56 protein-coding genes, 4 tRNA genes and 1 other RNA gene (1 of these 61 only partly in view) are annotated in these 56286 nt (G+C 53.3%); 37 read left to right on the forward strand and 24 right to left on the reverse strand.

All coding sequences use genetic code 11. The annotated features are described in order from the left end of the window. Positions 1-103: 103 nt before the first annotated feature. The 7 genes from AC812_RS05980 to prpB all read right to left on the reverse strand — a co-directional run bounded on the left by AC812_RS05980 (position 104) and on the right by prpB (position 8531). Positions 104-364: an RNA-binding domain-containing protein gene (locus AC812_RS05980; RefSeq protein WP_061919106.1), complete on the reverse strand. Its 261-nt coding sequence runs from the start codon at positions 362-364 to the stop codon at positions 104-106. Positions 365-372: 8 nt separating this feature from the next. Further along, a complete protein-coding gene (cas10, locus tag AC812_RS05985) occupies positions 373-2916 on the reverse strand; it encodes a type III-A CRISPR-associated protein Cas10/Csm1 (RefSeq protein ID WP_061919107.1) in 2544 nt (847 codons plus the stop codon). A 109-nt stretch (positions 2917-3025) separates the two neighbouring features. After that, on the reverse strand, positions 3026-3910 hold the full coding sequence (locus tag AC812_RS05990; protein ID WP_061919109.1) for a CRISPR-associated ring nuclease: 885 nt from the start codon (positions 3908-3910) through the stop codon (positions 3026-3028). A 983-nt stretch (positions 3911-4893) separates the two neighbouring features. Then, positions 4894-4964 (reverse strand) — tRNA-Cys (locus AC812_RS05995). 53 nt (positions 4965-5017) lie between these two features. Then, positions 5018-6460, reverse strand: a complete 1443-nt coding sequence (locus tag AC812_RS06000) for a bifunctional 2-methylcitrate dehydratase/aconitate hydratase (RefSeq protein WP_061919111.1) — start codon at positions 6458-6460, stop codon at positions 5018-5020. Between the two features lie 24 nt (positions 6461-6484). Further along, on the reverse strand, positions 6485-7642 hold the full coding sequence (gene prpC, locus AC812_RS06005; RefSeq protein ID WP_061919114.1) for a bifunctional 2-methylcitrate synthase/citrate synthase: 1158 nt from the start codon (positions 7640-7642) through the stop codon (positions 6485-6487). Beyond that, positions 7635-8531 carry a methylisocitrate lyase gene (prpB, locus tag AC812_RS06010; RefSeq protein WP_061919116.1) on the reverse strand — a complete coding sequence of 299 codons (897 nt, stop codon included), beginning with the start codon at positions 8529-8531 and terminating at the stop codon, positions 7635-7637. The genes prpC and prpB overlap by 8 nt, the downstream gene beginning before the upstream one ends. Before the next feature lie 375 nt (positions 8532-8906). Between prpB and serC the strand changes: the two genes are divergently transcribed. Then, complete coding sequence (serC, locus tag AC812_RS06015) at positions 8907-9974, forward strand: 3-phosphoserine/phosphohydroxythreonine transaminase (protein ID WP_061919118.1); 1068 nt, start codon at positions 8907-8909, stop codon at positions 9972-9974. A 47-nt stretch (positions 9975-10021) separates the two neighbouring features. On the opposite strand, the gene AC812_RS06020 is transcribed toward serC, so the two are convergent. Next, positions 10022-10960, reverse strand: coding sequence for a GNAT family N-acetyltransferase (locus AC812_RS06020; protein ID WP_061919119.1), 939 nt, complete (start codon positions 10958-10960; stop codon positions 10022-10024). 118 nt (positions 10961-11078) lie between these two features. Between AC812_RS06020 and AC812_RS06025 the strand changes: the two genes are divergently transcribed. Continuing rightward, on the forward strand, positions 11079-11591 hold the full coding sequence (locus AC812_RS06025) for a pyridoxamine 5'-phosphate oxidase family protein (protein WP_061919121.1): 513 nt from the start codon (positions 11079-11081) through the stop codon (positions 11589-11591). Positions 11592-11597: 6 nt separating this feature from the next. On the opposite strand, the gene AC812_RS06030 is transcribed toward AC812_RS06025, so the two are convergent. After that, positions 11598-12239, reverse strand: a complete 642-nt coding sequence (locus AC812_RS06030) for a corrinoid protein (protein ID WP_061919123.1) — start codon at positions 12237-12239, stop codon at positions 11598-11600. A 139-nt stretch (positions 12240-12378) separates the two neighbouring features. On the opposite strand from AC812_RS06030, the gene AC812_RS06035 reads away from it, so the two are divergent. After that, positions 12379-12807, forward strand: a complete 429-nt coding sequence (locus AC812_RS06035) for a GNAT family N-acetyltransferase (protein WP_061919125.1) — start codon at positions 12379-12381, stop codon at positions 12805-12807. Between the two features lie 4 nt (positions 12808-12811). Here AC812_RS06035 and AC812_RS06040 read toward each other — a convergent pair whose 3' ends face one another. Beyond that, complete coding sequence (locus AC812_RS06040; protein ID WP_061919127.1) at positions 12812-14152, reverse strand: ABC transporter permease; 1341 nt, start codon at positions 14150-14152, stop codon at positions 12812-12814. A 26-nt stretch (positions 14153-14178) separates the two neighbouring features. Continuing rightward, positions 14179-14850, reverse strand: coding sequence for an ABC transporter ATP-binding protein (locus AC812_RS06045; protein WP_061919129.1), 672 nt, complete (start codon positions 14848-14850; stop codon positions 14179-14181). Between the two features lie 277 nt (positions 14851-15127). Between AC812_RS06045 and AC812_RS06050 the strand changes: the two genes are divergently transcribed. Continuing rightward, complete coding sequence (locus tag AC812_RS06050; RefSeq protein WP_061919131.1) at positions 15128-15541, forward strand: YqhG/Tai3 family protein; 414 nt, start codon at positions 15128-15130, stop codon at positions 15539-15541. Between the two features lie 214 nt (positions 15542-15755). Beyond that, entirely contained in the window at positions 15756-15953 is a 198-nt protein-coding gene (locus tag AC812_RS06055) for a hypothetical protein (protein ID WP_061919134.1), read from the forward strand. Between the two features lie 79 nt (positions 15954-16032). On the opposite strand, the gene AC812_RS06060 is transcribed toward AC812_RS06055, so the two are convergent. Then, positions 16033-16116, reverse strand: a tRNA-Leu gene (locus tag AC812_RS06060). A gap of 140 nt (positions 16117-16256) precedes the next feature. Here AC812_RS06060 and AC812_RS06065 point away from each other — a divergent pair. Continuing rightward, positions 16257-18707, forward strand: a complete 2451-nt coding sequence (locus tag AC812_RS06065; protein WP_082149211.1) for an ExeM/NucH family extracellular endonuclease — start codon at positions 16257-16259, stop codon at positions 18705-18707. A gap of 22 nt (positions 18708-18729) precedes the next feature. Here AC812_RS06065 and AC812_RS06070 read toward each other — a convergent pair whose 3' ends face one another. Continuing rightward, entirely contained in the window at positions 18730-19428 is a 699-nt protein-coding gene (locus tag AC812_RS06070) for a lysophospholipid acyltransferase family protein (protein ID WP_061919136.1), read from the reverse strand. 350 nt (positions 19429-19778) lie between these two features. Here AC812_RS06070 and AC812_RS06075 point away from each other — a divergent pair, with 350 nt between their 5' ends. The 3 genes from AC812_RS06075 (at position 19779) to AC812_RS06085 (ending at position 20406) form a co-directional block, all read left to right on the forward strand. Next, positions 19779-20081, forward strand: a complete 303-nt coding sequence (locus AC812_RS06075) for a hypothetical protein (protein WP_061919138.1) — start codon at positions 19779-19781, stop codon at positions 20079-20081. A gap of 115 nt (positions 20082-20196) precedes the next feature. Beyond that, a tRNA-Ser gene (locus tag AC812_RS06080) sits at positions 20197-20284 on the forward strand. A 27-nt stretch (positions 20285-20311) separates the two neighbouring features. Beyond that, positions 20312-20406: transfer RNA gene (locus AC812_RS06085), tRNA-Ser, on the forward strand. A gap of 98 nt (positions 20407-20504) precedes the next feature. On the opposite strand, the gene AC812_RS06090 is transcribed toward AC812_RS06085, so the two are convergent. Next, on the reverse strand, positions 20505-21986 hold the full coding sequence (locus tag AC812_RS06090; RefSeq protein WP_061919142.1) for a B12-binding domain-containing radical SAM protein: 1482 nt from the start codon (positions 21984-21986) through the stop codon (positions 20505-20507). A gap of 280 nt (positions 21987-22266) precedes the next feature. Between AC812_RS06090 and AC812_RS06095 the strand changes: the two genes are divergently transcribed. The 9 genes from AC812_RS06095 (at position 22267) to AC812_RS06135 (ending at position 30169) form a co-directional block, all read left to right on the forward strand. After that, positions 22267-23358, forward strand: coding sequence for an urease accessory protein UreH domain-containing protein (locus tag AC812_RS06095; RefSeq protein ID WP_061919144.1), 1092 nt, complete (start codon positions 22267-22269; stop codon positions 23356-23358). A gap of 5 nt (positions 23359-23363) precedes the next feature. Further along, a complete protein-coding gene (locus AC812_RS06100) occupies positions 23364-23573 on the forward strand; it encodes a heavy-metal-associated domain-containing protein (protein ID WP_061919146.1) in 210 nt (69 codons plus the stop codon). Between the two features lie 150 nt (positions 23574-23723). Next, complete coding sequence (locus AC812_RS06105; RefSeq protein ID WP_061919148.1) at positions 23724-24644, forward strand: alpha/beta fold hydrolase; 921 nt, start codon at positions 23724-23726, stop codon at positions 24642-24644. 36 nt (positions 24645-24680) lie between these two features. After that, positions 24681-25274, forward strand: a complete 594-nt coding sequence (locus AC812_RS06110) for a YIP1 family protein (protein WP_061919150.1) — start codon at positions 24681-24683, stop codon at positions 25272-25274. A gap of 23 nt (positions 25275-25297) precedes the next feature. Next, positions 25298-25915, forward strand: coding sequence for a ribonuclease H1 domain-containing protein (locus tag AC812_RS06115; RefSeq protein ID WP_061919152.1), 618 nt, complete (start codon positions 25298-25300; stop codon positions 25913-25915). A 51-nt stretch (positions 25916-25966) separates the two neighbouring features. Then, on the forward strand, positions 25967-28528 hold the full coding sequence (locus AC812_RS06120; protein ID WP_061919154.1) for a GAF domain-containing protein: 2562 nt from the start codon (positions 25967-25969) through the stop codon (positions 28526-28528). Then, positions 28525-29163 (forward strand): response regulator, encoded by a 639-nt coding sequence (locus AC812_RS06125; RefSeq protein WP_061919155.1) that lies wholly within the window; start codon positions 28525-28527, stop codon positions 29161-29163. Before AC812_RS06120 ends, AC812_RS06125 begins: the two co-directional genes overlap by 4 nt. Before the next feature lie 197 nt (positions 29164-29360). Continuing rightward, a complete protein-coding gene (locus AC812_RS06130) occupies positions 29361-29786 on the forward strand; it encodes a hypothetical protein (protein WP_145962590.1) in 426 nt (141 codons plus the stop codon). A 2-nt stretch (positions 29787-29788) separates the two neighbouring features. After that, positions 29789-30169 (forward strand): response regulator, encoded by a 381-nt coding sequence (locus AC812_RS06135; protein WP_061919159.1) that lies wholly within the window; start codon positions 29789-29791, stop codon positions 30167-30169. 10 nt (positions 30170-30179) lie between these two features. Here the strand turns inward: AC812_RS06135 and AC812_RS06140 are convergent, their stop codons facing one another. Further along, positions 30180-30692 (reverse strand): sirohydrochlorin chelatase, encoded by a 513-nt coding sequence (locus AC812_RS06140; RefSeq protein WP_082149212.1) that lies wholly within the window; start codon positions 30690-30692, stop codon positions 30180-30182. Between AC812_RS06140 and AC812_RS06145 the strand changes: the two genes are divergently transcribed. From AC812_RS06145 to AC812_RS06175, 7 genes are all read left to right on the forward strand, one after another. Beyond that, positions 30667-30960 carry a DUF7672 family protein gene (locus tag AC812_RS06145; protein WP_061919163.1) on the forward strand — a complete coding sequence of 98 codons (294 nt, stop codon included), beginning with the start codon at positions 30667-30669 and terminating at the stop codon, positions 30958-30960. The two genes, AC812_RS06140 and AC812_RS06145, sit on opposite strands and share 26 nt — an antisense overlap. A 40-nt stretch (positions 30961-31000) precedes the next feature. Further along, on the forward strand, positions 31001-31483 hold the full coding sequence (locus tag AC812_RS17535) for a HEAT repeat domain-containing protein (protein WP_061919165.1): 483 nt from the start codon (positions 31001-31003) through the stop codon (positions 31481-31483). A gap of 11 nt (positions 31484-31494) precedes the next feature. Further along, positions 31495-32577 (forward strand): L,D-transpeptidase family protein, encoded by a 1083-nt coding sequence (locus AC812_RS06155; RefSeq protein ID WP_169787264.1) that lies wholly within the window; start codon positions 31495-31497, stop codon positions 32575-32577. 7 nt (positions 32578-32584) lie between these two features. Beyond that, positions 32585-33112 (forward strand): hypothetical protein, encoded by a 528-nt coding sequence (locus AC812_RS06160; RefSeq protein WP_061919169.1) that lies wholly within the window; start codon positions 32585-32587, stop codon positions 33110-33112. Positions 33113-33238: 126 nt separating this feature from the next. After that, a complete protein-coding gene (locus AC812_RS06165; RefSeq protein ID WP_061919171.1) occupies positions 33239-33967 on the forward strand; it encodes a hypothetical protein in 729 nt (242 codons plus the stop codon). Positions 33968-34089: 122 nt separating this feature from the next. After that, positions 34090-34189, forward strand: an RNA gene (gene ffs / locus AC812_RS06170) — signal recognition particle sRNA small type. A gap of 17 nt (positions 34190-34206) precedes the next feature. Next, positions 34207-35091: a class I SAM-dependent methyltransferase gene (locus AC812_RS06175; protein ID WP_061919173.1), complete on the forward strand. Its 885-nt coding sequence runs from the start codon at positions 34207-34209 to the stop codon at positions 35089-35091. A gap of 3 nt (positions 35092-35094) precedes the next feature. On the opposite strand, the gene AC812_RS06180 is transcribed toward AC812_RS06175, so the two are convergent. After that, positions 35095-35841, reverse strand: a complete 747-nt coding sequence (locus AC812_RS06180; RefSeq protein ID WP_061919175.1) for a class I SAM-dependent methyltransferase — start codon at positions 35839-35841, stop codon at positions 35095-35097. A 107-nt stretch (positions 35842-35948) separates the two neighbouring features. Between AC812_RS06180 and speD the strand changes: the two genes are divergently transcribed. Further along, positions 35949-36323 carry an adenosylmethionine decarboxylase gene (speD, locus tag AC812_RS06185; RefSeq protein WP_061919177.1) on the forward strand — a complete coding sequence of 125 codons (375 nt, stop codon included), beginning with the start codon at positions 35949-35951 and terminating at the stop codon, positions 36321-36323. Between the two features lie 10 nt (positions 36324-36333). Further along, complete coding sequence (speE, locus tag AC812_RS06190; protein WP_061919179.1) at positions 36334-37161, forward strand: polyamine aminopropyltransferase; 828 nt, start codon at positions 36334-36336, stop codon at positions 37159-37161. Between the two features lies 1 nt (position 37162). On the opposite strand, the gene AC812_RS06195 is transcribed toward speE, so the two are convergent. Beyond that, entirely contained in the window at positions 37163-37873 is a 711-nt protein-coding gene (locus tag AC812_RS06195) for a ubiquinone/menaquinone biosynthesis methyltransferase (protein WP_061919181.1), read from the reverse strand. Next, positions 37863-39548 (reverse strand): GAF domain-containing sensor histidine kinase, encoded by a 1686-nt coding sequence (locus tag AC812_RS06200; RefSeq protein ID WP_061919183.1) that lies wholly within the window; start codon positions 39546-39548, stop codon positions 37863-37865. Before AC812_RS06200 ends, AC812_RS06195 begins: the two co-directional genes overlap by 11 nt. A 161-nt stretch (positions 39549-39709) precedes the next feature. Here AC812_RS06200 and AC812_RS06205 point away from each other — a divergent pair, with 161 nt between their 5' ends. Together AC812_RS06205 and AC812_RS06210 are read left to right on the forward strand one after the other, a co-directional pair. Beyond that, complete coding sequence (locus tag AC812_RS06205) at positions 39710-40522, forward strand: CDP-alcohol phosphatidyltransferase family protein (protein ID WP_061919185.1); 813 nt, start codon at positions 39710-39712, stop codon at positions 40520-40522. A 516-nt stretch (positions 40523-41038) separates the two neighbouring features. Then, on the forward strand, positions 41039-42421 hold the full coding sequence (locus AC812_RS06210) for a hypothetical protein (RefSeq protein WP_062158835.1): 1383 nt from the start codon (positions 41039-41041) through the stop codon (positions 42419-42421). 64 nt (positions 42422-42485) lie between these two features. On the opposite strand, the gene lysS is transcribed toward AC812_RS06210, so the two are convergent. Then, positions 42486-44015, reverse strand: a complete 1530-nt coding sequence (gene lysS, locus AC812_RS06215) for a lysine--tRNA ligase (protein ID WP_061919189.1) — start codon at positions 44013-44015, stop codon at positions 42486-42488. Between the two features lie 89 nt (positions 44016-44104). Beyond that, complete coding sequence (gene greA / locus AC812_RS06220; protein WP_061919191.1) at positions 44105-44569, reverse strand: transcription elongation factor GreA; 465 nt, start codon at positions 44567-44569, stop codon at positions 44105-44107. A 232-nt stretch (positions 44570-44801) separates the two neighbouring features. Between greA and AC812_RS06225 the strand changes: the two genes are divergently transcribed. Beyond that, entirely contained in the window at positions 44802-46028 is a 1227-nt protein-coding gene (locus tag AC812_RS06225; protein ID WP_061919193.1) for a TolB-like translocation protein, read from the forward strand. A gap of 47 nt (positions 46029-46075) precedes the next feature. On the opposite strand, the gene AC812_RS06230 is transcribed toward AC812_RS06225, so the two are convergent. From AC812_RS06230 to AC812_RS06245, 4 genes are read right to left on the reverse strand one after another with little or no spacing between them, the layout of a single operon-like run. Further along, complete coding sequence (locus AC812_RS06230; RefSeq protein ID WP_061919195.1) at positions 46076-46621, reverse strand: 2-oxoacid:ferredoxin oxidoreductase subunit gamma family protein; 546 nt, start codon at positions 46619-46621, stop codon at positions 46076-46078. Positions 46622-46633: 12 nt separating this feature from the next. Beyond that, positions 46634-47401, reverse strand: a complete 768-nt coding sequence (locus AC812_RS06235) for a thiamine pyrophosphate-dependent enzyme (protein WP_061919733.1) — start codon at positions 47399-47401, stop codon at positions 46634-46636. Between the two features lie 23 nt (positions 47402-47424). Further along, positions 47425-48543, reverse strand: coding sequence for a 3-methyl-2-oxobutanoate dehydrogenase subunit VorB (gene vorB / locus AC812_RS06240; RefSeq protein WP_061919197.1), 1119 nt, complete (start codon positions 48541-48543; stop codon positions 47425-47427). 9 nt (positions 48544-48552) lie between these two features. Further along, a complete protein-coding gene (locus AC812_RS06245) occupies positions 48553-48798 on the reverse strand; it encodes a 4Fe-4S dicluster domain-containing protein (RefSeq protein ID WP_061919199.1) in 246 nt (81 codons plus the stop codon). A 164-nt stretch (positions 48799-48962) separates the two neighbouring features. Here AC812_RS06245 and AC812_RS06250 point away from each other — a divergent pair, with 164 nt between their 5' ends. The 7 genes from AC812_RS06250 to AC812_RS06280 form a co-directional block, all read left to right on the forward strand. Beyond that, positions 48963-50534, forward strand: a complete 1572-nt coding sequence (locus tag AC812_RS06250) for a DUF6056 family protein (protein WP_061919201.1) — start codon at positions 48963-48965, stop codon at positions 50532-50534. 80 nt (positions 50535-50614) lie between these two features. Next, complete coding sequence (moaA, locus tag AC812_RS06255) at positions 50615-51595, forward strand: GTP 3',8-cyclase MoaA (RefSeq protein WP_061919202.1); 981 nt, start codon at positions 50615-50617, stop codon at positions 51593-51595. A 182-nt stretch (positions 51596-51777) separates the two neighbouring features. Further along, positions 51778-52707 carry an ABC transporter ATP-binding protein gene (locus AC812_RS06260; RefSeq protein WP_061919204.1) on the forward strand — a complete coding sequence of 310 codons (930 nt, stop codon included), beginning with the start codon at positions 51778-51780 and terminating at the stop codon, positions 52705-52707. 5 nt (positions 52708-52712) lie between these two features. Next, on the forward strand, positions 52713-53510 hold the full coding sequence (locus AC812_RS06265) for an ABC transporter permease subunit (protein ID WP_061919206.1): 798 nt from the start codon (positions 52713-52715) through the stop codon (positions 53508-53510). A gap of 3 nt (positions 53511-53513) precedes the next feature. Beyond that, complete coding sequence (locus AC812_RS06270; protein WP_061919208.1) at positions 53514-54299, forward strand: Ig-like domain-containing protein; 786 nt, start codon at positions 53514-53516, stop codon at positions 54297-54299. A gap of 176 nt (positions 54300-54475) precedes the next feature. Next, the gene (locus tag AC812_RS06275) at positions 54476-55510 is read left to right on the forward strand and encodes a BMP family ABC transporter substrate-binding protein (protein ID WP_061919210.1); all 1035 of its coding nucleotides are present in this window, start codon (positions 54476-54478) and stop codon (positions 55508-55510) included. Positions 55511-55595: 85 nt separating this feature from the next. Continuing rightward, positions 55596-56286 carry the start of an ABC transporter ATP-binding protein gene (locus AC812_RS06280; protein WP_061919212.1) on the forward strand. It continues 848 nt past the right edge of the window, so the window shows 691 of its 1539 coding nt (coding positions 1-691); its start codon is at positions 55596-55598; the stop codon falls past the right edge of the window.

Genomic DNA, 56286 nt, shown 5'->3' on the forward strand with positions numbered 1-56286 from the left:
AGCCCTCTTGATGGAGATCTCAGAAGAGTGGCAGATCGGCAAACATTATTGCTCTGGCAAGTCATTTGATTGTTAAAGAACGATGGATATTTCTGACTCGAATTTACAGAAAAAAGGTTGCGTAATCTCCTCTGACGTCTCGATTAATCATTTGGTCAATACCATAAATTGCTCCATCATCGGTAACACCTAGTATCAACTCGGACTCTTTACCCGTAAACCTACTGGTATTGGCAAGAGCGATAATATCCTTGATAAATTCCGCTTTGAGCCTGTTATCCCATAATTTAACATACGCCTTTCGATCGAAGAGAAATCCTTCTTGTTGAGTTATTTTTCTTCGAAAGGATTCGTCACATGCCATAGGGAACCTCACCTTCGCTCGCGGGTGATCAACTCTGCCCAGCGGGCAGCCAGTCCAATCCATTCGATACTGCGGAAGTTCTCCTGCTTCAGCCGGCGGCGAATTTTCTCCACATCGTCCTTTGGCACATCTTTCAACCGGCTGAGGTGATACTCGGCCAGCCAGTTCCACGGCCCCCACAGCACCTGGATCTGGCCGGCGCGGTTAAGGTCCTCGCCGCTCTTGCGGCGTTCTTCCAGCCTGGCCTGATACAACTCGTGCAGGCGAATCAACTTGCCGATCAGGGCGCGGTTTTCGTGACTTTCCACAATCTGCTTCAGCGTGAGCATCAGCGCATGGGCAGTATCTTCCTCTTCCTCCGCGTCTGCATGAAAGCCGAAACGTTCCCACGCCAGCGGCATTCTCAGAAAACTGAGCGCGTCCTTCTGCCGCTCTATACCGTTCTTCGCCCAACGGTGGTGTTTGGCCTGATCCTCGGCCGCGCCGGCTTCCTCAGCCGCCTGATAGAGCGGGTACTTACCACCCACCAGCACAATCCCTCCGCTGGGGTGAATATCGGGGTGACCGCCGGTAAAGCGGTTCAAATCGTGGCGCAGGCGCATGGCAAATTCCACCACCATATCCCAACTACCGACGAAGAACAGGTCATCGCCGCCGGAGTAAATTGAATACAGCCGTTGACTTTCCTCCTCGTTCATCTGGCGGGCAATTTCCCCCACCCAACCCTCGAAGAAAAGACTGACCGCGAAACTGAGCGAGGCAATCCGCGAGAGTGTGGCGCGCTCCTGCAATCCCTCGGCAAAGATCTTGCCAAGGTTGTCCACATCCATGCGCAGCACACCCAGCCGTTTGATGCCCCTGGCCTGCGCTTCCAGCACATTAAGCGGTTTGACTGAACCGGGCACCGGCAGTTGATCCACCTTGCCGCGCAGACCGGCATGTTCCCTTTCGCTGAGAATGGGCGTCACATTGACCAGCAGATAGCGCGCCATGGCACACTGCGGGCGGGGCAGACGGTGATTGAAGGCTTCATCGTTCAGCGCGAAGAGGATACCGGTCGCCTCGTTTTCCAGCTTTTCCAGCACCTGCACGGCATAACCAAACTGGCGGGTGATTGCCTGCCAGCCGCGGCCGGCCTGCATTTGAATCTGGGCTGGCGGTTCGCCTTCAACCGGCTGCAAAACAAGGTAGCGGGCTTTGCGCAGCAGTTTACCCAAATCCTCATAGGATTCGCAGACCGGGCATTTGTTGACGGTTTCCTCAACCCCCTCATCCACCCGCCTGGGTTTGATGCCGGAATGCTCACGACCGCACACGGCGCACTGCTGAGGTGTGCTGCCGCCCACGCCGTGCGGCTCAAATACCCGGGCAAGGTCGACTTCCAGTCCTTCTAACCGCTTTAATTTGGCAGCGTTGATCTGTCCGATTAGCCCGTCCCACTGGTGGCGAATTTCTCCATTGAAGAAGTGCCTGCCGCTCAGGAGGCGCGCCTGCAAAATCAACCCCAGTTCGCCCTGATGTTCGTTAAACAGAGCGCGGCTGACCTGTGCCTGAATTTCAGGCAGTCTGGCAGCGTCCTCGCGCCGGGCAATCAGGTAAAAATTACCACCGCCGACGTAAATCAGGCTGGTTACCGGCAGGTGAAGTTGATCCAGTACATAACGGGCAATCACCAGCCCCAGCAACTGCAGGTAGAACGAACGCCCGCGCAGGCCACTGGCAGCGCCGCGCGCCGTAATGGTGTAAAGGAAACTCTGCACACCGGTCAGATCGCCGCCTACCAGGGTCACCAGATCATCCTCCACCCTTTCCGGCTGCTGAGCAAAGGCAGCCAGCTGTTCATCACTCAACGAGGGCGAATCGTAAAGAGCGACTGCCAGGGCAGCCGTCATGCGGCTGTGGTCATACAGGCTGATATCCGGGCGGCTTTTGTAATACGCCGAAGGCACGCACCACAGAAAGTGCTGCATTTCCGCCAGCAGGCTTTCGAGGTAGTAGGCAATATCGCCATCATTCTGGTAAGCGGTTTTTAATTTTTCCGCCTGAGCCACAAAGCCGCCGTAAAGTTTTTCATATTCCTTCCATAACTCCCCACCGTAGTCCTTTTCGGGAAAAAGATGGGTTTTGCTCAGTTCCAGCGTCTTGAGCGGCCAGTAAACCTGCGGCACTTCGTCTTCTCCCGCTTCCAGGCGCACATCGGAGAAAATGGAAAGCAAACGGGCGGGTTGTTTTTCACGCTGAGAATCGTCAGACAGGCTGTCCGCTCGCTCACCGGCCGATAGGCGGTCGGCCAGTGCTACGGCGCTGGCCAGCCGGTCGTGCGGGCGATGGTGCTTGCCGATGGCAAACTTGACCTGCCCCTGCCACTGCGGCGGCAGGTAACGCTCGGCAAAATCCTCACTCAGCAGAGCATGTTTGTATTTGTAGTCCTGCTCCGCCTGCCTGTCCCAACTGCGGCTGGCACCCTCTGCGCCTCCCCGCAGGGCGAACTTGCCGATGTCGTGCAATAGACCGGCCAGCGCTGCCAGAAAAACCTGTTCTTTTTGCTCCATTCATGCCCTCCTTTTTTGGTAAAAAAAGCACTGCTGGCAGCCGGGTTCCCCTCGGCTGCCCCCTGCAACCGCCACCGTCTGTCAGCAGTGCATTTTGATTGTAGGTCGTTCAAGGGGAATTGTCATGCGGGTTTTCCCCTAATTTATTCGCAAAATACAACTGCAACAATGCCACCAACTGAGTGCGGTTGACACTCTCCATCTCCCAGTGCATGGCGGCTTTGCCGTAAGCAGCACGCAGGTGCTGCTCCACCGTGCGCGGTGAAAGGTACAGGTGAGCGGCAATCTCGCGGTCGCTCCATCCGGTGGTGACCAGCGTTTCCACCACCTGCCGCTCGGCTGGGGTTAAGGTCCCCATCACAAAACTGTGAATCTCTTCACGGCGGCGCTCGAATTGCAGGCGGCGGATGGCTTGCAGCGCTGCCCACGGGTCGGGGATCCCGCGCAGACTCAACCAGGCCGGCGAAAGTTCACCCCAGCGCACCACCGGAATGGAAGCCAGCTGCACCGCATCACCCGGCTGGGGGTGCAATCGCTTGCTGGTCAAAAAGTCGCCTGTGGAGTACAAATGCCACAGGCGATCTTCTTCATCGAACAACATTTGAGCCGCTACCATGCCGAAAATGGACATCGTCTTACGTCCGCCGGCAACCAGCAGGTGAACGGTTTCACCCCTGGATTTGGCATGGGCAATCCGTTGGTAAATCAAGCGCAGCACAGCCTCTCCGGCAGCACGGCTTTCGGTATCCGCAAAGGGCTTGCCATTCCCCTCCAGAGGGAGGAAAACAAAGGGGATGGGCGGGCTGGCATAATCGGCCGCAGCCGATTTCAAACGCACCAGAGCCTCCTCAATCGGCGTGCCGGGTGCACTGGTATGGACTATCTCCACTCGCTGAATGTCAATCCCATCGGCGCGCAGCAAATCCAGCCCGGCGGTGACCACCTGCGGTTCACTGCCCAGCGTTGCAATCAGGATGGGAACTTGATGAATCATCAGATTACCCAGAATGACAGGTTCGAAAGAACACCCCGAAACTTTTCTTATTATACAGGAAATGGTTATTTGTAAAACCTTAAAATACTAAAATCTTACCAGGCTGATGTACCGAAATACACCCTTTGAACCGGTTATCCTGCATTGCTGGGGGTTTGCCAAACTGATCCCATATCGCCCCCTTCTGGAGTTGGAACCCGCCCAAAAAACAGAGGCGACGACGGGACATCGCCCCCTTCTGGGGGTTTGAACCCGTCCAAAAAACAGAGGCGACGACGGGACATCGCCCCCTTCGGGGGGTTTGAACCCGTCCAAAAAACAGAGGCGACGACGGGACATCGCCCCCTTGTGGGGGTTTGAACCCGTCCAAAAAACAGAGGCGACGACGGGACATCGCCCCCTTCTGGGGGTTTGAACCCGCCCAAAAAACAGAGGCGACGACGGGACATCGCCCCCTTGTGGGGGTTTGAACCCGTCCAAAAAACAGAGGCGACGACGGGACATCGCCCCCTTCGGGGGGTTTGAACCCGTCCAAAAAAACAGAGGCGACGACGGGACATCGCCCCCTTCTGGGGGTTTGAACCCGTCCAAAAAAAAGAGGCGACGACGGGACATCGCCCCTTTCTGGGGGTTTGAACCCGTCCAAAAAAAAGAGGCGACGACGAGACATCGCCCCCTTCTGGGGGTTTGAACCCGTCCAAAAAAAAGAGGCGACGACGGGACATCGCCCCCTTCGGGGGGTTTGAACCCGTCCAAAAAACAGAGGCGACGACGGGACATCGCCCCCTTCTGGGGGTTTGAACCCGCCCAAAAAACAGAGGCGACGACGGGACATCGCCCCCTTCGGGGGGTTTGAACCCGCCCAAAAAACAGAGGCGACGACGGGACATCGCCCCCTTCGGGGGGTTTGAACCCGTCCAAAAAACAGAGGCGACGACGGGACATCGCCCCCTTCGGGGGGTTTGAACCCGTCCAAAAAACAGAGGCGACGACGGGATTTGAACCCGTGATCAGGGTTTTGCAGACCCTTGCCTTACCACTTGGCCACGTCGCCTTACCTTGCAACTGTCATTTTACTCAACAACCCGGCTTTGGTCAAGCCAAACCTTAAATAACCAGCAAGTCCATAAATTCATTCACCGGCAAGCCATTCAACCGCTCGGCATCCTGACAAACTTTTAAAATCAGTCCAGCCTGTTTTGGTGGGAAGCGCCGCGCCAGGTTGGTTTTGAACTTCTCAATCAACAGAGGCACACCCTCTGCCCGCCGTCGGCGATGACCAATCGGGTATTCCACCACGACCTGCTCCGTGTGGCTGCCATCGCGGAAGAACACCTGCACGGCATTGGCTATCGAGCGTTTGGCCGGGTCCAGGTAATCCTTGCTGAATTGGGGATTCTCCACCACTTCCATCTTTTCCCGCAAGGCATCAATGCGCGGGTCCGCGGCCACTTCGTCTTCATAGTGACGAGCGGTCAGTTCACCAAAAATCAAACCGACGGCGGTCATGTATTGAATGCAGTGATCGCGGTCGGCCGGGTTGTAGAGCGGTCCGCGCTTGTCAATGATACGAATGGCCGACTCATGGGTGGTGATGACCACTTTCTCCACCTCATCCAGCCGCTCCCGCACCAGTGGATGGAGCTGAAAAGCCGCCTCAACCGCCGTTTGGGCGTGAAATTCGGCCGGGAAGGAAATTTTGAACAGCACATTCTCCATCACATACGAGCCGAACGGCTGAGGCAGTTTGAAAGGCTGCCCGCGAAACAGGACATCATAAAACCCCCAGGTTTTTGCGCTCAACGCCGAGGGATAGCCCATCTCGCCCTTAATTGCCATCAGCGCCAGACGTACCCCTCGGCTGGTAGCATCCCCGGCTGCCCATGATTTCCGTGATCCGGTATTGGGCGCATGCCGATAGGTACGCAGCGGATGACCATCAATGAAGGCATTGGAAAGCGCGTTAATCACCTCATCCCTTGTACCGCCCAGCATCGCAGTCACCACCGCCGTGCTGGCCACTTTGACCAGAATGACATGGTCCAAACCGACCCGGTTAAAACTGTTTTCCAGCGCCATCACGCCTTGAATTTCGTGGGCTTTGATCATGGCGGTCAACACGTCCCGCATGATTAACGGCTTTTTGCCATTAGCCACCGCCGTGCGCGAAAGCCAGTCGGCTGTCGCCAGAATGCCGCCAAGATTATCCGAAGGATGCCCCCATTCGGCTGCCAGCCAGGTGTCGTTATAGTCCAGCCAGCGGATCATTGCTCCGATGTTAAAGGCAGCGCTGACCGGATCCAGCACATACGGTGTGCCCGGCACCCGCGCCCCGTTGGGTACAATGGTCCCCGGCACCAGCGGGCCAAGTAATTTTGTACAGGCAGGATAGGAAAGCGCCTCAAACCCACAGCCGAGGGTATCCATCAGGCACAGACGGGCCGTTTCGTAAGCCTCCGCGCTGGAGATGGGCGTATTCAAGGTGTAATCGGCAATTTGTACCAGCACATCATCCGGCTGGGGACGGATATTGCTCACCGTTTCGCTCATGGATGGCTTCCGTTCAGAGATATTTCAGATGCGCTTTTCAATCGGGACATACTCACGCGGATCTGGGCCAATGTAATTGGCTGACGGACGGATGATCTTACCGTCCTGACGCTGCTCAATAATGTGAGCAGCCCAGCCAGCTGTCCTGGACATGACAAAAAGCGGCGTGAACATGAAGGTCGGTATACCCAACATGTGATAAACCACAGCGCTGTACCAGTCGAGATTGGGGAACATACGTTTCTGCTCCCACATCACATCTTCAATTTTCTCGGCAATGTCGCACATGGTTTCATCGCCAAAATCCTTGCACAGAGAGCAGGAAAGCCCTTTGAGAATCTTGGCCCGCGGGTCCGAAATGGTATACACCGGATGCCCAAATCCAAGAATAATCCCTTTATTCTCCAAAATGCGCCGGACATCCTCCGCTGCTTCTTCGGGAGACTTGTACCGCTCGATGACCTCCATCGCTCCCTCATTGGCACCGCCGTGCTTAAAGCCTTTCAGTGCGCCAATTGCCCCGGTAATTGCCGAATAAATGTCCGAACCCGTGCCGGCAATCACCCGGCTGGTGAAGGTTGAGGCGTTGAATTCGTGCTCGGCATAGAGAATCAGGGTGATATCCAATGCCCTTTCATGTAATTCGCTGGGTTTACGCCCATGCAACAGGTGTAAAAAGTGACCGGCAATCGTATCATCATCGGTTTCCACCTCAATCCGCCGGCCGTGGTGCGAATAATGAAACCAGTAGGTCAACATCGAGGGGAAAACGGCCAGCAGACGGTCGGCAATATGGCGCGCACCTTCAACCGGGTGATCCTCCCGCTCCGGAAGGGTCGCTCCCAAAATGGAACAACCGGTGCGCAGCACGTCCATCGGGTGGGCTGCCGCCGGAATTTGTTCCAGCACAGCCTTGACCGGCGCAGGTAAGCCGCGCAGTGTTTTCAGCCTCCGTTTGTAGCGCTCGAACTCGTTGGCAACCGGCAATTTTTCATAAATTAACAGGTAGGCTACCTCTTCGAAGGTCGAATATTCGGCTAAATCATTGATATCATAGCCACGGTAACGCAGGTCATGCCCCAGTGTCCCCACCGTACAGATTGCGGTATTACCCGCCGGCACTCCCGAAAGGGCTACTGATTTCTTTTTGACTTCCTTTTTTTCCACCACCTGATCACTCATCGTCTCTCCTCTCCTTGGCAAAAAGTTGATCGAGTTTCTGTTCGTAAGCGTAATAGTTCAAAACCTCATACAATTCAGCCCGTGTCTGCATCAGGTCCAGCACCGTCTGTTGGGTTCCCTCACGCCGGATGGTTTGATACACCTTGACTGCCGCTGCGCTCATCGCCCGAAAGGCAGAAAGCGGGTATAAGACAATATCCACACCGACCTCAGCCAGCTGCCGGGTAGAAAACAGGGGGGTTTTGCCAAATTCGGTCATGTTCGCCAGAATTGGAACACCGCTAACCCGCTTGAATTCACGGTACATCTCAAGGTCAGTTACCGCCTCGGCAAAAATCATATCTGCGCCGGCTTCCACATAACGCCGGCTGCGCTCCAACGCCGATTCCAGTCCCTCGACGGCCAGCGCATCTGTCCGCGCCATAATCACAAAAGACGGATCGGTGCGCGCATCCACCGCTGCCTTGATCCGGTCTTCCATCTCCTCCGGCGCAACCAGAGCTTTACCGGGACGATGGCCGCAGCGTTTTGCCTGCACCTGATCTTCCATGTGGATTGCAGCCGCCCCGGCTTTAATGAGCGAACGAACCGTGCGAGCGATGTTGAAGGCACTCCCAAAACCGGTATCCACATCCACCAGCAAAGGCAACGGGCAGGCATCTGTTATACGCCGTGTATCTATCAAAACGTCCTCTAAAGTGGTGATACCCAGATCAGGAACCCCCAATGAAGCAGCTGCAACTCCCCCACCAGAAAGATAAATCGCCCGAAATCCAGCCCTTTCTGCCAGCAAAGCAGCATAGGCATTAATCACTCCTACTACCTGTAAAGGTCTTTCATTTTGAACGGCCTCCCGAAAGCGCTGACCGGCAGAGGGAGATGATGGCACGCTTACCTCCTGTGGGCATCAGGTTAATCGGACAAATACAACCATTTAGACGGCTTTTAATTCAACGCCGTAACTAATTGTATCCCTATGGGTTGTTTTAATGATACCAACTCGATAATTCAAAGTCAATTAATTTCATCGGATTAGTGAGAAATTCACTATTTCGGTTGAAGTTTTTTAACCCCTTGTCCGACATTTTTGCCTCAGACCGGTCATTTCTAGGCGGCAAATGTCTGACATCTGATAAACGATGGTAAAAGTCGGGATTTCTTTCACTATCCCTTTCAACCCAATTCATCCTATAATCAAGGTTGGTCAAATCTTCCTGCCAGTTTGATGGCAAATTTTTCCTAATCTCCCAAAAGGACGGATCGAATGAAAAAGCATAATTTCAATCCCGGACCCTCCATTCTTCCGCAGTACACCGTCGAGGAAACCGCCAAAGCCATTCACGATTTTGCCGGCACCGGTCTTTCCATTCTGGAAGTTTCTCACCGCAGCAAAGAATTCGAAGCCGTTGTCAACGAGACCGTTGCCCTGTTCAAGGAACTCCTCAACATTCCCGAAGGATATGCGGTGATTTTCGTTGGTGGCGGCGCCAGCACTCAATTTTTCCACGTGCCCTATAACCTCTTGGAGAAAAAAGCCGCCTACTTGATCACCGGTCAGTGGGCGCAAAAAGCCGCCAAGGAAGCCAAACTTTTTGGCCCGGTCGAAGTGGTCGCCTCATCCGAAGACAAGAACTTCACCTACATTCCAAAAGACTTCACCATTCCCGCCGATGCCGACTATTTCCACATTACCACCAACAACACCATCTACGGCACCGAAATTTTGACCGACCTTGATTCTCCCGTACCGCTGGTTGCGGACATGTCATCGGACATTTTCTCACGCCCGGTGGATGTCTCCAAATACGGGCTGATTTACGGCGGCGCACAGAAAAACCTGGCGCCGGCCGGTCTGACTTTCGTCATCGTTCGCGAAGATCTCCTTGGCAAAGTCAGCCGCCCGCTGCCCACCATGGTGGATTACCGCACCCACATCAAGAACAATTCCCTCTACAACACCCCACCGGTGGTCATTATCTACTCGGCCCTGCTTACCCTGCGTTGGATGAAAGAACAGGGCGGTGTAGCCGAAATGGAACGGCGCAACAAAGCCAAAGCCGAACTGCTTTACAACGAAATTGACCGCAACAAGTTGTTTGTCGGTACGGTTGCCAAAGAAGATCGCTCGCGGATGAATGTCTGCTTTGTGATGGCGCCCGGTTACGAGCAACTCGAAGCCGAGTTTGCCGAATTTGCCAAAAGCAAAGGAATGGTGGGTATTAAGGGGCATCGTTCGGTGGGCGGTTTCCGCGCCTCACTATACAATGCCCTGCCGCTGGAAAGCGTTCAAGCGCTGGTGGACTGCATGCAGGAATTTGAAGCCAGCCACTAGACCAGCCCATGGGTCAAGACCCCCGCTTGAAGCGGGGGTCTTTTTATTTACAGGAGGGTTTTCTCGTAGCGGGCACGGGTCAGGCGGCGGCGAAAACCCAGTTCATAAAACCGGCGGATGGCTGCCGGGTTGTTGACATTTACATGTAAACCGACTTCCCGGTAACCGGTGTGGTGAAACTGACGCAGAGCATGTGCCAGCAGCCCAAACGCCACCCCCTGACCACGCAGCTCAGGAACGACACCGGTCTGATTGATCCAGGCCATCTCCCCCACTCGGCCGGCAGTCACAAACGCCACCGGCCGCTCCTCTCCATTGATGGCCAGCCAGGAGGATTGGGGAAGAAAATCCCTGTCCGAGTCATACTCCCCCACCCACTTTTCCAGCGGATCAAAAGAAGCTGCACGGTCATAAAAAGCATCACAATAAGCCCGGTAAAACAGGGGGGCGGTTTCCGCGCTCCAGTTGACCAGCCGATAAGTTTCTGGCAGCAAATCGGCGGGTGGCATCTTTTCCAGCGAACAAACCATCATATTTTCCGCAAAAATTGGGGTAAAACCGGACTGCACGTAGATGGAATGCGCATCGGCAGTAAGTGCTTCGTTACGGATTATCAAGCGGCGGACACGCTCATACCCGCTGACCATGTTGGCACGATTTTCCAGCCATTCCAGCAACATTGTCCCTAACCCCTTCCGGCGGTAGAGAGGATGTACCCGCCCGCCCAGCAGGACTCGCTGCTCGTTCTCGGTGGAGGGCAACAATTGAATCCACCCCACCGCCATCAGGATTTCTTCTCCCACGGCGCAAAAAGTATTATCCACATGCACCTGCATGGCTGCCAGGGCATCTCCAACCAGATCACTGACCCACTCCTCGCCGTCTGCTTCTTTACAAGCGCGGTCCAGATCTTTTAGGAGCCGCTCATCCTCAGCCTGCAGACCTCGCCACGTCATCCACGCCTGTCCCATATTTTCACTCTTCATAAGACCACCTCTTCTTCTAATTTTACTCTGCTAACGATTACAATAGGGAACATTCCATCCATTAAACCCCATAAGTCATCCAAGGGGTACTCTTAATCCATGAAATAAGGAAACGAACATGAAAAATCCTGACCAATCAGCCGCCGATCGTCCACAAATGCCGCAAAGCTACGGGCTATCACCGAACACCTCCGGCCTGCTGGCATGGGAAGAAGTTGAAAATCGGCTGATTGCAGCAAGAAATTATTGGGTTTGTACCACGCGCTCCAATGGGCGACCGCATGTCATGCCGGTTTGGGGAATCTGGCAGGATGAGTGCTTTTATTTTGGCACCGATCTCGAATCCATAAAAGGGCGCAACCTGATCCGCAATCCCTATTTGATGGTTCATCTGGAAAGCGGAGATGATGCCGTCATTCTCGAATGCCGCGCCGAACGGGTTAATGAACCGCAATTATTGAAGCGTGTGCTATTGGCATACAGCGAGAAGTACGGCGTATTTTCGGACGAAAGCGAACTGACCAGCCAAACGGTTTTCTTTGCTGCCAGACCCCTAAAGGCACTCGCCTGGCGGGAGTCAAGTTTTCCCGTCACCGCAACCCGCTGGCGTTTTAACCAGAAAGAAAACTGAACCGGTCTACCCCATTCCTACCAGCGATTTTGCCAGCGCCACTGCCCGGCTGGCATCCGGCGCGTAACCATCCGCACCGATCTGGCGGGCAAAGGTTTCGGTAACCGGCGCTCCACCCACCATGACCTTGACCTGCTGGCGCAGGCCGGCCTGCTGCAGGGCTTCAATGGTCTGTTTCATGTGGGGCATGGTCGTGGTGAGCAGCGCTGAAAGGGCGACTAGTTGAGCGCCGCTGGACTCAACCGCTTCGACGAATTTCTCCGGCGGCACATCTGTGCCCAGATCAATGATTTCAAAAGCCGCCCCTTCCAGCATCATACACACCAGATTTTTACCGATATCGTGCAAATCGCCTTTCACCGTACCTGCCACCACCTTGCCGGAGGAGGTCACCTCAGCCTGCACCAATCTGGGTTTGAGAAGGTTCATCCCCGCCTGCATCGCCCGGGCTGCAACCAACATCTCCGGCACAAAATACTCACCCTCTTCAAACAGACGCCCCACTTCCTGCATGGCCGGCATCATCGCCTGTTTGAGAATGACCTCCGCTTCGAGACTGGCTTCCAGAGCGCGCTGAACGGCCTCCCGGGCAGCGGATTGATTACCTTCCAGAATGGCCTGGTATATGGGAGAGAGTAAGGCTTCCATGGGGTTGTTCCCTCACTGTCAGGTTCGTTTCCATCCCTCATTATATTCCCAACTCGACGATTAGAAAAACACCAACTTCAAAATCGGTTAAAATTACACCATTCAATCTCCCACCCTTTGTTCAAAAGAGGATCAAAACATGGAAATTTTGCTTGTTAAGCAAGTCACTGAGGAAATTGCCGAAGCCTTTCAGCACCTGATCCCCCAATTAAGCACCTCAGCCGAAGTTCCAACCCTTCAGCAAATCCAGGAAATTGCCGATCACGAATCCCTCTTCATCGCCCGTGATCCAGAGCAGGGCGGAAAAATCGTGGGAACCCTGACGCTGGTTACTTTCCGCATTCCCACCGGGGTTCGCTCGTGGATTGAAGATGTGGTGGTAGATGAAAATGCACGTGGAAAAGGCATTGGCGAAGCACTCACCCGCGCAGCCCTGGAACGAGCACGGGAATTGGGCGCCAAAACCGTGGATTTAACCAGCCGACCCAGCCGCGAAGCAGCCAACCGCCTCTATCAGCGGGTTGGCTTTGAATTACGCCATACCAACCTGTACCGCTTTAACCTGTGAAAGATTACTCATGCCTCAAAGCATCCAACGGCTGCATGGATGCTGCCCGTAATGCCGGATAAATCCCTGCCAGCGCACCGGTCAGAGTAGTAAAGGCAATTGCAAAAATCACCAGCCATTCCGGGATAACCAGTATGGCAACCTCGACCATACCGCCAATTCCTGTGCCTGTTGGGGACATTAATCCGTTGAATTGAGAAAACCAGTTTGAAGGGCTGTGATTGGCCAGCTCACCCAGGCCAACCGCCAACCCCGCACCCAAGATCCCACCCAGCAGTCCCAAAACAGCCGCCTCGGCAAGAAATAATTTGAAAATATCCCCATTTTTTGCACCAAGGGATTTGAGTAATCCAATTTCCCGTGTACGTTCATAAATTGCCATAATCATCGTATTACCGATGCCGAAGGCTGAAATCAACAAAGCCACGCCCCCAATCCCCCCAAGCATTAATTGAAGGGACATAAAAAAGCGGTTAAACTGCTCAATGATTTTTCGGGCCGTGCTGATGGAATAACCCGCCGAGGTCAGAGCAGCATCCAAAGAGGCAGAACTACGCGTATCCGCCATTTTGACCACAATCTGGTCATATCCATCAACTTCCCGCCGAATCGGACGACCCATCAACCAGCGATTCCAGCGTTCCACTTCATTAATCGGATAATAAATCACGTAATCACTCTGTCCACCCGTTTCGGCCAGGACACCCGCCACCTGCACACGCAACCTCCGAACTTCGTTTTGCACAAGCCTGTCCGCCTCTTCACGGTTAGATGTTCGTTGAATGTTGAGATCAACCCACGCTCCCAGCAAATCTAAATCAGGTGTAACAGGTTGATTCTTTCGCAAATCAAACATGTATTCGGCTACTTTCGGCCCCACAACAACCTGATTGGCAGAAATTTTCAACTCTCCTCGCCCTAAGGGATAACCCAGCGAAGGCAACAAAGCAGGTTCCACCCCCATCACCACAACATTGGTTTCCATATTCTGAAAACGGAGATAAGTGGGAGAACCTTTCAAAAATACTTGGGCAGCCACGCCTCTTACCTGTGGAGTTTTCCGGATTTTTTCGATCAATCCATCATTCAAAATAGCATTCTTGCATTGCTGGGGACGCTGCTGAGGGGGCAGGGTGCACTCTGGTGGAACCTGCACCGTCATTGTGGTCAGATCTCCAATTTTACCGATACTCTCTGTCATATTTTTCTGCATTCCCAACCCCAGCGCAACCAGTAAAATAATGGTTGTACTACCAATTAGAACGCCTCCCAGCGTCATCAGGACGCGTGTTTTCCTGCGCCAGAGATTCCCCCGTACCAGATAAATCAAGTCCAGTATTGACATGATCTGTATCCCGCCTGATCGGTAAATTAATTGCTTTCTACAATCCGGCCATCCTGCAAGCGAACGAATCGGTCAGCCTGTTCAACCAGATTCATGTCATGGGTGACCATCACCACAGTCACCTGATTAATGGACACCAGATTTTTCAACAGAGCCACAACTTCCTTTCCAGTGGAATTGTCCAGATTTCCGGTTGGTTCGTCGGCTAGTAACAAAGCCGGCTGGTTGACCAGCGCACGGGCGATTGCCACCCGCTGCTGTTGACCGCCCGACAATTGATTTGGCCGATGGTGGCTACGTTCCAACAGGCCGACTTCTTGAAGACGCTGCATCGCAATTTGACGGCGCGCCGATCGCGGCAGATGGTTAAAGATCATCGGAATTTCCACATTCTGCCATGCAGTCAAAGATGGAATCAGATGAAAATTTTGGTAAATAAAGCCAATTCGCCGACAACGAAACTCTGCCAGTTGATTTTCATCCTGTCGGGCGAGGTTTTGACCCGCAACAATCAGTTCACCCCGCGTGGGGCGATCCATCCCGCCCATTAAGTACAATAACGTTGACTTGCCGGAGCCCGACGAACCGCAGATCGCAAAAAATTCGCCAGTGTAAATGGTCAAGTTGATCCCATTTAAGGCGCGCACCACTACATTACCCAATCGGTAATGCCGGTGGAGATCCCGGATGATTACCATTGGCTCTGAGAATTTTCTTTCCTTAACCAGTGCACCGCAATCTCCCATACTCATCGTACCCAGGCCTTTATTTTAGCGTACCAAATTTTTTTCGGATTGCCTCCTTTTATGGGATGATCGTCTCCTGCCCGTTAGAATTAACTGAAGCTGACCAATGGCAGAGCATCCAGATACACCCTTTTGGATAATCCGAATCGATCGAACGACGGATGACTCTTTGGCGCAAGGCTCATATAAGAAATAAAGGCACTGCCATAAAACAATTAGGAGATAAAAAATGAAAACCAAGATCTTGATGCTGCTGATCACCGCGTTTCTGACTTTGCTCACTGCGGCTTGCACCCAAAGCAGCGACCCTCAAACCGTTGGTCAGCCTGCCATTCCACCTGATAAAGTAGTTGAGGCGCTGTATTCAGAATACCTGCAAACCTGGCCTCCCAGACCTTTCAACGAAATTGCTCAATTATCCCCTGATTTTGCGGAAAGCCTGAGCAAAAAGCAACAGGAAGGGATGTTTGTGATACCGTTTATTTGCGCTCAGGATTTCCCTGAAAAGATGGAGGTTCAGTCCACATCATTGGATGGGGATACTGCCAAAGTGATCGTAAAGTCAAGTTTTGGCAATTCCATTGAATTGAGTCTCAAAGTAATTGATGGAGAATGGAAGATTGACCAGGCTGTCTGTCAGTAAACCGACCCTCTCCATTACCTTTTTCAAAAACGGCATGTTTGGCTTAACTTAAGTATTTTCTTAAAGGTTGCTTGAAAAGGTCACCCGGACAGGGTACAATAAAAGTACAAAAGTTATCCAATAAACCCCGCAAACCAGAGGCTCATGCCCTGTCGTTTCCTGACAGAGCCGTTTCCATTCGCGAACGGCTCTGTTTTCATCAGAGGAGGTTGCTATGTTCACCCTTGAGCTGACCCGCGAAGAACGAGATATGCTCATTCAGGTACTCGAGTCCAGCCTCGATGACGTGCGCATGCAGTTGATTGCGGCAGACAATATGATGTACAAAATGATGTTGCGCAAGCGCAAAGAGGCGATTGCCCACTTGCTGGAAGAGCTGAGAAAAGAAGAACAGCTCCCGTTGGCTGAATGAACCCCGCTGATTACCCGCCAGAAATAAATTCACCTGCCCCTTCTGGTAGAGCAGGTGATGTGGACACACCCCCCATCAGTAGGGCGGGTGGGACTTGAACCCACAAGGTGTCACCACCGGCGGATTTTAAGTCCGCTGCGTCTGCCTGTTCCGCCACCGCCCCATTTGCTGTTTATATTGTATCCGATTATCTCAACCCGTCAAGCATTCGCAACTGCATTCCTTTCGGTAAAATCTTTTTTCAAACCTGTTCTATAATCAGTTCAAACCGTATCTGGAATTTATCATCTGTAACCCTCTCTCATGCGCCGAGCAATCTACTCACTTATCATCTTTGCCCTGGCGATAGGATTTTTCCCAATTCCTCGCTCAATTTCTGGAATTTCCGAGACCATTGTCATCAGTCAGGTTTATGGCGGGGGCGGGAACAGCGGCGCTTGGTATAAAAATGACTTCATCGAACTGTTTAATCGCGGCACAACGCCGGTCAACCTGAATGGGTGGAGCGTCCAGTATGCCAGCGCTGCCGGCAGTACCTGGCAAGTAACGCTACTCAGCGGGATGATTGAGCCGGGCCAGTATTACCTCATCCAGCAGGCTGGCGGCAGCGGCGGCACCCAGGAATTGCCCACTCCCGATGCGGTTGGCTCAATTAACCTCAATGCATCCAGCGGCAAGGTGGCTCTGGTCAATTCTCCAACCCCACTCAGCGCTCCCTGTCCGCAAAACCCCGGCATTATTGACCTTGTTGGTTACGGCTCAGCCGATTGCTCCGAGAGTCAACCCGCACCTTCTCTGACCAACACCACCGCTGCAAAACGGGTGCGAGATGGCTGCCACGACAGCGATGATAATTGGCTTGATTTTGGTACTGGAACACCCACCCCGCGCAATCGAACCACCACCCTCACCGACTGCTCCCTTCCTCCCCACATTCTCCCAATTTATACCATTCAAGGAAATGGGGAGCAAAGCCCCTTTGAAGGTCAAGAGGTAACCACAAGTGGAGTTGTGATCGGCGACTTTGAAGGCAGCGGCAGTCTGCGCGGCTTTTATTTACAAGACCCTACCGGCGATGGTGACCCGCTCACTTCGGACGGGATCTTCATCTATCGCGGCGACAATTTCGATACCGTCCGTTCAGGGCAAACCGTACAGGTCAGCGGCACGGTCGTAGAAAATTACAATCAAACCCAAATTACACTTGCCGAATTGATTGTTCTGAGCGAAGAGCAACCTTCCATCCATCCGGCTGTGATTCAACTGCCCTTTAGCCACCCCGCTGAGCCCGAGCAGTATGAAGGGATGCTGGTTCGCTTTGATCAAACCCTGAGCGTGACCGACACCTATTTTCTGGGGCGTTTCGGACAGGTTACGCTTTCTGGCACTGACCGCCTGTACCAGCCCACCCAATTAACCTTGCCGGGCACAACTGCGGTTTCACTCCAGCAAGCCAATGACCTGAATCTCGTCCTTCTGGATGATTCCCTCCAAATCCAAAATCCCGACCCCATTCCATTCGGGCGCGGTCAACAGCCCCTCACAGCCGAAAACACCCTCCGCAGCGGGGATACGATTAGTGGTTTGAGCGGAGTGCTGACCTACACCTGGGGCGGCCATTCGGCCAGCCCAAACGCCTGGCGCATTCGCCCGGTGGGTGCCGGGGGAACAGACCTACCCGACTTCCAACCTGCCAACCCCCGTCCTGACGTTCCACCCGCCATACCCGGACGTCTGCGGATCGTCAGCATGAATACCCATAATTACTTCAACACCTTTACCAATTGCCGTGCCGGGGTGAATGGCGCGGCAACAGAATGCCGCGGTGCAAATTCGCAAGAAGAATTGGAACGGCAGGCGGCCAAACTGGTCAGCGCCTTGCAAGCGCTGAACGCCGACATCGTGGCATTGATGGAAGTCGAAAATGATGGACATGGCCCGAATAGCGCACTGGCCGACCTGACCAATCGTCTGAATTCCGGTCTGCCGCCAGAAAAGAAATATACCTTCGTTGATGCTGATGCTGCGACCGGCAAACTCAATGCGCTCGGCAGCGACGCCATTAAAATAGCCCTGCTCTACCGCCCGGTGGTAGTTACGCCGCTGGCAACAGCGGTGTTGGACAGCCGCGCCTTTGTGTACGCGGGCGATTCCGCCCCACGTAACCGCGTCTCATTGCTTCAAGCCTTCGCCGAAAACTCAAGCGGTGAGCAGTTTTTGATCAGCGTCAACCACCTCAAAAGCAAAGGCAGCCCCTGTGATACACCCGATGCCGGCGACGGGCAGGGTGATTGCAACGCCGTCCGATTGAATGCCATTCAGGCATTGATTGAGTGGCTGGGCAGCAACCCTACCGGCATCGCCGATCCGGATATCCTCATTGTGGGCGATTTGAACGCCTACGCAATGGAAGATCCTCTCCGCCAACTGGGGCAGTCCGGTTTTGTCAACCTCATACCCGCCTTTCACGGTCTGGATACCTACTCCTATGTTTTCGCGGGGCAGGCCGGTTCGCTCGATCATGCCCTCGCTTCTTCCAGCCTTTTCTGGCAGGTCGGCGGTGCGGGCGAGTGGCACATCAATGCCGACGAACCGGCCGTGTTGGACTACAATCTGGAATACAAATCGGCCGTCCAGCAAACCAGCCTGTATGCCCCTGAACCGTTTCGTTGCAGCGATCATGATCCGCTGATCATCGGTTTGAACCTCGCTTCCCCAGCATGGTCGGTCTTTCTGCCGCTGGTTCGGCGTTAATTCAACTGGGCTTGGACGGCAATCAGAACGATTCGGGGAGCGGCGTCAGCGGGTTAAAGCGCTGATTCATGCGAATCTCACTCTCGCGGGCCAGTTCGATGATGTGGTGCATGACCGTTTCAGCCGCCGAGCGTACCAGTGGGCGGTTTTCAACATCGCCCCGAAAATAAAGCGGTCTGCCTACCGTCAGGTTGTACGGCCCACGGATGTACCAGCGACCGTATTCAACCCTGCCGCGCACGGTTGAGCGGATGGTATGAACACGTTCCCACTGTAAATGCACTCCCACCGGGATGACAGGCGCGCCGCTGGCCAGCGCCAGTCGGGCAACCCCGGTGCGCGGTTTTTCAAAGCCGCCGCCTTCCGGGCTGAGCGCCCCTTCGGGGAAGATGATCACCGTTTTACCTTCCGCCAGCCGCTGCAAAGCCGTATCAATCGCTTGCTGCCCCTGCCCGGCTGCTACCGGAATATGACCCGAACGTCGCAGATATTCCCCCAAAATCGGCACCTGAAACAGCAATTCATTAATCAAAATAAACGATTGCTGCCCAACCATTGCCGCCACGTAAAAGGGATCGGTGGTCGCCGGATGGTTGGCTGCAATAATTTTTGGTCCTGATGGCAAAGGCTGGTGTTTGAAAACATCCATTTTTAACATCGTACCCGTATAGGTACGCACAACCGGGCGGGATGCCCAGTACATCAATTGGTCCGAAAGCATGGAAAAACCTCAGTTAATGATTGCAATTGGGGAAAAACGAAGGGTTCGATCAAGATGTTGAAATTGTACTTCTCTCTATCGGCTGTCACATCCCCCTCAGGGTAGATCAGGGTCACAGATTGGGTCATACAAAACGCGATTCACAAAACCAATCGGTGTGACCCGGCAGACTCTGCTTCAATGAGTATGGAAGTGCACTGATTCAAACCCAATCGTACCCCAAAAGTTACGATACTACGGCTGGTTTGCTTTTTTGCAAGGTCAAGGAGCAGCCGCACTGAAGCCCGGCAGTTTGGTCATCTCGCCCAAATTTGGGGTATTATAGGGGAAATTCTTTACCGGAGGTGGTTATGGAAAAGAAATTTCAAGCATTGCGAGTCATTGCAACACTGTTCAAGGTACTGGCGGTCATCATCGTCATCGCTGCAATCATCGCTGCCGTGGCCGGAGTGGTTTCCTTCGCTGTGAGCCACCGCGGATTGGGGCTGAGCCGTTTGGGTTTGTTTTCCGGCATTAATTTTCTGATCGGTGGGTTGATCAGCGGCCTGTTTTTATACGGCTTTGGTGAGTTGATTTACCTGCTGTTGGCAATTGAGGAAAATACGCGTGCCTATCGTCTGCCGCCCGGCCCGCCCCAAAACCAGCAGTCCTGAATCGCCCGTCCAAACAGCGGTAAAATCAGTCGGCCCAATCCATCGAGGCAATTTCTTGTACAGGGCTGATTTCTTATGATAAAATGAAGCCTGCTGGAGGGACGACCTCCAATTCGGAGGGATGGCCGAGTGGTTTAAGGCGCCTGTCTTGAAAACAGGTGTGGGGCAACCCACCGTGGGTTCGAATCCCTCTCCCTCCGCCAGAGATTTTCGTCTCGCCTTAACAAATTGGGGAGGTGCCAGAGTGGTCGAATGGGGCCGCCTGCTAAGCGGTTGTCGGGGCTATAAACCTCGACCGCGGGTTCGAATCCCGCCCTCCCCGCCAGCACAACCTTCGACCGCGCGCCCCCATCAGGGGGTGATATTCGCATCCCACCCTCCCCGCCAGCACAACCTTCGATCGCGCCCCCCCATCAGGGGGTATTAAGTTTTCACCTGGTTTTGAAACACCTGCCGGAAGTGGTACCCGTAGATGGCAAAGGTGATCGCCAGCGCAAATTTGCGCGGATATTTCCACAACGTCCAGAAGAACAAACGCCAGTATTCCTTCCTTTCTTTTCCCAGCACCCCCAAACGCCACATCGAAGCAAAGAAGGCATACACCTCTTCCCAATGAATTGCAACATTCAAACGAGGAGGGTTGTAGTTTTCGAGGAAGGTCCGCACCCGCTCATAAAAAGCCTTGGGACTGTACAATTCACCAATCAACTGGCGGTAACCTGCCCGCAGCGTATCCAACCCCATTTTGGGCAGAATATTGGTCGAGCCGTCCGTGTTACTGCCGCTCATTTCCAACAACAGCCGCCCTTCCTCCTCCAGACGCTGATATAACTTTGTGCCAAAAGGAGCCTGCAGCATACCCACCATAGCCGTTACAATGCCGGTTTTCTGAATAAATTCCAGCTGTTGTTGAAAAATACCGGGCCGGTCATTGTCAAACCCTACAATAAAACCGCCCATCACCTGCAACCCAAACCGTTGCAACCGCCGAACACTTTCTGCCAGATTGCGCCGCAGGTTTTGGCCTTTATGACACTCTACCAGGCTCTCTTCGGCTGGCGTTTCGATCCCCACGAATACCGAGGTGAAACCGGCTTCAACCATCATCTCCATCAACCCCGGATCATCCGCCAGATTGATCGAAGCCTCCGTAATGAAATGACAGCCTTTTTTGCCTTTTCTCCACTCGATGAGCGCAGGCAGAATCTCCTCCTTGATTTGTTTGCGGTTACCAATAAAATTGTCGTCCACAAAAAAGATATTCCTGCGCCAGCCGAGCCGGTACATTGCGTCCAATTCAGCAACAATCTGATCGGCCGACTTGGTACGCGGCCGATGTCCCAGCATGGCGGTAACATTACAAAAGTCGCAGTTGAACGGGCAGCCGCGCGAATATTGAATACTGAGCGAATCATAATAACGGGTTTCCAGCAAATCCCAGCGCGGAACGGGAGACTGACTCATGTCCGCAAAGTCGCTGGTGGAATAAACCCGCTGGGGCACACCTCTTTGCAAATCCTCTAAAAAGAGCGGCACGGTGAGTTCACCTTCATTCAGCACAAAGTGATCCACTTCGGGGAAGTCCTGCCACTCACCCAAGAAAAGCGGGCCGCCTGCCACCACGCACTTTCCGGCTGCTTTACAACGGGTGATCACTTCGCGGGTGGATTGGCGTTGAACGACCATGGCCGAGATCATCACCATATCTGCCCAGGCGATATCCTCATCGGTGAGCAGCCGTGTATTCAGATCCACCAGTCGAAGTTGCCAATCCTCAGGGAGCAAGGCGGCCACCGTCAGCAACCCCAACGGTGGAGAGGAAGCCTTTTTGTGAATAAATTGCAAAGCATATCGGAATGACCAGAAGGTGTCCGGAAACCTGGGATAAACCAGCAAGGTTCTCATTTGATTTTCCTTGGTCGTGAAATTGACTTTGAATTTGAGTGTACGACATGAACTGCCATTCTGTAATGTACCTCCGGTCATAATCTTTGTCAGCGATAGTAGGACACAGGTCATATCATCAAGATGATTTTCATGCACTCATTTTCCGACTCTACCTTGATTGTTTTTCATCTCTGCTGTCTGTAATTCGAGTTATAATATCGTATATCTCATCAAAGCATTCTTATATAAAACAAATCCCCTTCTCCCTTCAACGCAAAAGGTTACAGGTGATCTTAAGATGAACATATTGCTCGCATTTGTCACCGGATTAACCACCGGAGGGTTGAGTTGTCTGGCGGTTCAGGGCGGTTTACTGGCCAGTTCTCTGGCAGGCCAAATTGAAAAAGACCTCCAGCAGTCTACTGCTCAAAGCCGCAAACGCTCCCGCCAAAACCCGTCTGCCGGCTCAAAACCTCGACTGGCCAGGCCAATCCTTGTGTTTTTATTGGCAAAGCTGGTGGCTTACACCATTTTAGGATTGTTTTTGGGCTGGGCTGGGCAGCTCCTTCAACTCTCGCCCTACATGCGCGCTTTTTTGCTGATTGCGGTGGGCATTTTCATGCTCGGTTCCGCTCTGCGCATGTTGAATGTCCATCCCATCTTCCGCTACTTTGCCTTCGAGCCGCCGCCGGCTTTGCGCCGCTGGCTGCGTCGAAAAGCCGGCAGCAGCGCCGATTCACCTTTACTTACCCCTGCTCTGCTCGGCGCGGTGACCGTCTTGATTCCCTGTGGTGTCACTCAGGTGATGATGGCAGCCGCACTGGCTACCGGCGATCCCCTGCAGAGTGCCGCGTTGATGTTTGCTTTTACCCTCGGCACTTCACCACTCTTTTTCGCGGTTGCCTACTTCACAACCCAAATCGGTGCCCGGCTAGAGCGGTACTTTATGCGCTTTGTAGCCATTGTGGTTTTACTTTTGGCAATCGTCACCATTGACAGCGGCATTGCTCTGGCTGGTTCCCCTGTTTCGCTGACTCGCTGGTTTAACCAACAGTTGATGGGCAATGTCCAACCCGGTTTGGTTGATTATCAACCGCTGGAAGGCGGAAATTCCCCAGATCAGGTCATCACCATTCGGGTCCAAAATTACGGGTATGAACCCACCTTCATCCGTGCCGAAGCCGGCGTTCCCACTCGCTTACGGTTGATTTCAAAAGATGTGTATTCCTGCGCCCTCGCCTTTACCGTGCCCTCGCTTGGCATCCAGGAATTATTGAAACCCACCGGTATTACCGAAATTGAAATCCAACCTCAACAGGAAGGTACCCGCCTGGCTTTTTCCTGCTCGATGGGGATGTATGGCGGAGTAATCCTTTTTGAGGATATGTAAAACCCATGAAAAAGAAAATCACCCTGCAAATTCATGGCATGGAATGCCCCAATTGTGCCATGAAGCTGGAAAGCATCGAGGACCGGTTGAAAGGCGTTCTCCGCGCCGAAGCCAGTTATCACAAAGCCCTCCTTACGGTTGAATTTCAGGATGAACTGACCAGCGAAGAAGCCATTCGGGCAGAAATCGCACGGCTTGGCTATCAGGTCGTCTGACCAATACTCCTTGGAAATACTACCCAACAGTCCGGGGCAAAAATCAACCTTTTGCCCAATGGCCTATTTCACTTTCGCCGGATGAGTTAAAAACGCTCCTTACTTATACTGGCAAGCATACCTGATTCTCAGCAAAATGGAGTGTTGTCTATGCTTGCCAGAGTTACAAATCCGAATATCCACGCCGAAACCCACACCATTGAAATTGAACCCAATGCGAACCTGTTTGTAAAGATTCTCCGTTGCGAGCCGGTCAGCCATCGTACGGCAATTTACATTCACGGCGGCGGAAACGGCGGTAATCACACCCTCATCGAACGACCGTCCCGCCATCTAATTGACAAAGGTTTTTTTGATACTATCATCCTCCCGGACAGGCGTGGTGACGGCGCCAGTTCACCTTTGCCCCGCAAGTTTTCGGTCAGAGATCACGCCCACGATATGCAACGGGTGCTGGATGCGCTGCAAATTAACCAGCCGATTACAGCAATGGGAGTATCGTACGGTGGACCCATTGCACTCGATCTGGCCGCCATTGATTCACGCATCGAGCGAGTAGTACTGGTAGCATCCTCACCAACCCTCAGTTCCAACAATGGCATTGCCCGCTTTTTGCTCAAAACCGGGTTGCTGAAAATGATGCTCAATCTGTCTTCGACAATGTATCTGGGTAAATTGCCACCCGCCTATGCCGACTTTGACTCCGCTTATGAGGCAACCAGCCAGCGTCAACTGGTACAGGCTTATCTCGAAGGACTGAAACGCACACCGAAAACTTACAAGACCTCTTTTCAATACGCATTAGAAGCCACACTGGATGAATCCCAGGCTGGATTGGACGAAAATATCACTTTGAATATACCGGTCATTCAAATTATCGGTGAAAAAGATGAAGTTTGGGGCAGCGACTTGCTTCCCGAATATTTACAGCGCTTTCCTGACTACAAACAATACCGCGTAGCGGGTGGTCTCATACATAAAGACGTATTCCTTAAGGCTGAGTTATTCCAGAAAGTTTTAGAGACGGCCCTTGTTGAATGCCCGAACAACCTTTCCGCTCCACAACGATAATTTTTCTGGATGGATCTTCTACGGTGAGGATTTAAGATGAAATCTACATTGTCTCCGTTTTTCAGAGTAATATTCACACCAGATGATTTCTTTGAGGAAATTCGCCACTTAAATAACTGGAAATTACCTTTAACCCATCTCCTCCTGCTTGCGGTTTGGCTTTCCCTTGGCTCGGTCATTGCCTGGAGTTTGGGGGTGGATGGCGGAAATCCGATTAATTCATCCCTCGGTGCCCAGATGGATGTATATCCGTACTGGAAAGATACTCTTTTACCCCAAATGGGGATGTGGTCATATCCGATTGCAATGGGCTTGATCATACTCGAAATGCTGATCATCACTATAATTTTCACCCCATTGATATATCTGGTATTTCGATTTTTGGGAGGCAGTCCCCAGTCCCATGGGATGCTTTGCGCTTTTCAAGCCTTTGTCTACGGGTTGACTCCGACAGCATTTGGTGGTTTTTTACCAGTAGCAGGCTTAATCACCGGCGTTTTTGCTACTCTTCTTCAATTCCAACGCGGCCCTTCTATCACACTGCAAAACCGTAAGTGGGGAAGTTATGTGCTTGTCGTTATATTTCTGGCTTATGCCATCTACCGTTACTGGAATCGGGAATTGATTTGAGGTTTCCCGGTATAATCTTATATATGCCAGATAAAAAATTTTACGTGGTCTGGAAAGGACTGAAAACCGGCATTTTTAGCAATTGGGCGCAATGTGCCGAAGCGGTAACCGGATTTTCGGGGGCGGAGTTTCTCTCGGTCACAACCCTCACCGAAGCCCACGCCGCTTTGCGTTTTCCGAGCCGCAAAGCTTATCAGACCTACCGTCAGGCGCAAATCTCCGCCGGGGTGGCGCCTCCCCTGGCAGAAAGCTACTGTGTGGATGCCGCCTGCAGCGGGAATCCGGGTCTGCTGGAATACCGCTGTGTCCATACCTCCACCGGAAAAGAGCTTTTCCACCAGGGCCCTTTTGAAAATGGGACAAACAACATCGGCGAATTTCTGGCTATTGTGCACGCTCTGGCGCTGCTGAAAAAGAAAGGCATTACCAGCCCCATTTACACCGATTCGGAAATTGCTTTGCTGTGGGTGAAAGAGAAAAAGTGCAAGACCAGGCTAAAACCGGATCAGACCAATACCCGCCTGTTCGAGCTGATCCGGCGTGCCGAAACCTGGCTGCAGGAAAACACCTTTGAAAACCCCCTCCTCAAATGGGATACCGAACACTGGGGACAGATCCCAGCCGATTTTGGGCGGAAATAGCCCATCGAATGTTATGATTCAAATAGACCTTCTCAAATCCCTTCCAATAAAATGAAAGCCCGTCCTTCTTCCGGCTCAAATCCTCTGGAATCCCTGTCCCCTGCTCTGCTGGAATTGGTGTTTTCCCAAATTCCCATCGGTGTGGCCATTTTCGACACCGGCTTTCGGCTGGTGCGCTGTAACCCCGCCTTTGCTCAAATGGCGGAACGTTATACCTCACTCACCCCCGAAGAATTCAAACCCGGACTTTGTCTGCGCGAATACACACCCGGCGGGCGAGGTTTCTTTGATCTTTCCCTTTCACAGGTTTTGCAGGGTGAAACCTTACGAATTGAGGCTTTTCCGGTCGAAAATGGCGGCATGGTGAGTTGCTGGGATGCGATTTTGGCCCCCATCTTTCAAGAAGAGCAAGTCATCGGCATTCTGGACATCCTCACCGATGCAACCGAGCGCGCCCGGGCGCTGGAAAAAGAACTCGAAACCCAGACCGCCCTGAAATTGTTGGTGGAAAATGCCCGTCATTTTGCGCTTTACCGCATTGAACTCGATCCACGCCATCCGCTGGGGGGTAAGGTAATTTTTGTCAGCCCCTCTCTCAAAGACATTGTAGGCATTGACGATCCATACAATTTCGAGCATTGGTTTGCCGGTATCCACCCTGAGGATTTAGCCCGCGTAAAAGAAGCCAATCAGCGCTCGATCCGCTTTGGTGAACCTTACGATCAAATTGCCCGGGTCTTTCATCAAAAGAAGAAAGAGTGGGTCTGGCTACATACCCTTTCAAATCCCCAGCGGGATAAAGAAGGACGGGTCACTCACTTTGACGGAATGATCATTGATCTGACCAATCAGGTCACCCTCCATGAGGCCGAACGCCGGCAGGCGGTTGCCGAGGGTTTGCGTGAGATTTTACGCCTGATCAATTCGCATCATCCGCTGGCTGAGGTTTTGCAAGTCATCGCCCGGCAGGCCAAAGAATGGCTGCACGCCGATTCCACCATGATTCGTCAGACTTTCGTCGAGGAAAACCGCGTTCGAACGGTGGCACAGTGTGATCTACCGGCAGATTTTGACATCATTGCTGAAACGCCCTTTTATCAGGGTTTAACCGACCAGGCCTTGATGGATGGGGATGTGGTCATCATTGAAGATATCCCGTCGGTCTACTCCCCCCGGCTGGCACGTCCGGAATCCAGCGATGACCCGCTTCTCGCCGCCGGCCTTGCCGCCACGCTCAAGTACTATCACAGTCTTTTGAAGACGCCCCTCTTCATTCGTGGGCAAATTTTTGGCGCAATTACTTTTCATTTTTCCCAACCCCGCAAGTTCACCGATGAGGACATTCAACTGGCGCGCATGCTTTCCGATCAAACTGCCCTGGCCATTGAAAATGCCCGCTTGTTCGAAGTTGCCGAGCGCCGCCGTCAGATTGCCGAAAGCCTGCGCGTCATTCTTTCCATCCTCAACACCGAACGCCCTCTGGATGAGGTGTTACACGCCATCGTCTCTCAGGCTCAACAATTACTGGGTGCAAAAGCGGTTGCCGTCCACCGCCTGGATACCGAGAAGAAACTCCTCATCCCCGAAGCTTCCGTTGGGCTCTCACAGGAATATGTCTCTTCCATTCACCTGCCGTTGGGGCAGGGTGCATTGGGAATTGCCGTGCTGAAGCGTATGCCTGTACAGGTAAACGACACCACCGCTGTTTTTTCCGGTAAAAGTGTGCAATCCGCCGAGGGAGAAAATATTCGACTGGATGAGGGGCTGGTTTACAAACTTCAACAATTTGCCGATCGCTACGGCGCCGTGTTAGCCGTGCCGATGGTGATCAAATCCCAAATTTACGGCGGGCTGGCACTTTATTACGCCAAACCGCGCAATTTCTTGCCCGAAGAGGTGGAACTGGCCGTCACCTACGCCGATCAAGCCTCGTTGGCCATTGAAAACGCCCGGCTCATTCAGCAGGTCAAGGAAACGGCCGTGCTGGAAGAACGCAGCCGTCTCGCCCGTGACCTGCATGATGCAGTCACCCAAACCCTTTTTTCCACCACCCTGACCGCCGAGGTGCTCCCGCGCATCTGGGAGAAAGATCCACAGGAAGGGCAGAAAAAACTGGAAGAATTGCGAGAGCTGACCCGCGGTGCGTTGGCCGAAATGCGCACCCTGCTGGTTGAGCTGCGCCCCGCTGCAATGCAGGATGCCGAATTAAACGACCTGATCCGTCATCTGGGAAATGCCTTCATCGCCCGTGCCCGCATTCCCCTTTCGCTGAGCATTGAAGGCAATCAACCCCTGCCTCTGGAGGTCAAAATTGCCTTTTACCGGGTTGCTCAGGAGGCTTTGCACAACATTGCCAAACATGCCGAAGCTACTCAGGCGTGGGTTAATTTGAATTACACACCCGCCGGCGTGCATTTGACCATCCGCGATGACGGCATCGGTTTTGATCTGAACAAACTAAAACCAGACCATTTTGGCCTGGGCATCATGCGCGAAAGAGCCCTTCAGGCAGGTGCTCAATTTTCAGTGGAAAGCCAGCCGGGCAAAGGCACAACCATCACCCTTTTCTGGCAAAAAGCACAAAATAACGAACGAGGGGAGAATCGTTTATGAGCGAGCAGAAAAAAATCCGCATCCTGATTTGTGATGACCACAGCGTAGTGCGGGACGGCTTGAAATCGTTTTTGAGCATTTACGAGGATTTTGAACTGGTCGGTGAGGCTCGCAACGGAGAACAGGCGGTTGCGCTGGTCAATCAGCTCCAACCGGATGTTGTCCTGATGGATTTGATGATGCCGGTGATGGATGGCGCAGTCGCCACCCGCCGCATCAAGGAGAAGTTTCCCAAGACGCAAATCATTGCCCTGACCAGTTTCAAAGAGCAGGAACTCGTCAAAGGCGTGCTGGAAGCCGGCGCCATTGGCTATTTGCTCAAAGACCTTTCCGCCGATGAGCTGGCACGCGCCATTCGACTGGCTTACGAAGGCAAACCCACCCTTGCGCCGGAGGCAGCCGAAGTGCTGATCGAGGCTTCCCGTCCGCACCAGCGTAAAGTGGGAGACGACCTGACCGAGCGAGAACGCGAAGTGCTTGCTCTGATGGTTGAGGGATTGAACAATCAGCAAATTGCGGAGCGCCTGGTTGTCAGCCTTTCGACCGCCAAATCACATGTCAGCAGCATCCTTTCCAAACTGGGGGTAACAACCCGCACGGAAGCCGTCTCGCTGGCACTCAAGCATAAAATCTAACCGCGAAGACCTTCGACCTATGCCCCTGCCCAGCCCGGTTTTCCGTGCTGGGCAGGCTTTTTTAATCCATCCTATCCTTTTGGCTAAGGAAAGTTCCATCCTCCGGGCAGGTTGAATTCCCACTCCTCGCAGGTGATTAATCACCGATGATCCGCTACACTGAACCTGAGCAAAATATACCTTTTAAGGAAAATATCATGGATCACATCGTGTATGTAGATACCCAATCGCGAGAGATGGAACAATTATTGAAGGGTGAAAAAATCATGATTGTGCGCACCGCCAGCGGCCGAAAAATTCCCTTTAACCGCGTGGAAAACGGAGATCGTTTGTTCTTCACTCAAAACAACGGTGAGGGGTTGATTCTCGCCTCAGCGCTGGTAAAACAAGTCACTCAGTTTGGCCCGGTCAATCGGGAACTTTCCTTTGAAATCCTTAAGAACCATCAGTCCCAGCTAAACCTTTCCGAAAGGCAGTTCAACCGTTGGGGTGGCAAAAGATATTTGGTGCTGGTAGAAATGGATTCTTTGCAGAAAATTCACCCATTTAAATTCAATCGGAGCGCCTTCCACAACATGGACGATTGGCTGCCGGTTGGAAACATTGAAACGGTGAAAGAGTAGCCATGAAAATCATTCTGGCAGATGATAACCCCGAAGTCCGCACGGCGCTCCGGCTGATCCTCGAACATCAGCCCGATCATCAAGTCCTCGATGAAGCGGATAACGTGGTTCGGCTCTTGAACCTCACCACTCAGTACTGCCCCGAAATTCTGCTGCTGGATACAGACTTGAACGGCCTGAAACCATGCCGGGATGACCGCGGATTAATCGAATTACTGGAAACCCTGAAATTGATTTGTCCCAATCTGGTGATTGCCGCCCTGTGCAGCGGTCAGATTACCGGTAAGGAAATCTGGATTGGGCAGGTCAATGCCGTCTTCTGTAAGAGCGATCCGCCGGATTCACTCCTGAACTGGCTCAAGAACCCGTTTGGCCCCCGTTGAGGCACGAGTCCTATTCCAAAAACCGGCTTACCTGAGCCGATAAAAACCGGGCAATTTCCGTTTCTTCAAACGGCCAGGCATAAATCAAACGGATTGCGGGAAATTCGGATTGAAGTTTTTGGATTTGGGCAGGAATCTCATGCTCAGCATGTTCACCGCCGCGGGTCATCATGGGAGTAACCACGGCAATTCGTTGAAAACCCTCTTCCACTGCTCCTTTCACCGCCTCTTCCAGCGTCGGCGCACAAAACTCGTTGAAACACACCCGCGTTTCCAGCCCGCTTACGGCTTCGAGCTGTTGGGCAAGTGAAAGGCTGGCTGCATGAAAGGGGTCATTTTCGGCTGTCCGCGGCCAGTTGCGCATTTTTCGATCCAGCTCCGCATAGCGGATTTGGCTGGCTTCGTCCATGCTGTGCGGGGCAGTTTCAAGCCGCGCGTGGTATCCAAAAAGTTCCGCCAGTTCCCGTTTGGGAAAATCATTAGGTGGTGAGCCGTGCATGGCAAGGATTAATATCGTTTTCATCTTCACCCTTTACAATAAACCTGTGATATTACTGAAAATCCTCTTGATCGGTTGGATCATTCTGATTGGGGCAATCATCCTGAACGGATTGGCTGGGGTGCTGGGACTGACCACCTGGTACACCTTTCTGGGGAAAATCGCTCAGCAAGGCTGGCCTTCCACCTTGCGCCAGACCCCAATTATAAGTCATCTGTTCCTGTTTTTGATTTATCCACTCCTGTTGGGCGGTTTGGCGTGGCTGGGGTTGAAGTTGTTCCGTTTGTGGTAAACCGGACAAAGCAGGTGCAACCCTGAGGTACAATTCGGACATGGATGATTTTCTGCCTGAACCCTCTCGAATATCGGAAAACGGCCTGACCGCCGAACAACGCCGGACATTGGAAGGTCTGCTTTTTATCCTGAATCATGAATCCAACACCCACCTGCGCTTGAAAGCCGTACGCGCCCTCAGTCGTTTCGAAGAGATGAGTGCGCTGCGCACCCTCGCCGAACTTGCGCTTTATGAGGAAGATCAACCCGTTCGACAGGCAGCTCATCAAGAACTGGTCAACCTGTTTGGCGAGGAAAGCGATGCCTTTTTAGAAAGCATCCGCAGCGAATTTGAAGGTCAGGAAGAAGCCGAAGATGACCCCTTCCCCTTTTCATCGCCGCGGATGGATCCAATCATCTCCCAACCCGTGTCGGAGTATTCGTTTTCACCGGTCGTACAGGAAGAACGGACACCCGTTTGGGTATGGCTGCTGATTGTATTATTCGTTTTTGGAGGCATTTTATTATTTGTTTTGAGATGATAGGAAACCAGATGAACAGAGGAACACTCTCAAGAAGGGATTTTTTAAAATGGAGTGCAGCGGCTCTGGCGGGGATGGCTTTTCAGCCCAGGCTGGTCTGGCAGCAACTGACCGGGGAATGGCCGGATGCCGAACGCTTGGGCCGGGTGACTTCCGGCAGAGTCTCCATCTGGTCAAAACCGTCCGCCGAGAGCCAGCAGCTGAAAACCATCTACGACGATCACATTGTTGTGTGGCTGCGCGAGGTCATCGGCGAACCACCCGGCCTGACCCTCAGTCGGCGCTGGGTTGAAACACCGGAGGGTTACATCTACGCACCGCGCCTTCAGCCGGTGCGCTACCTGCCCAATGAACCTGTCAGCGACCTGCCAACCGGACCTCTGGGTAGGGGCATGTGGGCAGAAGTCACTGTTCCCTATCTGGATGTCACTCTCCACAATCCGCCGGCTCGCGCCCCATGGTTGAAAGAGGCTCAATTCCCGCGTCTGTATTACAGCCAGATTTTCTGGATTGACGACCTGCGCACCGGCAGCGATGGACAGGTGTACTACCGGGTCACCCAAAAGTACGGCTACGGTGATATTCTGTGGGCGCCGGCGTTCGGCTTCCGCCCCCTGACCCGCGAAGAACTCGACCCGATCCACCCGGAAGCGGAAGACAAGCGCATTGTGGTCAATTTGAATTACCAAATGCTGTCCTGTTTTGAGGGCAGTCGTGAGGTGTACGCCTGCCGGATTTCATCCGGTGCAAAATTCGACAAGGACGGAAACCCGACCGAAAAATGGTCAACACCGGTCGGAACCATGCCGACCTGGCGCAAGCTGATTTCACACCACATGAGCGGCGGGGTGAGCGGCAGCGGCTGGGATTTACCCGGCATTGCCTGGACAATCCTCTTTTCCGGCAACGGTGAGGCGATCCACTCCACTTTCTGGCACAATGACTTTGGCACACCCCGTTCGCGCGGCTGCATCAATGCCGCTCCCGATGATGCCAGGTGGATCTTCCGCTGGTCCGAGCCCCATATACCCTACGATGTCGGCGAGATGACCATTTCCATGCCGGGCGGCACCAAAGTGCAGGTCATCGGGTAACTCCGCCATGCCGGTGACTCCCTTTCATTTCGGAGCAGGTCTGGCTGGCAAAGCGGCGCTACCACGCCGATTCGGGCTGCTGGCTTTTTGTGCTGCCAATATCATCATTGATGTTGAACCGCTTTATTACGCCCTTACGGGCCAGTACCCGCTGCACCGCTTTCTTCACACCTTGCCGGGCGCGCTGGTCGCTTCACTGTTGACCGTTGTCCTGTTCTGGCTGATGAGATCTGCATGGACATGGCTGCGTCTGAGCCAGGATTTGATTCGGTTGGAATTGCATCCGTCAGCCGTCTGGCTGGGCGCATTGAGCGGGGCGTTCAGCCATGTGCTTTTCGACAGTGTGGTTCATGGGGATGTTCATCCCTTCTCGCCGCTTTCTCAGCTCAATCCGTTTTTGGATTGGTTCACAATCGGTCAGGTTCAAGGCTTCTTAACCCTGCTGGGGTTCTTCGGCATCGCAGGATGGGTATTCCGCACCTTTCTGCGCCCTTCCAGAAAATCCGCCTTTGAACCCTTCGATAAAAATCCATGATCCTGCCCACAGCCCCGATGGAAGCCAGATATTTTCCCAAACAGGTTCAGCCACAAGATGTCCACCAAGAGTTGAGACATTTCCTCCCCCCATCCAACGGCGAGCAGTGGTAAACTTATCTCGGCCATGAACCGTTCCAGTCCCATCACTTCATTACTGGCGTTTGTACTTTTTAGCACAGGGCTTGCAGCCGGTTTAATCTGGTGGGGCAGTAGTGCCTGGGCCGATCTGGAAGCCTCGTTATTTGACGCCTCCATCACAGCCGATGTGGTCTTGAATGACCTTCGCTGTCCGCAATATATCACACCGGAAGAGATTGCCGCCGTTTCCATACGCGTGCAAAACCCCACCGACCGCATCCTGCGTCAGTCGGCGCGCATTCACATCAGTTACGGCTTTGTGACTCTCATGCGCGAAGAGAATATCCTGCTGGAAATGCAGCCGCGTGAAAGCCGTCAACTGGAATGGTATGTTACCGCCGACGATGTAGCCTGGGGTCGGCTGGTGCTGGTACGCCTGCACCTGTCCCGCAGTTTTCCGCTCCCCAGCCGCACCGCCACCTGCGGAATTGTGCTGGTCAATCTGCCGTGGCTGAACGGGAATCACATTTCCTTGCTGCTGGCCGGTATTACCCTGGCAGGCACAATCGGCGGCTGGCGGTTGTATCTCAAAGCCAACCAACCCCTGACGAACCGTCAGCGCAATGTGGCCGCTTTGATGCTGGCGTGGACGATTTTATTGATTGCGGGAAACCTGCTGGCACTTTTGGGTATCTGGATCGCTGCCGGTGTATTGTTCCTGCTTTCGATTATTTTTCTGGTCATCAGCCTGACCTACCTGATTTACCCGGTCTGAAAGATCCATCCTCCTTTTTTGTGAGCAAAGTTGTTTTGTGGGTTGATTCTGGATTTTGAGCCGCTTTCCGAATTTTTTTGATTGACAGAGCAGTCCACCTGCGGTATGATAAGCCCGCGTCCGGGTGGGACCGGCGCGGCAGAATCCGCCGAACCCTGTCAGGTCCGAGAGGAAGCAGCAGTAAGGTGGTCACTCTGGGCGCCGCCGGCAAACCTGCCCGGCGCACTCGTTAAGCCAAGATGACATCACAACCCCCCATTTGCGATTACGAAGGTTCAGACTATCAACAGCGCTTCTGGGAGCAAGGAGGACGCGCCTACGAAGATGCGGTTGAGGCGGTTGCCCTGCGCCGTTTACTGCCTCCCAAAGGCCGGCTGATGCTGGAATTGGGCGCCGGAGCAGGACGCAACACCCCCCGTTACGCCGGTTTTGAACAGGTTGTCCTGCTCGATTACTCCCGCACTCAGTTGGAGCAGGCTCGCGCCCGGCTGGGCGACGGCCCGCGTTATCGCTTTGTGGCTGCGGATATTTATCATCTTCCTTTTGTTCCTTCCCTGTTCGACGGCGCCACCATGATCCGCACGCTGCATCACATGGCCGAACCCCGCCGCGCGCTGGAAAATGTGCAACGGGTATTGCAGGATAACGCCGTCTTCATCCTGGAATTTGCCAACAAGCAAAATCTAAAAGCCATTCTGCGCTACTGGTTGCGAAGACAAACGTGGAGTCCTTTCAGCCCGGAACCGGTTGAGTTTGCCCCTTTGAATTTTGATTTTCATCCTGCAACGGTTCGTTCATGGCTGCACCAGTGTGGATTTGCCATTGAACGAACCCTGACGGTTTCGCACTTTCGGTTTGACCTGCTGAAACGCCTGATCCCGCTGCCAATCCTGGTTGGCATGGACAGTCTGGCACAATGGAGCGGCAACTGGTGGCAGCTCAGCCCAAGCGTTTTTGTCGGTTGCCGCGCGAAAAAAGACTCTCCATCCCGCCCGGTCAACGGATTCTTTGCCTGCCCGGTCTGTCAAACCCCGCTGGAAGATACCCCACCGCTGATCACCTGCCCGAACTGCGCCCGACAGTACCCGGTCGAAAATCAGATTTACGATTTTCGGCTGAAATAGACCTCATCCCCTCCCGGCTGTCTTCTCAATCACCCAGAAATGCGACAAACCGAAAATCCGCAGGGGTGTCTTCTCAACCGATTGCAAGATAAAACGCAGCAACCTGCCCGCCCAACCAAACCGCTGAATCAGGTTGTCGTATGCCCCAAAAATGACGGTGCGGTGAATCACCTTGACCGGTAAATCCGCGAACAACCGTAATAAATCCGAACGGCTGTAAACCCGCACATGCGGCGCCAGGCGATTGCGCAAGGTGCGCGGCAGATAGTTGATCAATGGAATGTTGCCAAAACGGTATTTACCCTGCCAGTAAATTCCGTGGGTTTCAAACGGATAGCCGCGGTTGGGGCAGAACAAAACCAGCCGCCCGCCCGGTTTCAGCACCCGCACCATCTCGATGATCGCCTGCCGGTCATCCTGCACATGCTCAATGACCTCATGGCTCAATACCAGATCGAAGGTATTCTCCGGCAGAGGCAGAGCCTCCCCCGCCCCGCAAATGACCTGCTCGGAACGTTGATGCGCCTCTCTGGCGCGTTCATGCTCAATATCCAGTCCAACCGCTTGAACGGCATTTTCCGCAAGCCGGGCCAGGTACATCCCTACCCCACAGCCGTCCACAAAGATGCGTCCCTTCAGGCGTTCGCCGGCAGCCTCGCGGATCATCTCTAACCGGCGCTCCTGGCCTGCCCGCCACACCTGGGAAGGAACCCCGCGTTCGGCGGCTTTTTGCAAGATGCTGTTTTCCATATCGCACAATCCTACCACGAATTTTCCCCAAAGGATTGACAAACAGGGGGTTTTATCCGAAAATGTAGCCCTCAAATTCATTCTATTTTCAGGAGGTGACGGTTCAAGTGAACACCCTTAAGCTTGGCGAGCATTTTATTTGCGATCTCTCGGAATGCGACCGGGAGCTTTTGTTGGACGCCGAACGCGCCAGTGAGTTATTCACCCGCGCTGTGGATGAAAGCGGTCTGACCATCGTGAATAAAGGATTTTACAAGTTTAATCCGCACGGGTTTACCTGTTTTCTGTTATTGGCTGAATCCCACGCCAGTTTACACGCCTGGCCGGAATACGGGTACTGTGCGATTGATCTGTTCACTTGTAACCTGAGCCTGGATATTTCTCCTCTCGTTGGACGATTACAGGACCTTTTCGGTGCAAAACATTGCTCGGTGTATCATCTGGATCGGGCTGCTGAAGTAAGTGAGCCGGTATTGATCTGAGGCGATGAAGATGAGCAGCGTTTGGTTTACAGAAGAATTACACCCCTATTACCGCAAAGCCTTGCGGGTCAAAGCCATTTTAGAAGACGAACAAACTCCCTACCAGCACATACAGGTGCTGGACACCGAGTTTTTTGGCAAAACCCTGATTCTGGACGACATCATCCAGCTAACCGAGCGGGATAATGCCGGCTATCATGAGATGATCACCCACATTCCCATGCTGGCACAGGGTTCCCCCCGGCGGGTATTGATTGTCGGCGGCGGAGATGGCGGCAGCCTTCAACAGGTTTTGAAGCATTCCTCCGTGGAGGAGGCCGTCGTTTGTGAGCTGGATCGGCGAGTGGTGGAAGTCAGCCGCAAGCACTTCACTCAATTTGGCGACCCGTGGAGCGATCCGCGCGCCAGACTGGTGATTCAGGATGCCTTTACCTACCTGGAAGGCGGCCGCGAAAAATTCGATGTGATCATTTCGGATACCACCGACCCAATCGGCATGGCTGAGCGTCTGTTCAGCGAGGAATTTTACCGCCTCATGTCGGCCGCCCTCAACCCCGGCGGGGCAATCGCTACCCAGTGCGAACAGCCCTTCTTCGATACGGCGCTGATCCGTGAAATTTACTCATTTGCCAGAACTCTGACGCGCCATCCTGCCTACTACTACGCTCACATCCCCACCTACCCCGGCGGCGGCATCGGCTTCATGTACCTGTCAGATACGCCATGGCAGGAAGGCCTGAAACGCGACTACCCCCAGGGATTGAATTACCTCAACCGCGAAGTGCATCAGGCTGCATTTGCGCTGCCGGAATTTTTCCGGCGTGAGTTGTACGGCTGATTCAGCCCGGTTTGACGGCTTGATGAATGGCCACCACCCCAAACAGGTAACGGCGGAAAGTCACCTGTCGAAAACCAGCTGCTTCTATCGTCTGCGCCAGCGATTCAGCTCTTAAGAAATTCTCGCTGGAGGCTGGCAGGTACACATACGCATCCCGTTCCCCGGTGATGATTTGACCGAGCAGCGGGATGATCTGCCGCATGTGAAAGCGGATGAAGGGAGATAAAGGGCTTCTTTGCGGTGGTGGGGTTGTATCCAGCGCTGCCCAGCGTCCGCCCGGTTTAAGCACGCGGTATTGTTCGGCAATCGCCCTCGGCAGGTCGGCTACATTGCGTAGCAAAAAACCGGAAACCACCGCATCAAACGTTTCGTCGGGGTAAGGCAGGTTCAATGCATCGGCAGCACACCAGACCAGCCCGCGCAGATGGCGCGGTTGACCAGCCAGCATCATCCCCAGGGTAAAGTCCGCCGCTACCGAAAGGCATTCCGGCTGCTGACGCAAGGCTTCGCGGGCAATATCTCCCGTGCCCGCCCCCAAATCCAGTAAGCGCGCACCGGGCTGAAGCCGTACCAGGCGGATGATTTCTTTCCGCCAGCGCACATCCTGACCGGCGGTCATCAGGCGGTTCATCAGGTCGTAACGCGGGGCAATCCGGCTGAACATCCCCCGCACGCGGGACGCCTTATCGCTGCTGCTCAGGTCATTCCTCATTACGGATCGGCACCCAGGCTAAAATGGTTGTGCCGTTGCCCGGTTCGGAGGTGATCTCCACATCTCCGCCAGCGTTACGGGCACGGGTGTGCATGTTCGAGAGGCCGTGTCCAATCGTCATCTGCATTTTTTCGAGGTCGAATCCCCGTCCATCGTCATTGATTTCCATCAATGCCCGCTCCGCTGAAAGCCAGAGGGTGATGTTCACCGTCCTTGCGCGGGCATGTTTGGCAATGTTGGCCAGGGCTTCCTGACAAATGTGAAACAGGGCAACCGCCTGCGCTTCGCCCAGCACCGCCATTTCCTCATCCGAGCCTTGCAGGTTGACGGTCAGCAGGGTATTGGCACGAAATTCCTGAATCAACCGCCGGATGCCCTGCATCAGGTTTTCGTTCCGCAGCTGACGCGGGCGTAAATCCAGAATATAGGCACGAATGTCCCGAATCGTGCTATTCAGATCGCTGATGGCCTGTTCAATCCGCTGGAGCATTCCTTGTGGGTCCTCTTTGACCAGTAAGCGGGCATGTTCCAGGGTCAGGCCGACCGCGTAAATGGACTGGATGATACCGTCGTGCAAATCCATGCCAATACGCTCCCGCTCCTCCAGGACTGCCAGACGACGGCCCTGCAGATTCAAACGCACGTTTTCAATGGCGGTTCCCACCCACGAACCAATCGTCGCCAAAAACTGTACTTCCATCTCATCCAGCGGACGGGGATGGCAAGATGCCACGCACAAAACCCCCAAAACACCCTGGCGGCCGTTGATCGGCAGGCAGGCAATCTGATGGAATTCTCCCATCAAAACATCCGCGTGCAAATCGGCTGTGCCGGTATCGCTCAGGGAGATGATATGAGGCTGGTTGTTTTTGGCAACCCTCCCAATCACCCCCTCCCCCAACTGGTATTGATCTCTGGCAAACAAGGATTTTGCCTGATGTCCACGGTGCAAAACCAGTTTGAGGGTGCGGCTGTTTTCCATGCGCAGGTACACTTCGCCCACCTCGATTTGCAGATAATCCAGCACCTGCGTGAGGGCTTTATCCACAATCTGGTCAATGTCCGCCGAGGTTGCCAGGGTTGAGGCGAGTTCGTTGAGCAGCGCCAGGTTCTCGTTGCGGCGGGTGAGAATACGATCACGTTGAATCAGCTCCTGATACATGCGCGCATTGGTAATCGCCACCGCCGCATAAGCGGCCAGCATTTCGATCAACAACTGATCTTCTGGGGTAAATTCGGGAGCATCAATTTTATCGGTCAGATAAATCTGCCCAATATGCCGGCCGGCGTGACGAATAGGCACCCCCAGGAAGGAGGACATGGGCGGATGATTTGGCGGGAATCCGACACTCCGCGGGTCGCTGGAAATGTCTGCCACTCGAATCGGCTGCTGAGAGTGCATCAGCGCTCCAATCAAGCCCAAACCGCGTGGCGGGTGGGCCATGCGCGCCAGTTCTTCTTCGCTCATCCCAACCGGAATAAAGGATTGCAACTCACCATCCGGCCCGATCACCCCCACAGCAGCATAACGCGCCCCGGCCTGTTCACAGGCCACCGATGCGATTCGTTCCAGTAAAGTTTCGAGAGAGATTTCCTGAACCAGTTGTAAACTGGCTTGATGGAGTGCCAGTAAACGTTCCTCTAATTGCTCCCGAGTTAATTGTAATCCGCTCATACAACCCTTTCCCTATCTTCCCGATGTATTTTACTCGAATTGTCCACGATCCGCAATTTCACCGGGTTCGACAGAATCGGCGATAATTTTAGAAATTTAAGGGGTCGCAATATCGGCTGGAGCGGGCTATAATAAGGATGAGGGAAGGAAGGAGATACCATATGGACGAACAACAACTCAAAAATCATCAACGCATCAACGACATTCTATTTGGTCCGCTCGAACGACCAGCCCTTGCCTGGCTGGCGCGCAAAATGCCGGCCTGGGTCACCCCCGATCTGTTGACCGGCATTGGTTTTGCCGCCAGCATATTGATTTTTGTTTCGTACTGGCTGACTTCGATCAGCCATTACTTCCTCTGGCTGGCTTCGTTCGGCTTTGTCCTCAACTGGTTTGGGGATAGTCTGGACGGCACACTGGCGCGTTACCGCAAAATCGAACGCCCGCGATACGGGTTTTTCATTGATCATGTGACAGATACCTTCAGTGAAATTCTGGTCTTCATCGGGATTGGGCTTTCGCCGTACGTGGACTTTCGGGTGGCGCTGATCGGTCTGATCAGTTACCTCAATATCTCAATTTTGGTGTACCTGATCATGGTCACCAAAGGGGTATTCAAAATCTCATTGTGGAAAATCGGCCCGACTGAAATCCGCGTTATGGCCATCCTCGCCAACACCATTGTCTTTTTCGTCGGCAATCCGGCCTGGATTACACCGCTCGGAGAAGTCTCGTTATACAACACGATTGTGCTGTTCGTAGCAGCGTTGCTTTTGGTATTCTTCATCTACGAAGCTCTGCACACCGGCAGCGAGCTGGCAAGAGAGGATGATTTCTCCCGCCAGCGCCGTGAAGAGCGCGAGCGCCTGCGGGAGGCACGCCGTGCCCAGAAAGAACACGAGAAGATGATGCGCAAGGCACGCAAAGCCAGCGCTTCGCGCAAGAGCATTACCGGCGGCATATCCTCGGACTAGAACAAACCAAACAAAAACCAGCGAACTTTGTGTTCATCCACTTTACTGAGACCGAATCGGTTCAATCGCCCTCCCGATTCGGTCTTTTTGCAATTCGTCAATCCATTATTTATATTATTGATAAAAATAATAACAAATTATTTACCAAAATTCTATAAAAATTATAAGATTTTCTAACCATTTTCCTATTGATCGCTTATATCTTACCCTTTATAATACGGATAACAAACCAAATAACCAGGGTTCACGCCTGAAGGCGGCGATGATCTGCGCAGAGGAAACTGGTCGCTAAACCTCGTAGGGAGGAACGATGCGCAGGGAGCCAGAGCGAAACCGGCCTGATCAGGCAGTGAAGCCAGACGAATTGGAGGCGTTGAAGCGTATGTCATAATCTGGTCGCTTCTCTCGGTTATGAGAGGGGCATACGCAGAGCCAGTAGCGAAACCGGCCACACCAGTATTGGTCGGTTGTTTTAATTTTCATCATCATAGTTCGCCTTTGGGAGGGCAACACATTATGAAACACAAAACCAATTTTTATCGTTCACTTTCCAGATTGACATTCTCCATTGGAAGCATCCTCCTGATTGTTGGATTGCTGCTGGGTATGTTCCCCCAACCGGTCAGCGCAACGGTTCCGCCGGAATGGGACAAAAGCTCATTGAAGTTTAAGTCTGGTTGCACCGGCAATTGTACAGTGGTTAAAGCCAAAATTTGCAACACCGGCAGTGGTGATATGGCAGGCTCAACTACCTACGAGGTGTACTGGGCGGCCAGCGGCAACCCGAAATCTGGAAAGATTGTCGCCACAGGCACCGTTCCGGCTTTGGAATCAGGCAAATGCACCGAACTGACTTATGATCCCAAGACCAACCCGAACGGTTCAGCCGGGAACTATATGTTCAAAGCCTATCAGCGCCCCGGCCATCCCGGCGCTGGCGAACTTTGGAGTGATCAGTGCAGTGTTGGCCAGTGCAGCCTGCCTACAGCCACGCCCATCACCCCAACACCAACGCCGATTTCACCCCTCTCGTTATCCTACACTTGCACCGATGGCGGTCAGCTTTGGCAAGTTACCAATCCGAATAATTTTGACCTGAATTACACCTGGAGCTCCAGTACTGGTGATAGTGGAAGCAGCACAGTCCCCGCCAATGATTCCGACAATTTCTTTATCAGCGGGGAAGACAGTATGACCGTCACGGTCACTTATGAAGGCGGCTCGGTAAGCCAGACCTCCGAAGCCTGCCCCAAACCTACCGAAGAGCCAACTGAAACTCCCACCGAAACCCCGGTGGTCAGCGAGACGCCCTCGCCCACCCCTACCGACCAGCCCACCGAAACCCCGGTGGTCACCGAGACGCCTTCGCCCACCCCTACCGACCAGCCCACCGAAACCCCGGTGGTCACCGAGACGCCTTCGCCCACCCCCACCGACCAGCCCACCGAAACCCCGGTGGTCACCGAGACGCCCTCGCCCACCCCTACCGACCAGCCCACCGAAACCCCGGTGGTCACCGAGACGCCCTCGCCCACCCCCACCGACCAGCCCACCGAAACGGTGACGCCAACCGAGAAACCAACCGATACCGAAACTCCGCCGACCAAGACGGTAACCCCGGTAGGCACCGATGAACCCGGAAGCCCCACTCCGGAAATCACCGAAACCGCGGTGACCACTCCCCAACCGACCAGTTCTGGGCGTGATGAAGACCGTGACCCGCAGCCACCCGCCACGCTGGCACCGCCCTCTGGCAGTAACACCTCATTGCTGATCCCCGTCACAGGTGGTGACTTAAGCCAGCCCAAGCCCTTCGGCTCCACCAGCCTGCTGCTGATCAACTTTGGTCTGGCCTTGCTCGGCTTCGGTCTGATCCTCAACGGTCTCGGACGGCACTAATCCGCTTCAAACCTCAACAAAAAAAGCAGGGCTTGCTCAAGGCAGCCCTGCTTTTTTCTTTCACTCAATCCTCGTCCCTTTCGCGCAAATGCGGGAAGAGAATCACCTCACGGATGGTACGCCGATCGGTCAGCAGCATCACCAGCCGGTCAATGCCCATGCCAAACCCACCGTTGGGCGGCATTCCGTAGGACATCGCCCTCAGGTAATCCTCGTCCATGGGATGACGTTCCTCGTCTTCTTCCTCATAAGCACGGCCCATTTCCAAAAAGCGTTTTTCCTGTTCCAGCGGATCGTTTAACTCGGTGAAGGCGTTGCACAATTCCATGCCGCCAATGAACCCTTCAAATCGTTCCACCGTGGTTGGGTCGCCCGGTTTGTTCTTGGCCAGCGGGGAAATGTCACGGGGGTAATCGTACAAAAAGGTCGGTTGAATCAGGGTAGGTTCCAGAAAGTCTCCCAACAGGGCATCAATCAGTTTACCGCGCGGGGCATCCGGTTTGACCGGTATATTCCGGGCGCGCATGGCTTCCGCCAGCGATTCGGTGGTGGGATGCTCGGCGATGTCAATCCCCACTGCTTCGATCAGCCCCTGTCGTAAAGAGAGCCGCCGCCACGGCGGGTTGAGGTCAATCGTATGACCGTCAAACTGGATCACCCGGGTGCCCAGCACCGAATCGCAGATGTAAACCAGCATCTCCTCGGTCAGGGTCATGACTTTTTCGTAATCGGCATAGGCCCAGTAATATTCCAGCTGGGTAAATTCCGGGTTGTGCTTGAAACTAACGCCCTCATTGCGAAAGTCGCGCCCGATTTCATAAACCCGCTCCAGCCCGCCCACCAGCAAGCGTTTGAGATACAGTTCAAAAGAGATGCGCAGATACAGGTCTTGTTTGAGTTGATTGTGGTGGGTGATAAAAGGACGCGCCGCCGCACCCCCATAAATGGGCTGCAAAATCGGAGTTTCCACTTCCAGAAAACCACGCGCATCCAGAAATTCGCGAATCGCTCGAACAATGGCAGCCCGTTTACGGAAAACCTCGCGCACCTCCGGGTTGACCGCCAGGTCGGCGTAGCGCTGGCGGTAGCGCGTTTCCGGGTCAGTCAGGGCGGCATGACGAACCACCTGCCCGTCCACCACCTCATCTTTGGCAGCCGGCAGGGGAGAGATGGCTTTTGCCAGCATGCGAAAAGCATGGACATGCAGAGTAATTTCGCCGGTGCGGGTGCGAAACAACACGCCCTCAGCCTCGATAAAATCACCAAGGTCGAAATACTCGTTGAAGAACGCCAGTTGTTCCTCTCCCAGTTCATTAACCCGCAGGAACAGTTGAATCCGTCCGCTGCCGTCTTCGATATGCGCAAAGGTGATTTTGCCCATCGTGCGCACCGAACGGATGCGCCCGGCCAGTGTGGCACGCACCGGCAGCAGATCAGCGCCATTTTGGGCATTTTGTTCCATCGCCTCAAATTCCTGAATGGCCTGGGCAGCCGTATGGGTGGGATGAGCGCGGGTGGGATACGGTTCAATGCCCTGCTGGCGAAGTTTGAGCATTTTTTCCACACGAATTTTTTCCAGATCAGATAATTCCATGAGATGAGTTTCCTTCTTTTCGCTGCTTGATTTCACAAAAAAGCCCCGCCGGCTTGTTCAGCGGGCGGGGCGGTTAACCGACCCCCGGGTTATTCCACCTTGACGATGGTCACCCAGAACGAACCCGCCGGGGCATCCACCTGCACCTTATCACCCGGCTTATGATTGAGCAACGCCTTACCCAGCGGGGACTCGTTGGAAATTTTGCCCTCGCTCGGATCAGCCTCGGCTGCTCCAACAATACTGTAGGTTTCCTGCGTATCGCTGCCTTCTTCCTGAATGGTTACCCGGCAGCCGACCTGCACGCTATCCGCCGCAGGAATTTCATCCACGATTCGGGCGGTTGCCAGCAGGATTTCCAGCTCCTTGATGCGGCCTTCCACAAAAGCCTGTTCGTTTTTTGCCGCTTCATATTCTGCGTTTTCGATCAGTTCGCCCCCTTCCATGGCTTCGTGCAGACGCTGGGCAATTTCCTGCCGGCGCTGAGTACGCAGATACTCCAGTTCCTCCTGTAGCTTTTCAAAACCCTCTCTGGTCAGGAATGAGGTTGGCATGTTATCAATCCTTTTTCGGTGCGGTTGGTGAGTTACGGGCTTCCCCCACACGCCCACTGACGAGGCTTAAATGAAAGAAAATCACTCCCTGGGAGAGATTTTCGGCTGTGGTGAGAAAATCATATCATAAATTGTTTTGAATTGCAAGTTTATCGCAACTCAGGCGCATCTCGCTGATGTATAATCCAATTGATCCAAGCCACTTATGTGGGTAATTTATCGGAGGTGTCCCGTGAAAACGCAGAGTATATCCTTTTCTTTTATCGGGTTGTTGATGATACTGATGATAGCCCTCTCGGCCTGCCTGCCGGGTCTGCCGTCAGGTGGCGAACCAACGCCGGATGCGTTTGCAACCGTCTACGCCCAATTGACCAGCGAGGCGGGGGAAGTCACCACCGTGCCGCACAGCCCGCCTGCCACCGAAATGCCTCTCCCTACCCTCACAGAAACCATCCCCACCGCGGTGCCAACCCCAGTCGGGTTGTATCGCAGTTTTGTGGCATTGCGGGACGGACGGTTCGTCGCACTGGATTTCAACGGTAATCCGCTGGGTTTTGAAGCCGACATCAGCGGCATCGAGGGGGTTGGCGCTTATAACACCTCCATTTTCCGCGATGGATTGGCATACTCGCGCTTCGAGGATGGCACGGTGACCGTCATCACCAGCACCGGCCGGCGCACACTCGATTTCATCCGTTCCGAAAACCCGATCAGCGCCCGCATCAGTCCGGACGGGACTCAGATTGCCTGGTCTTATCAGTTCTGGGGTGAAAGCGCACCTTCCTCCGAGATCTGGATTGCCAATCTGGATGGCAGCAATGCCCGCAAGATTGATGAAATCGGTGAAGAAGAAAACCGCGAACGCTGGCTGATTCTCCACCCCCATCGCTGGTTGCCGGATGGCAGGCTGTTGTATGCCACCCAGCCGACCGGTATTGGCGGTTACATCCTGTATGGTGATTGGAACGGTATGCGTCTGTACGACCCGATCAGCGGCACGACTACCGTGCTGGTCAGCGACGAGGAGCGGCTCGGCTTGAGCCTCAGTTCCATTTCAAATGATTTGAGCATGGCAGCAATCAGCGGTAATGGTGTACGCGTGCGCCGCCTGGGCAGCAGCGTTGAGGTATTGCTGCCCCCATCGGCTGGACTGACCACCTGCGGGGACGGAAGATTTTCACCCTCGGACGAGTGGCTGGCATATGCCTGCGGCCGCAACAACCCGGAAGACGAAGCCGGGCAAGTCTTGCTTGCCCCGGTGGACGGCAGCTTGACCCCTCAAGTATTATTCGACGACCCGGCTAATGCCCCGCATGTCATGGGCTGGGTTGACGAAAACACCATCGTAATTCAGACTTTTTCGCGCTTTGAATACGCCGGGGAAGTCTGGCGCGTTCAGCGCGATGGCACCCGTCTCACCCGCCTGACGGAGGGTATTTTCATCGGATTTGTGCCATGAGGCAAAAAAAAACTGCCCTCCCTGCTTAAGAGGGAGGGCAGACATCCCTAAACTTTTTCCGCCAGATAGCGCGCCCCCTCACGCAGCGCCTGATAGTTCTTGGGCAGCAATTTGTGATGACGCTCCGGCAGGTGTTCCTGTAAGGCTTTCTCAATCGCTTCGATGCTCAAAACCGGTAAATTCGCGAGGAAAGCCCCCAACATGACCATGTTCGCCATCCGCCGGTCGCCCAATTGTTCGGCAATATCATTTGCCGGCACCAGCGCCGCCTGAATGTCCTTTCGTTCGGGGGTACGGTCAATGATTGAGGAATTGACCACCAGCAAGCCGCCCGGCTTGACCAGCGGTTCGTACTTATCCAGCGAGGGGCGGTTCATCACAATAGCAACCTGCGGGTTGCGCACCACCGGCGAGCCGATTTCCTCATCGGCAATGATCACCGTGCAGTTGGCCGTGCCGCCGCGCATTTCCGGCCCGTAGGAGGGTATCCAGGTCGTTTCCAGACCGTTGTCCATGGCGGCATAAGCCAGCAACTGACCGGCAAACAAAATCCCCTGCCCGCCAAAACCAGCAATGATGATTTCGGTTTGCATTGCGCCCGCCTCCTATATTTTCAATTCCGCGACAATCGGGTGAACTTTATAGTCCCCAATCGGGTAGTAGGGGATCATGTGTTCTTCTAACCAGTGCAGCGATTGCACCGGTGTCATGCCCCAGTTGGTCGGACAGATGGAAAGCAGCTCGATCATCGAGAAACCCAACCCGCGTACCTGCACTTCAAAAGCGGTGCGGATGGCTTTCTTTGCCATGCGGATGTTTTTGGGGTCATGCAAGCTGCGCCGCACCACATAACTGGCACCTTCCAGGGTAGCCAGTAACTCCGAAGCGCGCACCGGATAGCCCTGAGTTTCCACATCCCGTCCTTTGGGGCTGGAGGTGGTCTGCTGGCCCGGTAACGTGGTGGGCGCCATCTGACCGCCGGTCATCCCGTAATTGGCATTGTTGAGGAAAAACACGGTAATATTTTCACCGCGGGCAGCCGCGTGGACAATTTCGCCCATGCCAATCGAAGCCATATCGCCATCGCCCTGATAAGTCATCACAATCCGGTCGGGCAGGACGCGCTTAATCCCGGTTGCCATGGCCGGGGCACGCCCGTGGGGAGCCTGGACGAAGTCAAAATCAAAATAGTTGTAGGCAAACACCGAGCAGCCGACAGAGGCAACCCCAATCATCCGCTCACGCAGGCCCATCTCATCAATCACCTCAGCGATCAGGCGATGGGCAACCCCGTGTGTGCAACCCGGGCAGTAATGGGTGGCGCACTCTTCCAGCGATTGCGGGCGTTGATAAACGACAACTTCATCAAGCATCACCATGGTTTTTCGCTCCTTTCCTAATTGCTGCGAGGCATCCGCGCCAGCCAGCGATCGCGGGGGTGACCATCCTGAGTCAAAGGCTCCCGACTCAGGCGGCGGATCTCTTCCAGCACCTCATCCGGCATGGGGATGATGCCACCCAATCGTCCGTAAAACTCCACCGGAACCCGGCCGCCGACCACACGGCGAACATCCTCCAGCATCTGACCGGAGTTCATTTCAACCACCAGTATACCCTCCACTCGTTGGGCCAGTTCGTCCAGTGCCTTAACCGGGAAGGGTTTCAGGGTGATCGGACGCAGCAAACCCACAGGAATGCCCTCCGCCCGGGCAGCACGCACAGCCGAGAGAGCCACCCGTCCAGCCGACCCAAAGCCGACCACCACAAAACGGGCATCCTCCAGATAATAGCCCTTGAAACGCACCTCATTGGCTTCCACCTGCTGCCAGCGGCGCAGCATCCGTAAATTGGCGGCTTCCTCATCCGGCGGATCGAGGTAAATTGAGGATAACACCCGCCGCTCACCGGGGTGTTCAACCATGCCGCGTACCGCCCAATCGGGATATTCGGTTTTGAGCGGACGCATCGGCGGCATTTCAGCCGGTTCCATCATCTGCCCGATACTGCCGTCAATCAAAATGACCGTAATGGCGCGGTATTTTTCTGCCAAATCGAAGGCCTCGTAGGTCAGGTCAACGGACTCTTGAATGGAAGCCGGTGCAAGCACAATTGCATTGTAATCGCCATGACCGCCGCCATGCACAATCTGGTTGTAATCGGACTGAGCGGGGGCAATATTGCCAAGGCCCGGCCCACCGCGCATGACATCCACCAGCACAATCGGCACTTCCGTGCCGGCGATGTACGAAATCCCCTCCATCATCAGGCTGATACCCGGGCTGGAAGAGGAGGTCATCACCCGCGCGCCGGTGCAGGCTGCGCCGTAGACCATGTTGATGGCGCCCAGTTCACTTTCGGCCTGAACGAACGCGCGTCCCAGTTCCGGCATGCGCGCCGAAAGATACTCCAGCAATTCGGTTTGAGGGGTGATGGGGTAGCCAAAATAGGCCTGTAAGCCGGCCCGCACCGCCGCCTCAGCAATCGCATTGTTGCCCTTCCACAGTTCTCTCGCCATATCCGCCTCCTATGCGGCTGCCGTTTGACGGGCTTTTGCCGCTTCACGGTACACGGTGATCGCCGCTTCCGGGCAGACAATCGCACAGATACCGCAGCCGGTGCAGCCTTCCTGCACCAGCGTGGCCGGGTGATAGCCCTTGGCAGTGATTCGCACCGGGTCTAGAGCGATAACCTGCTGCGGGCAGGCATCCACACACAGCTCGCATCCCTTACAATAAGCCTCATTGACGACAATTCGTCCCTTTACGGGCATTGCTGTTCCTCCTTTTTGGGATTTCAGGAATATACAGAGAGCGGCGATGATGGCTGCAAATTCATTATCTTTCGCTTTGTGTTCAAAAGGTAGTGTCAGGTATCACCCGTCCGAAAAACAAACTTCCTCAAATTTGACCGTATTTAGATAAAAATTAGCAAGAAATGAATCACAGCATCCAAAATCACCTTCCAAAGAACTTGTCTTTTATAGTCAATCCTATAAAATGGTATCTGGTTCGAAATATGCCGCTCGTTCTAACAGATATGCACACCAAAGGGAAATTCGATTATCTCGTTAATATTCCCATTTTTTTGTTTTCTGTGATCAGTTTTATTTTCTTGATGGGAATTGCTTCATACAACCGCCTTTTTGCGGATGATTACTGCTATCTATTACAGTTGCGTTCTCGGGGATTGTTTAACTCTATTATCGATAGCTATCAATACTTAAATGGTCGTTGGTTATCTCATCTTATAAATTTTCTGCTTTACTCGACAAATGAATTTTTCCTTCGGGCAGCACCATTGCTTTTTCCATTTCTTGCGATTGCGATTGGTTTTATTCTTTACCCAGTTTTTAGGAAAAGCCGAGAAAAGATTTTTTCACTTATCTCAATTTCATTCTTCTTGACTTTATTGGTAATTTTGATTTCTCCAGAATTTTTTCTAACTACTATTTGGACATTGCATGTAGCTATTTTGGTGGGTGGATTGACCTGTACATTGATGGCCAGCGGTTTATTTATCCGGCTTATGGTTAAGGAAATTCCAAATCAAGTTCAATGGAAATTCATGTTACTCATACTGGCATTACTCAGTACTTCCTTCCACGAAGGGATTGCTTTATTAGCCTTATATCTTTACATGTCTTTTTTCCTATTAGAAATCAAAGCGGGAAAGATTAGTAAATTACCAACCGCTACTTATCTAATCGTTGGAGCAATTCTTGGAATTGTCAGTGTATTTTTAGCTTCCAGCAATATAAACAGGGCCGTGATTCTTGGATCTTCACCTGAAATATCAAAATTTTTTACAAGTATTGGATTACTTTTATTAAAGTATATTTTCTTTTTGGCTGGAGAATATCTTGCCGATTGGCGTGGACTTGCAATACCACTCCTTAGCTTATTCAGCGGTCTTGTCTTTTCAAGATTATCCAGGCCATTTCAAACCTTCATGCCAAACCATTCCTTTAGAAAACTTGCCCCATTCATTTTTTCCTTGCCTTTTCTATTATCCTTTATGGTGATTCTTCCTTTTACTTTTGTTAGTGGCTATTTTCCCTTAAGAACTTTTTTTGTTATCGGTTTCATTTTGACATTAGGTAATTTTGTTCTAGGTTTGTGGATCGGCCAATTTGAATGGACAAAGAAAATATCTCCAAAAGTTATCTATGCGATATGGCTCTGCACCTTCCTCTTCACAAGCATCTCGAGTACATTACGGCTCAATAATTATCTATACCAAATTAAAGAGTACGCAAAAGAATTTGATGCCCGTGAAACTCTTATCCAAAATGCAGTCAACCAAAAACTTGACTATGTTAAGGTTCCAAAATTTAACCATCTGTTAGATGTGGAATGGGTATCGGATATCGACAACAAAGAAGTAGACTGTAATCTAAAAAACAGTGATACATATCCCATAAAGTTGCTACTAACCGAAAATCCCCCAAATTGCTGTTTTAGCCGCTATTATGGCATAACCTTATTTCTTGAAGGTAGTTATCGTTAACCTTGGACAGAGGTGATAAAATATTGATATAATTTATCCAATTACATGTATAAATCTTCCTGTTCTGTTAGTGGTATGGTATGGCCCTTGACCGTTTTGGACGCAACATCCATTATCTCCGCATCAGCCTGACCGATCACTGTAACCTGCGCTGCGTGTATTGTATGCCGGAGGACATGACTTTTCGCCCGAATGCAGAACTGATGCAAGATGACGAAGTCATTCTGCTGACGCGCCTGTTTGCATCCCTGGGTTTTGACAAAATCCGCCTGACCGGCGGTGAACCAACCGTTCGCGCCAATATTGTGGATCTGGTGCGCGAAATTGCCTCTACACCCGGCGTACGCTCGCTCTCGATGACCACCAACGGTATCCTTTTGGAGAAGCTGGCACGCCCGCTTAAAGAAGCCGGCTTACAGCGGGTCAACATCAGTCTCGACACCCTCAACCCAATTCGTTTCAAAGCCATCACCCGTTGGGGATCATTCGATAAAGTGTGGGCCGGAATTATGGCCGCCGAACAGGCCGGCCTGCAACCCATCAAACTGAATGCAGTCATCGTGCGCGGGTTCAACGAAGAAGATGTCGTGCCGATGGCGCGCCTCTCCTGCACCCTTCCGTGGCAGATACGGTTCATCGAGATGATGCCGTTCGGTGGCGCAACCGAATTGCAGCGCCAGCAAGTGGTCACCACCCAGGAGATGATCCGCCGCATCGAAGCCGAACTTGGGCCGTTACACCCGGTCAACAACGGAAAACTGGATGGAGAAGCCCGCGTTTTTCGGCTGCCTGACGCCGTCGGTGAAATCGGTTTCATTGCCTCGGTTTCCATGCCCTTCTGCGCCGCCTGTACCCGTGCCCGCCTGACAGCCGATGGAAAACTCCGCCTCTGCCTGCTGCGTGAAAAGGAAGTCGACCTGCTCACCCCGCTGCGGCAGGGCGCTACTCTGGAAGACCTGCGTCAAATCATCATCAACGGCATCTGGCATAAACCTTGGGGACATGGCCTCGCCGAAGGTGATTTTGCTACCAACCGCACGATGAGTGAAATCGGCGGTTAAAAAACCCGTCCGGGTTAATCGCCAATCCTCCCCACCTGACCAGTTCTCAATTCCCCAATTGGTACAGGGGGATTTTGGTCTTAAACCCCTTCCCATCTTTCATTTTTCTGATACAATGATACAATAATCGGGGTTCGACTGTTTCCTACCGCCTTCATCAACCACCCCGTGGAGAGAAAGACATGATTCGTACAGAAAACTTAACCAAAACGTTCGCCCTGCGCAAAAATCAACCGCCCATTCAAGCCGTACAAAACCTGACCCTGGAAGTTAAGGAAGGCGAAGTCTTTGGATTTCTTGGCCCAAACGGCGCTGGTAAAACCACAACCGTGCGCATGTTAGCCGCACTCATCCGCCCTACCAGCGGCAGTGCCTTTATTAACCAATTCCAGATTGGACGCGATGATACCCAAATCCGGCGCAGCATCGGGATTCTCACCGAAACACCCGGAATGTACGAACGCCTGAGCGCTGAAAAAAACCTGTCCATTTATGCTAATTTGTATGATGTGGCAGACGTGAAGGGACAGGTTGAAAAATACCTGCGCATGTTGGGCTTGTGGAACCGACGCATGGATGAAGTTGGCAGTTTCAGCAAAGGCATGCGCCAGAAACTGGCCATTGCCCGGGCTCTGCTTCATGAGCCGCGCGTCCTGTTTCTGGATGAACCCACCAGCGGACTCGACCCCGAAGCGGCCAAACTGGTACGGGATTTCATCGAAGAGTTAAAAAGTGAAGGGCGCACCATCTTCCTTTGTACCCACAATCTGGATGAGGCCGACCGATTGTGTGACCGTATCGGCATTTTCAAATCCCGCCTGATCGCTGTAGATACCCCCGCCAACCTGCGTCAGCGCTTGTTCGGGCGGAGAGTGGTATTCCACCTGCGCGCCCTTAATCCTGAGTGGGTTGAAACCCTGCGTCGCTTTGAGTTTGTCAAAGAAGTTACTCCGGTGGATAACCGCCTGCTGGTGCGGCTGGATGAGCCTGAACAATACAATCCTGTTTTGATTCGCAAACTGGTAGAATGCGGCGCCGACTTGCAATTTGTCGGCGAAATCCGCCATTCGCTGGAAGATATTTACCTGCAAACCCTGCAGGCAGAGGAGTAATTGCCATGTTATCCTTCCGACATATTCGCACCATCATTGATAAGGAATGGGCAGAAGTATTCAAGAACAAAATGGTTTTATTCACCATTGTGTTGATGCCGTTATTGTTCACTGCCCTGCCGCTGATCATGCTGTATGTGACCACCGGCAGCACCATACCGGGTGGTGACACCGCCGACCTGCCCGAAATGTTTCTCTCGGTATGCGGGCAAATGGACTCGGCTTCCTGTATGCAGGTGTATGTGATTAACCAGTTCCTGATCCTGTATATGATGCTGCCATTGATCATCCCAATTACCATCGCTGCTTACAGCATCGTTGGCGAAAAAACCACCCGCAGCCTCGAACCATTACTGGCCACTCCCATCTCAACCGAGGAGTTGCTCATCGGCAAAGCCCTTGCGGCTGCCATTCCCGCCGTTGGTGCTACGTGGTTATGTTTCTTCATCTTCCAAATCCTGATCCCGTTGACCGGTGCCAGCCAGCAGGTGCGCGCCTACGTGCTTGGGCCAACATGGCTGTTAGGTGTGCTGGTTGTCGGCCCGCTGATGGCCATCGCTGCCGTCAATTTTGCCATCATGGTATCCTCACGGGTCAACGATCCCCGCGTTGCCGAACAAATGGCAGCCATTTTGATTGTGCCGGTGCTGGCATTGCTCTTCGGGCAGGTTGCTGGTTTGCTGGTCATCAATCAGCAATTGATGCTCATCGTCATTTCCGCCCTCATCGCGGCAGATGCTTTACTCATCTATCTCGGCGCACGCCTGTTTCAGCGCGAGACTATTCTCACCCGATGGAAGTAAACCATGAAAACCAAACTTTCCCTCCCAATCTTTCTCTGTATATCCCTGACTGCCAGCGTCATCATCAGTCTGCTGTTGACCTCCCCCGTCATGGCACAGGATGGCTACCGCTTACTGATTGACCGCAATTTCGGTTTTGCCGCCGGCAGCCAGATTCGCGGTGATTTCACCCTCAAAATTTCAGGGGACCAGGATGCCCTCGTCTCCGTCACCTTCCTGCTGGATGGCGAGGAAATGGCCACCATCACCGAGGCGCCTTTCCGTTATCGCTTCAACACCAGCAACTACGCCGAGGGCATTCACGAACTGAGCGCCCGGTTGATTTTGAAGGACGGCTCAACGGTGGAGTTGACCCCACGCCGCTTTGAATTTGCCAGCAGTCAGGCCGAAAGAGAAGCGATTGTCAAAATCATTGTTCCGCTTCTGGGAGTGGTGCTGCTGTTGACCCTCGTGGGCGGCGGGGTGCAAATGCTTGCCTTGCGCGGTAAGCAAGCCGGACGGTACGCCCCCGGTGAAGCCCGCAATTACGGAGTCGCCGGCGGTGCAATTTGCCCCAAATGCCAGCGTCCAACCCCCATCCACCTGTGGAGCATCAATCTGGCAGTGGGCAGGTGGGATCGCTGCGAGAACTGCGGCCAGTTCAGCTTAATGCGCCGCCAACCGCTGGAAGTGCTGCGGGCTGCCGAAGCTGCCGAATTGCAAGCCGAGAAATCCCTCCGCCCCGCGAATGCGAAAAGTGAAGAGGAAAAACTACGCGAATTACTCGACCAATCCAAATACACCGAGTGACCAAACCGCCAGCCGCAAAATTGACTTGCGGCTGGATTACTGCTCCGGATTTACACATTTGCCAACCTTATTTCGCATTCTACAAGACGGGAGTATAATTCTCCCGTCGTTTTTTAGCGCTTCAACCCGATCAGTAAGTCCACCTGACTTCACAATTCCATAAGGAGAATAAGAAGATGAAGAAATTTGTGTTTCTGCTGACCATTGTGACTTTAATCTTCAGTCTGGCAGCTTGCGCCCCGGCCACCAGCACCCAGGAACAACCCAAGCGGGTCGTCTACCTGATTAACGGCGCACTCGGCGATAATGCCTTCTACGATTCCGGCAAGGCCGGCATTGACAACATCGCCAGGGAGTACGGTGTAGAAACCCGCACCATCGAATGCAACTTCGATGCCGGCAAATACGAACCATCCCTGCGCGCCGCTGTGGACTTCGCCGATGTGATTTTTGTGATTTCCTACGGCTTTGAGGATCAATTGAAAGAATTTGCCGACCAGTACCCGAATAAAATCTTCGTCAACATTGACACCGTCGTCGAAAACAGCAAAAAGACCATCACCTCGGTTGATTTCATTGAGGAAGAGAGCGCCTACCTTGCCGGTGTAGTCGCCGGTTTGGCAACCCTCGATACCACCATCCCCAACATCAACCCGGATAAAATCATCGGTGTGGTCGGCGGCGATGTGGACCCGGTGGTCAGCGCATTTGTGTTTGCCTACGAAAACGGCGCAAAATCAATTGACCCGGAAATTCAGGTATTGAAGAAATCGTTAGGCGGCGCCTGGGATGACTCGGCCCGCGGCAAGCAGGCTGCCCTGCAATTGTATGATCAGAAAGCCGATGTCGTCTTTCAGGTGGCTGCCGCGGCTGGGATCGGCGTTTTGCAAGCTGCCCGCGAACGCCAGTTATATGCCATCGGCGTAGACACCAACCAGAACGACCTCGAACCCGGTTATGTGATCGCCAGCGACATTAAGAACGTCGGCAAGGCGATTGAAGATGTGTACAAAGCCATCAACGATGGCACCTACCAGCCCGGTCAGGTGTTGAAGTACGGCATTGCTCAGGGCGGTGTGGATATTGCCCTCGAAGCCCAGATCCAGGTACTGCCTCAATCCATCATAGATCAGGTCATGGCGCTCCGCCAGCAGATCATTGACGGCAGTCTAAAAATCGAACTGTACAACAATCAGAATGTCTGGCAGTAAATCACTGTCTGACTTTGCAGGAAAATCTTTCAGGATGGGTGAAGGACATCTTCACCCATCCTTCTAAAACAGGTCGTTCAACAGCATGACAAACAACCCAACCTTGATCGAAATGCGTCACATCGTTAAGGTTTATCCGCCCAGTGTGCTGGCCCTGGACGATGTGACAGTGGACTTTCGGCGCGGCGAAATTCATTCGATTGTCGGTGAAAATGGCGCCGGCAAAAGCACCCTGATGAAGGTGCTCTACGGCCTGACCCAGGCCAACTCCGGTGAAATCATTTATAAAGGCGAACCCGTCCACTTCCGCGAACCCGGTGAGGCGATTGCAGCCGGGATTGGCATGGTTCATCAGGAAATCGTCCTCATTCCAGAGTACACCGTTTGGGAAAACATCGTGCTGGGAGTTGAGCCGGTCAACTGGCTGGGAAAAATTGACCGCCAGCGCGCCCGCCAACTGGTCAAACAGAAAATTGACGAATTCCAGTTCAACCTCGACCCGGATGCCAGGGTGGAAAGCATCTCGGTGGCTGCCCGTCAAAAGGTGGAAATCCTCACCCTGCTTTACCGCAACGTGGAAGTCCTGATTCTGGACGAGCCGACCGCCGTATTGACCCCGCAGGAGATTCCCCAGCTGTTTGCCGAACTCAACCGCCTGCGGGACGGCGGCCACACCATTTTATTCATTTCCCACCGGCTTGAAGAGGTGTTGGAACTGAGTGATCGCATTACCGTCATGCGCAAGGGTAAAAAGGTGGATACTGTACCGGCTTCTG

This window comes from Bellilinea caldifistulae (assembly GCF_001306055.1).
Taxonomy (GTDB): Bacteria; Chloroflexota; Anaerolineae; order Anaerolineales; family Anaerolineaceae; genus Bellilinea; species Bellilinea caldifistulae.

What these genes read in the sequence shown, in the direction of transcription:
- AC812_RS05980 (WP_061919106.1), bottom strand. Translation starts at nt 364, where the DNA reads ATGGCATGTGACGAATCCTTTCGAAGAAAAATAACTCAACAAGAAGGA.
- cas10 (WP_061919107.1), bottom strand. Translation starts at nt 2,916, where the DNA reads ATGGAGCAAAAAGAACAGGTTTTTCTGGCAGCGCTGGCCGGTCTATTG.
- AC812_RS05990 (WP_061919109.1), bottom strand. Translation starts at nt 3,910, where the DNA reads ATGATTCATCAAGTTCCCATCCTGATTGCAACGCTGGGCAGTGAACCG.
- AC812_RS06000 (WP_061919111.1), bottom strand. Translation starts at nt 6,460, where the DNA reads ATGAGCGAAACGGTGAGCAATATCCGTCCCCAGCCGGATGATGTGCTG.
- prpC (WP_061919114.1), bottom strand. Translation starts at nt 7,642, where the DNA reads ATGAGTGATCAGGTGGTGGAAAAAAAGGAAGTCAAAAAGAAATCAGTA.
- serC (WP_061919118.1), top strand. Translation starts at nt 8,907, where the DNA reads ATGAAAAAGCATAATTTCAATCCCGGACCCTCCATTCTTCCGCAGTAC.
- AC812_RS06020 (WP_061919119.1), bottom strand. Translation starts at nt 10,960, where the DNA reads ATGAAGAGTGAAAATATGGGACAGGCGTGGATGACGTGGCGAGGTCTG.
- AC812_RS06025 (WP_061919121.1), top strand. Translation starts at nt 11,079, where the DNA reads ATGAAAAATCCTGACCAATCAGCCGCCGATCGTCCACAAATGCCGCAA.
- AC812_RS06030 (WP_061919123.1), bottom strand. Translation starts at nt 12,239, where the DNA reads ATGGAAGCCTTACTCTCTCCCATATACCAGGCCATTCTGGAAGGTAAT.
- AC812_RS06035 (WP_061919125.1), top strand. Translation starts at nt 12,379, where the DNA reads ATGGAAATTTTGCTTGTTAAGCAAGTCACTGAGGAAATTGCCGAAGCC.
- AC812_RS06040 (WP_061919127.1), bottom strand. Translation starts at nt 14,152, where the DNA reads ATGTCAATACTGGACTTGATTTATCTGGTACGGGGGAATCTCTGGCGC.
- AC812_RS06045 (WP_061919129.1), bottom strand. Translation starts at nt 14,850, where the DNA reads ATGGTAATCATCCGGGATCTCCACCGGCATTACCGATTGGGTAATGTA.
- AC812_RS06050 (WP_061919131.1), top strand. Translation starts at nt 15,128, where the DNA reads ATGAAAACCAAGATCTTGATGCTGCTGATCACCGCGTTTCTGACTTTG.
- AC812_RS06055 (WP_061919134.1), top strand. Translation starts at nt 15,756, where the DNA reads ATGTTCACCCTTGAGCTGACCCGCGAAGAACGAGATATGCTCATTCAG.
- AC812_RS06065 (WP_082149211.1), top strand. Translation starts at nt 16,257, where the DNA reads ATGCGCCGAGCAATCTACTCACTTATCATCTTTGCCCTGGCGATAGGA.
- AC812_RS06070 (WP_061919136.1), bottom strand. Translation starts at nt 19,428, where the DNA reads ATGCTTTCGGACCAATTGATGTACTGGGCATCCCGCCCGGTTGTGCGT.
- AC812_RS06075 (WP_061919138.1), top strand. Translation starts at nt 19,779, where the DNA reads ATGGAAAAGAAATTTCAAGCATTGCGAGTCATTGCAACACTGTTCAAG.
- AC812_RS06090 (WP_061919142.1), bottom strand. Translation starts at nt 21,986, where the DNA reads ATGAGAACCTTGCTGGTTTATCCCAGGTTTCCGGACACCTTCTGGTCA.
- AC812_RS06095 (WP_061919144.1), top strand. Translation starts at nt 22,267, where the DNA reads ATGAACATATTGCTCGCATTTGTCACCGGATTAACCACCGGAGGGTTG.
- AC812_RS06100 (WP_061919146.1), top strand. Translation starts at nt 23,364, where the DNA reads ATGAAAAAGAAAATCACCCTGCAAATTCATGGCATGGAATGCCCCAAT.
- AC812_RS06105 (WP_061919148.1), top strand. Translation starts at nt 23,724, where the DNA reads ATGCTTGCCAGAGTTACAAATCCGAATATCCACGCCGAAACCCACACC.
- AC812_RS06110 (WP_061919150.1), top strand. Translation starts at nt 24,681, where the DNA reads ATGAAATCTACATTGTCTCCGTTTTTCAGAGTAATATTCACACCAGAT.
- AC812_RS06115 (WP_061919152.1), top strand. Translation starts at nt 25,298, where the DNA reads ATGCCAGATAAAAAATTTTACGTGGTCTGGAAAGGACTGAAAACCGGC.
- AC812_RS06120 (WP_061919154.1), top strand. Translation starts at nt 25,967, where the DNA reads ATGAAAGCCCGTCCTTCTTCCGGCTCAAATCCTCTGGAATCCCTGTCC.
- AC812_RS06125 (WP_061919155.1), top strand. Translation starts at nt 28,525, where the DNA reads ATGAGCGAGCAGAAAAAAATCCGCATCCTGATTTGTGATGACCACAGC.
- AC812_RS06130 (WP_145962590.1), top strand. Translation starts at nt 29,361, where the DNA reads ATGGATCACATCGTGTATGTAGATACCCAATCGCGAGAGATGGAACAA.
- AC812_RS06135 (WP_061919159.1), top strand. Translation starts at nt 29,789, where the DNA reads ATGAAAATCATTCTGGCAGATGATAACCCCGAAGTCCGCACGGCGCTC.
- AC812_RS06145 (WP_061919163.1), top strand. Translation starts at nt 30,667, where the DNA reads ATGGCAAGGATTAATATCGTTTTCATCTTCACCCTTTACAATAAACCT.
- AC812_RS06140 (WP_082149212.1), bottom strand. Translation starts at nt 30,692, where the DNA reads ATGAAAACGATATTAATCCTTGCCATGCACGGCTCACCACCTAATGAT.
- AC812_RS17535 (WP_061919165.1), top strand. Translation starts at nt 31,001, where the DNA reads ATGGATGATTTTCTGCCTGAACCCTCTCGAATATCGGAAAACGGCCTG.
- AC812_RS06155 (WP_169787264.1), top strand. Translation starts at nt 31,495, where the DNA reads ATGAACAGAGGAACACTCTCAAGAAGGGATTTTTTAAAATGGAGTGCA.
- AC812_RS06160 (WP_061919169.1), top strand. Translation starts at nt 32,585, where the DNA reads ATGCCGGTGACTCCCTTTCATTTCGGAGCAGGTCTGGCTGGCAAAGCG.
- AC812_RS06165 (WP_061919171.1), top strand. Translation starts at nt 33,239, where the DNA reads ATGAACCGTTCCAGTCCCATCACTTCATTACTGGCGTTTGTACTTTTT.
- AC812_RS06175 (WP_061919173.1), top strand. Translation starts at nt 34,207, where the DNA reads ATGACATCACAACCCCCCATTTGCGATTACGAAGGTTCAGACTATCAA.
- AC812_RS06180 (WP_061919175.1), bottom strand. Translation starts at nt 35,841, where the DNA reads ATGGAAAACAGCATCTTGCAAAAAGCCGCCGAACGCGGGGTTCCTTCC.
- speE (WP_061919179.1), top strand. Translation starts at nt 36,334, where the DNA reads ATGAGCAGCGTTTGGTTTACAGAAGAATTACACCCCTATTACCGCAAA.
- AC812_RS06195 (WP_061919181.1), bottom strand. Translation starts at nt 37,873, where the DNA reads ATGAGGAATGACCTGAGCAGCAGCGATAAGGCGTCCCGCGTGCGGGGG.
- AC812_RS06200 (WP_061919183.1), bottom strand. Translation starts at nt 39,548, where the DNA reads ATGAGCGGATTACAATTAACTCGGGAGCAATTAGAGGAACGTTTACTG.
- AC812_RS06205 (WP_061919185.1), top strand. Translation starts at nt 39,710, where the DNA reads ATGGACGAACAACAACTCAAAAATCATCAACGCATCAACGACATTCTA.
- AC812_RS06210 (WP_062158835.1), top strand. Translation starts at nt 41,039, where the DNA reads ATGAAACACAAAACCAATTTTTATCGTTCACTTTCCAGATTGACATTC.
- lysS (WP_061919189.1), bottom strand. Translation starts at nt 44,015, where the DNA reads ATGGAATTATCTGATCTGGAAAAAATTCGTGTGGAAAAAATGCTCAAA.
- greA (WP_061919191.1), bottom strand. Translation starts at nt 44,569, where the DNA reads ATGCCAACCTCATTCCTGACCAGAGAGGGTTTTGAAAAGCTACAGGAG.
- AC812_RS06230 (WP_061919195.1), bottom strand. Translation starts at nt 46,621, where the DNA reads ATGCAAACCGAAATCATCATTGCTGGTTTTGGCGGGCAGGGGATTTTG.
- AC812_RS06235 (WP_061919733.1), bottom strand. Translation starts at nt 47,401, where the DNA reads ATGCTTGATGAAGTTGTCGTTTATCAACGCCCGCAATCGCTGGAAGAG.
- vorB (WP_061919197.1), bottom strand. Translation starts at nt 48,543, where the DNA reads ATGGCGAGAGAACTGTGGAAGGGCAACAATGCGATTGCTGAGGCGGCG.
- AC812_RS06245 (WP_061919199.1), bottom strand. Translation starts at nt 48,798, where the DNA reads ATGCCCGTAAAGGGACGAATTGTCGTCAATGAGGCTTATTGTAAGGGA.
- AC812_RS06250 (WP_061919201.1), top strand. Translation starts at nt 48,963, where the DNA reads ATGAATCACAGCATCCAAAATCACCTTCCAAAGAACTTGTCTTTTATA.
- moaA (WP_061919202.1), top strand. Translation starts at nt 50,615, where the DNA reads ATGGCCCTTGACCGTTTTGGACGCAACATCCATTATCTCCGCATCAGC.
- AC812_RS06260 (WP_061919204.1), top strand. Translation starts at nt 51,778, where the DNA reads ATGATTCGTACAGAAAACTTAACCAAAACGTTCGCCCTGCGCAAAAAT.
- AC812_RS06265 (WP_061919206.1), top strand. Translation starts at nt 52,713, where the DNA reads ATGTTATCCTTCCGACATATTCGCACCATCATTGATAAGGAATGGGCA.
- AC812_RS06270 (WP_061919208.1), top strand. Translation starts at nt 53,514, where the DNA reads ATGAAAACCAAACTTTCCCTCCCAATCTTTCTCTGTATATCCCTGACT.
- AC812_RS06275 (WP_061919210.1), top strand. Translation starts at nt 54,476, where the DNA reads ATGAAGAAATTTGTGTTTCTGCTGACCATTGTGACTTTAATCTTCAGT.